Annotated in this window: 39 protein-coding genes, 6 pseudogenes and 1 riboswitch; of the genes and pseudogenes, 26 read left to right on the forward strand and 19 right to left on the reverse strand. The window is 70.8% G+C overall.

Annotated features, from left to right (window positions below; all coding sequences use genetic code 11):
- Window positions 1–287 (forward strand): annotated as a pseudogene (locus ACIBB8_RS30885) (hypothetical protein); the annotation flags it as partial.
- Window positions 288–591: 304 nt separating this feature from the next.
- On the opposite strand, the pseudogene ACIBB8_RS30890 reads toward ACIBB8_RS30885, so the two are convergent.
- A pseudogene (locus tag ACIBB8_RS30890) lies at window positions 592–810 on the reverse strand (ATP-binding protein); the annotation flags it as partial.
- A 113-nt stretch (window positions 811–923) separates the two neighbouring features.
- On the opposite strand from ACIBB8_RS30890, the gene ACIBB8_RS30895 reads away from it, so the two are divergent.
- Window positions 924–2,207, forward strand: a complete 1,284-nt coding sequence (locus tag ACIBB8_RS30895) for a streptophobe family protein (protein WP_398957706.1) — start codon at window positions 924–926, stop codon at window positions 2,205–2,207.
- A gap of 41 nt (window positions 2,208–2,248) precedes the next feature.
- Here ACIBB8_RS30895 and ACIBB8_RS30900 read toward each other — a convergent pair whose 3' ends face one another.
- From ACIBB8_RS30900 to ACIBB8_RS30915, 4 genes are all read right to left on the reverse strand, one after another.
- Window positions 2,249–2,938 (reverse strand): hypothetical protein, encoded by a 690-nt coding sequence (locus ACIBB8_RS30900; RefSeq protein ID WP_398957709.1) that lies wholly within the window; start codon window positions 2,936–2,938, stop codon window positions 2,249–2,251.
- 15 nt (window positions 2,939–2,953) lie between these two features.
- Entirely contained in the window at window positions 2,954–5,308 is a 2,355-nt protein-coding gene (locus ACIBB8_RS30905; RefSeq protein WP_398957711.1) for an FHA domain-containing protein, read from the reverse strand.
- 490 nt (window positions 5,309–5,798) lie between these two features.
- Window positions 5,799–7,439, reverse strand: a complete 1,641-nt coding sequence (pgm, locus tag ACIBB8_RS30910; RefSeq protein ID WP_398957713.1) for a phosphoglucomutase (alpha-D-glucose-1,6-bisphosphate-dependent) — start codon at window positions 7,437–7,439, stop codon at window positions 5,799–5,801.
- 47 nt (window positions 7,440–7,486) lie between these two features.
- Entirely contained in the window at window positions 7,487–8,221 is a 735-nt protein-coding gene (locus tag ACIBB8_RS30915; RefSeq protein ID WP_398957715.1) for a 4'-phosphopantetheinyl transferase family protein, read from the reverse strand.
- Between the two features lie 272 nt (window positions 8,222–8,493).
- Here ACIBB8_RS30915 and ACIBB8_RS30920 point away from each other — a divergent pair, with 272 nt between their 5' ends.
- Both ACIBB8_RS30920 and ACIBB8_RS30925 read left to right on the forward strand, forming a co-directional pair.
- On the forward strand, window positions 8,494–8,982 hold the full coding sequence (locus ACIBB8_RS30920; protein WP_398957718.1) for a S8 family serine peptidase: 489 nt from the start codon (window positions 8,494–8,496) through the stop codon (window positions 8,980–8,982).
- Window positions 8,983–9,415: 433 nt separating this feature from the next.
- The gene (locus ACIBB8_RS30925) at window positions 9,416–9,733 is read left to right on the forward strand and encodes a cupin (RefSeq protein WP_366695324.1); all 318 of its coding nucleotides are present in this window, start codon (window positions 9,416–9,418) and stop codon (window positions 9,731–9,733) included.
- Between the two features lie 2 nt (window positions 9,734–9,735).
- Here ACIBB8_RS30925 and ACIBB8_RS30930 read toward each other — a convergent pair whose 3' ends face one another.
- Window positions 9,736–10,974, reverse strand: a complete 1,239-nt coding sequence (locus ACIBB8_RS30930) for an MFS transporter (protein ID WP_398957720.1) — start codon at window positions 10,972–10,974, stop codon at window positions 9,736–9,738.
- Window positions 10,975–11,054: 80 nt separating this feature from the next.
- Between ACIBB8_RS30930 and ACIBB8_RS30935 the strand changes: the two genes are divergently transcribed.
- From ACIBB8_RS30935 to ACIBB8_RS30960, 6 genes are all read left to right on the forward strand, one after another.
- Window positions 11,055–11,951: a LysR family transcriptional regulator gene (locus ACIBB8_RS30935; protein ID WP_398957722.1), complete on the forward strand. Its 897-nt coding sequence runs from the start codon at window positions 11,055–11,057 to the stop codon at window positions 11,949–11,951.
- A gap of 140 nt (window positions 11,952–12,091) precedes the next feature.
- On the forward strand, window positions 12,092–12,976 hold the full coding sequence (locus tag ACIBB8_RS30940) for an ABC transporter substrate-binding protein (RefSeq protein WP_398957724.1): 885 nt from the start codon (window positions 12,092–12,094) through the stop codon (window positions 12,974–12,976).
- A 77-nt stretch (window positions 12,977–13,053) separates the two neighbouring features.
- Window positions 13,054–13,935, forward strand: a complete 882-nt coding sequence (locus ACIBB8_RS30945; protein ID WP_398957726.1) for a hypothetical protein — start codon at window positions 13,054–13,056, stop codon at window positions 13,933–13,935.
- Between the two features lie 211 nt (window positions 13,936–14,146).
- Entirely contained in the window at window positions 14,147–14,401 is a 255-nt protein-coding gene (locus ACIBB8_RS30950; protein WP_358860090.1) for a type B 50S ribosomal protein L31, read from the forward strand.
- A 132-nt stretch (window positions 14,402–14,533) separates the two neighbouring features.
- On the forward strand, window positions 14,534–14,725 hold the full coding sequence (locus ACIBB8_RS30955) for a hypothetical protein (RefSeq protein ID WP_398957729.1): 192 nt from the start codon (window positions 14,534–14,536) through the stop codon (window positions 14,723–14,725).
- A 100-nt stretch (window positions 14,726–14,825) separates the two neighbouring features.
- Window positions 14,826–15,788: a carbohydrate kinase gene (locus tag ACIBB8_RS30960; protein ID WP_398957731.1), complete on the forward strand. Its 963-nt coding sequence runs from the start codon at window positions 14,826–14,828 to the stop codon at window positions 15,786–15,788.
- A 120-nt stretch (window positions 15,789–15,908) separates the two neighbouring features.
- Here the strand turns inward: ACIBB8_RS30960 and ACIBB8_RS30965 are convergent, their stop codons facing one another.
- Window positions 15,909–17,210, reverse strand: coding sequence for a hypothetical protein (locus ACIBB8_RS30965; protein WP_398957734.1), 1,302 nt, complete (start codon window positions 17,208–17,210; stop codon window positions 15,909–15,911).
- Between the two features lie 367 nt (window positions 17,211–17,577).
- Here ACIBB8_RS30965 and ACIBB8_RS30970 point away from each other — a divergent pair, with 367 nt between their 5' ends.
- The 7 genes and pseudogenes from ACIBB8_RS30970 to ACIBB8_RS31000 all read left to right on the forward strand — a co-directional run bounded on the left by ACIBB8_RS30970 (window position 17,578) and on the right by ACIBB8_RS31000 (window position 25,770).
- Window positions 17,578–18,807, forward strand: a complete 1,230-nt coding sequence (locus tag ACIBB8_RS30970) for a beta-ketoacyl-[acyl-carrier-protein] synthase family protein (protein ID WP_398957736.1) — start codon at window positions 17,578–17,580, stop codon at window positions 18,805–18,807.
- 75 nt (window positions 18,808–18,882) lie between these two features.
- Window positions 18,883–20,918 (forward strand): annotated as a pseudogene (locus ACIBB8_RS30975) (acyl-CoA dehydrogenase).
- 115 nt (window positions 20,919–21,033) lie between these two features.
- Complete coding sequence (locus ACIBB8_RS30980) at window positions 21,034–21,294, forward strand: acyl carrier protein (RefSeq protein ID WP_398957738.1); 261 nt, start codon at window positions 21,034–21,036, stop codon at window positions 21,292–21,294.
- Complete coding sequence (locus ACIBB8_RS30985; protein WP_398957740.1) at window positions 21,291–22,514, forward strand: beta-ketoacyl-[acyl-carrier-protein] synthase family protein; 1,224 nt, start codon at window positions 21,291–21,293, stop codon at window positions 22,512–22,514. The genes ACIBB8_RS30980 and ACIBB8_RS30985 overlap by 4 nt, the downstream gene beginning before the upstream one ends.
- An 82-nt stretch (window positions 22,515–22,596) precedes the next feature.
- A riboswitch (cobalamin riboswitch) is annotated at window positions 22,597–22,785 on the forward strand.
- A gap of 35 nt (window positions 22,786–22,820) precedes the next feature.
- The gene (locus ACIBB8_RS30990; protein ID WP_398957742.1) at window positions 22,821–23,888 is read left to right on the forward strand and encodes an ABC transporter substrate-binding protein; all 1,068 of its coding nucleotides are present in this window, start codon (window positions 22,821–22,823) and stop codon (window positions 23,886–23,888) included.
- Window positions 23,885–24,979: a FecCD family ABC transporter permease gene (locus tag ACIBB8_RS30995; protein WP_398957744.1), complete on the forward strand. Its 1,095-nt coding sequence runs from the start codon at window positions 23,885–23,887 to the stop codon at window positions 24,977–24,979. The genes ACIBB8_RS30990 and ACIBB8_RS30995 overlap by 4 nt, the downstream gene beginning before the upstream one ends.
- Window positions 24,976–25,770 (forward strand): ABC transporter ATP-binding protein, encoded by a 795-nt coding sequence (locus tag ACIBB8_RS31000; RefSeq protein WP_398957747.1) that lies wholly within the window; start codon window positions 24,976–24,978, stop codon window positions 25,768–25,770. Before ACIBB8_RS30995 ends, ACIBB8_RS31000 begins: the two co-directional genes overlap by 4 nt.
- 111 nt (window positions 25,771–25,881) lie before the next feature.
- Here ACIBB8_RS31000 and ACIBB8_RS31005 read toward each other — a convergent pair.
- Window positions 25,882–26,202: pseudogene (locus ACIBB8_RS31005) on the reverse strand (PRC-barrel domain-containing protein); the annotation flags it as partial.
- A gap of 578 nt (window positions 26,203–26,780) precedes the next feature.
- Here ACIBB8_RS31005 and ACIBB8_RS31010 point away from each other — a divergent pair.
- The 3 genes from ACIBB8_RS31010 to ACIBB8_RS31020 all read left to right on the forward strand — a co-directional run bounded on the left by ACIBB8_RS31010 (window position 26,781) and on the right by ACIBB8_RS31020 (window position 29,859).
- Entirely contained in the window at window positions 26,781–28,016 is a 1,236-nt protein-coding gene (locus ACIBB8_RS31010) for a cytochrome P450 (protein ID WP_398957781.1), read from the forward strand.
- A 167-nt stretch (window positions 28,017–28,183) separates the two neighbouring features.
- Window positions 28,184–28,909 carry an adenosylcobinamide amidohydrolase gene (locus tag ACIBB8_RS31015; protein WP_398957749.1) on the forward strand — a complete coding sequence of 242 codons (726 nt, stop codon included), beginning with the start codon at window positions 28,184–28,186 and terminating at the stop codon, window positions 28,907–28,909.
- A gap of 41 nt (window positions 28,910–28,950) precedes the next feature.
- Window positions 28,951–29,859 carry an NAD(P)-dependent oxidoreductase gene (locus ACIBB8_RS31020; RefSeq protein ID WP_398957753.1) on the forward strand — a complete coding sequence of 303 codons (909 nt, stop codon included), beginning with the start codon at window positions 28,951–28,953 and terminating at the stop codon, window positions 29,857–29,859.
- 186 nt (window positions 29,860–30,045) lie between these two features.
- Here ACIBB8_RS31020 and ACIBB8_RS31025 read toward each other — a convergent pair whose 3' ends face one another.
- Window positions 30,046–30,666: a GNAT family N-acetyltransferase gene (locus tag ACIBB8_RS31025; RefSeq protein ID WP_398957755.1), complete on the reverse strand. Its 621-nt coding sequence runs from the start codon at window positions 30,664–30,666 to the stop codon at window positions 30,046–30,048.
- A 413-nt stretch (window positions 30,667–31,079) separates the two neighbouring features.
- Window positions 31,080–32,246, reverse strand: a pseudogene (locus tag ACIBB8_RS31030) (M4 family metallopeptidase); the annotation flags it as partial.
- A gap of 147 nt (window positions 32,247–32,393) precedes the next feature.
- On the opposite strand from ACIBB8_RS31030, the gene ACIBB8_RS31035 reads away from it, so the two are divergent.
- Window positions 32,394–32,669, forward strand: a complete 276-nt coding sequence (locus ACIBB8_RS31035; protein ID WP_398957757.1) for a zinc-binding dehydrogenase — start codon at window positions 32,394–32,396, stop codon at window positions 32,667–32,669.
- Window positions 32,670–32,944: 275 nt separating this feature from the next.
- Window positions 32,945–34,165, forward strand: a complete 1,221-nt coding sequence (locus ACIBB8_RS31040) for a PP2C family protein-serine/threonine phosphatase (protein ID WP_398957759.1) — start codon at window positions 32,945–32,947, stop codon at window positions 34,163–34,165.
- 230 nt (window positions 34,166–34,395) lie between these two features.
- On the opposite strand, the pseudogene ACIBB8_RS31045 reads toward ACIBB8_RS31040, so the two are convergent.
- The 4 genes and pseudogenes from ACIBB8_RS31045 to ACIBB8_RS31060 form a co-directional block, all read right to left on the reverse strand.
- Window positions 34,396–35,166 (reverse strand): annotated as a pseudogene (locus tag ACIBB8_RS31045) (sodium-dependent transporter); the annotation flags it as partial.
- A 39-nt stretch (window positions 35,167–35,205) separates the two neighbouring features.
- The gene (locus tag ACIBB8_RS31050; RefSeq protein ID WP_398957761.1) at window positions 35,206–35,901 is read right to left on the reverse strand and encodes a phosphatase PAP2 family protein; all 696 of its coding nucleotides are present in this window, start codon (window positions 35,899–35,901) and stop codon (window positions 35,206–35,208) included.
- Complete coding sequence (locus tag ACIBB8_RS31055; RefSeq protein WP_398957763.1) at window positions 35,898–36,500, reverse strand: phosphatase PAP2 family protein; 603 nt, start codon at window positions 36,498–36,500, stop codon at window positions 35,898–35,900. The genes ACIBB8_RS31050 and ACIBB8_RS31055 overlap by 4 nt, the downstream gene beginning before the upstream one ends.
- A complete protein-coding gene (locus ACIBB8_RS31060; protein WP_398957783.1) occupies window positions 36,500–37,144 on the reverse strand; it encodes a DedA family protein in 645 nt (214 codons plus the stop codon). The genes ACIBB8_RS31055 and ACIBB8_RS31060 overlap by 1 nt, the downstream gene beginning before the upstream one ends.
- A 239-nt stretch (window positions 37,145–37,383) precedes the next feature.
- On the opposite strand from ACIBB8_RS31060, the gene ACIBB8_RS31065 reads away from it, so the two are divergent.
- Together ACIBB8_RS31065 and ACIBB8_RS31070 are read left to right on the forward strand one after the other, a co-directional pair.
- Entirely contained in the window at window positions 37,384–37,773 is a 390-nt protein-coding gene (locus ACIBB8_RS31065; protein ID WP_398957785.1) for a BlaI/MecI/CopY family transcriptional regulator, read from the forward strand.
- Window positions 37,770–38,711 (forward strand): M56 family metallopeptidase, encoded by a 942-nt coding sequence (locus ACIBB8_RS31070; protein ID WP_398957765.1) that lies wholly within the window; start codon window positions 37,770–37,772, stop codon window positions 38,709–38,711. The genes ACIBB8_RS31065 and ACIBB8_RS31070 overlap by 4 nt, the downstream gene beginning before the upstream one ends.
- 406 nt (window positions 38,712–39,117) lie before the next feature.
- Here ACIBB8_RS31070 and ACIBB8_RS31075 read toward each other — a convergent pair whose 3' ends face one another.
- Together ACIBB8_RS31075 and ACIBB8_RS31080 are read right to left on the reverse strand one after the other, a co-directional pair.
- The gene (locus tag ACIBB8_RS31075) at window positions 39,118–40,401 is read right to left on the reverse strand and encodes an MFS transporter (protein WP_398957767.1); all 1,284 of its coding nucleotides are present in this window, start codon (window positions 40,399–40,401) and stop codon (window positions 39,118–39,120) included.
- Between the two features lie 315 nt (window positions 40,402–40,716).
- On the reverse strand, window positions 40,717–41,214 hold the full coding sequence (locus ACIBB8_RS31080) for an NUDIX domain-containing protein (RefSeq protein ID WP_398957769.1): 498 nt from the start codon (window positions 41,212–41,214) through the stop codon (window positions 40,717–40,719).
- A gap of 222 nt (window positions 41,215–41,436) precedes the next feature.
- Between ACIBB8_RS31080 and ACIBB8_RS31085 the strand changes: the two genes are divergently transcribed.
- Window positions 41,437–44,865 (forward strand): phosphodiester glycosidase family protein, encoded by a 3,429-nt coding sequence (locus tag ACIBB8_RS31085; protein ID WP_398957771.1) that lies wholly within the window; start codon window positions 41,437–41,439, stop codon window positions 44,863–44,865.
- 270 nt (window positions 44,866–45,135) lie between these two features.
- Here ACIBB8_RS31085 and ACIBB8_RS31090 read toward each other — a convergent pair whose 3' ends face one another.
- The 3 genes from ACIBB8_RS31090 to dhaK are packed head-to-tail and all read right to left on the reverse strand — an operon-like array spanning window position 45,136 to window position 47,198.
- A complete protein-coding gene (locus ACIBB8_RS31090; protein ID WP_398957773.1) occupies window positions 45,136–45,546 on the reverse strand; it encodes a PTS-dependent dihydroxyacetone kinase phosphotransferase subunit DhaM in 411 nt (136 codons plus the stop codon).
- Window positions 45,543–46,157, reverse strand: coding sequence for a dihydroxyacetone kinase subunit DhaL (gene dhaL, locus ACIBB8_RS31095; RefSeq protein WP_398957775.1), 615 nt, complete (start codon window positions 46,155–46,157; stop codon window positions 45,543–45,545). Before dhaL ends, ACIBB8_RS31090 begins: the two co-directional genes overlap by 4 nt.
- A gap of 48 nt (window positions 46,158–46,205) precedes the next feature.
- Window positions 46,206–47,198: a dihydroxyacetone kinase subunit DhaK gene (dhaK, locus tag ACIBB8_RS31100; protein ID WP_398957777.1), complete on the reverse strand. Its 993-nt coding sequence runs from the start codon at window positions 47,196–47,198 to the stop codon at window positions 46,206–46,208.
- Window positions 47,199–47,529: 331 nt separating this feature from the next.
- Between dhaK and ACIBB8_RS31105 the strand changes: the two genes are divergently transcribed.
- The gene (locus ACIBB8_RS31105; RefSeq protein WP_398957779.1) at window positions 47,530–49,206 is read left to right on the forward strand and encodes a hypothetical protein; all 1,677 of its coding nucleotides are present in this window, start codon (window positions 47,530–47,532) and stop codon (window positions 49,204–49,206) included.
- Window positions 49,207–49,327 lie beyond the last annotated feature (121 nt).

Genomic DNA, 49,327 nt, shown 5'->3' on the forward strand with positions numbered 1-49,327 from the left:
ACAAGGACCGCGACCACGACCGTTGGGGCCACAAGGACCGCGACCACGACCGTTGGGGCCACAAGGACCGCCGTGACAAGGACCGCGACCACGACCGTTGGGGCCACAAGGACCGCGACCACGACCGTTGGGGCCACAAGGACCGCCGTGACAAGGACCGCGACCACGACCGTTGGGGCCACAAGGACCGCGACCACGACCGTTGGGGCCACAAGGACCGCCGTGACAAGGACCGCGACCACGACGGTTGGGGCCACAAGGACCGCGACCACGACGGTCGTCGCTGACCCCCTGCACTCACCTGTCCTGACCCTCTGACCCCCGCTCCCTGACCCGGGAGCAGGGCCCCGCCCCATCCGCCCGCGGCGCACCCCGGCCCCCGGCCTCGGTGCGCCGCCTGACGTCTGGGGGTGCTTCGAGCCGTGGCGGTCACAGCCATCACCAGTGTGCACGGGGCGACGACGACGAAGGCCAGGGCCCGCAGCGGGTGCGGCACTGCGCGGCTTGCGTGCGGTTCTCCGCGGACGTGTGCGTGCCCATGCCCTTACGCCCCGTCTCCCTGCGGATCGGGGCGGCCGGGGGGCGCCCCCGTCATTCGGGGCCCGCGACCTCTTGTTCGGCCCACAGTGCCTTGCCGGTCCACCCGTATCGGGTGCCCCAGTGGGTGGCGGGCTGGGAGACGATGAAGAGCCCGCGTCCGCCTTCGTCGAAGGTCCGGGCGTGGCGCAGGTGCGGGGCCACCGGACTGCTGTCGTGGACCTCGCAGGTCAGCGAACGGTCCAGGATGGGCCGCAGGCGCAACGGCGGGCGGGCAGCGTGCGTGTGTCGCCGACGAGACCGCCGGGTACTCGCGCGGCCCGCAAGCTGACGCGGTCGGGCCCTCCCAAGGGGCGGGCGGCCGCGCTCCTGCCTAGCGTGGCAGCGTGAGCCACCAGGGATCCATCGACCGCAGCGGAGTGCCGTACGCCGCGCACGGCTGGGGTGAAGCTGTCCTGGCCGTGCTCGCCGGTCTCGTGGTCATGGCAGCCACCGCTGCCCTCGGTCTCTGGGCGGCAGGTGCGAGCGGTCTCCCCGGGGGCGCGTTCGCCCGTGTCGTCGCGGCCGTCGTGGTGATGGCGGCGGGCGGTTCCGTTTCCCTCTCGGGAAACGCCGGCGAACTGGTCAGGACCCATGCGGAATTCTCGGTGCTTCCCCTGTCCGTGACTCTGACCGGGGCCCTGGTCATCGCCGCCGGCTTTCTGCGGCCCCTGCGCCACCGGGCGGTCGCGGGCGCACGCGAACTGGCCGGCTGGGCGGCCCGGGTGGCGGTGCTGTGGGCGCTGGTCCTGATCGGCCTGTCGCTCCTGGCCCGTCAGAGTTTCGAGATTCCTGTCCAGAAACCGACCGGGGCTGTCATCGGTGACCTGCCGGACGCCTCGCCGACGGTCGGATTCAGGACCGACGTCCCGCTCACCCTGCTCCTCGGTCTGCTGTGGCTGGTGGGCGTCCTCGTCCTGGCGCTCGCCGTGTCGCGCGGTGCCCCGCTCCCGGCTCGCCTGCTGCGCTTCCAGGAGTCGGTGCGCCCGGCCGCGTACGCGATGGTGGCGCTGTTGCTCGCGTACGTCGTCCTGGGCGTGATCGTCGGACTCGTCGTCATGGTGACCCGGGGCCGCCCGGCCGAGACGGTTGCCGTGATCCTCCTGGGGCTGCCGAACCTCGTCTGGCTCGCGTACACACTCGGGCTCGGGGCAATCTGGGAGGGGAGGGTGGACGGGCCGTTCGGGCTGCCCATGCCGCAGGTGCTGGACTCGGTTCTGCGCACGCCGGACCTTTCCGCCCTCAGCGTGTCCACGCTCGCCGACCATGACGGTCGGGCCTGGTGGCTGGTCGTCGTCGCCGCCGTGCTGACCCTGGCCGCCGCCTTTCTCATGGCGGTGCGCTCGCCGGGCCGGATGCGGCCGTGGCAGCACGCCGTACACATGGCGGTGGCGCTCCTCGTCACCGTGCTGACCATCTGTCTCGTCGCCAGGGTCTCGGCGCACTACGGCCTGTCACTGCTGGGTATCGGGGACCTCGGCGGCGGTCTCGGCGGCGAGGTGACGCTGCGTCCGCGACTGGGATCCGCGATCGCCGTCGCCGTCGCATGGGGGCTGGTCACCGGCTTCCTCGGCGGCCTGCTCGCCTCAAAGATCCACCGACGGGGAGAAGTCCCGACAGGCTCTGGGTGACGACGGCATACCGGCCATGGGGGGCGCGGGTGCGGGGGACATCACGCGCCACCCGTCCGGGTGGGCGGATGCGTGGTGCCCGCCCCGGACCGGTCGACGGGCCGCAGGAGCTGTGCCGGTTCGGCATCGGCGGGATCCGCCGGGCGGTACGGGGCCACCCGCGCGGGGTCGACGATCTGCGTCGGCTCGGGCTCCGGTGCGTGCGCCTCGCCCGCTCCGCGGTCCGTGGGGGCACTGCTCGGCCGACCGGGACCGCCCGAGGCCGCGTACGTACTCAGCTGGGTGCCGTCGCAGTACACCCAGCGCTCGTGCTCGGCGTCGTACAGCCACATCGCCTCCCCGTCGGCGACCATGCCCACTCGCAGCCCCTGGGTCCGGCGGCGGAAGGTCTCCCCGTCGATCCGGTCCTCGGTCAGCTCCTCCGCGGCGCGCCGGTACTGCGTCAGTGACTCCTGGACCCGCGCCATCAGCGGCCAGGGGTCCGCGGTGCGCGCGAGCGGCTGTCCGGACTCCGGCGGACCGTGGGGGACGGAGACGAGCAGCCGGCCGTCGACCCATGCCGACCAGCCGTTGGCGCAGAGGATCTGTCCCCAGTCGCCCCGCCGGCCGAGCAGCTGGACGGGAAGCAGCGGGTCGAGCGGCTCGGTGGGCCGGGTCACGTCGGGCGCTTCCCAGGCGGACATCCCGTCCGAAGGGACCACGTGTGTGGGGCGGAATTCCGGTGTCGCCATGGGCTTCCGCCTCCGCTACTTCCGCATGATGACGGGCTCGTGCCGGCGGAGCAGCCGCGCCACCACCAGTCCGAAGACGACCGACAGCACCACCAGCATCCCCATGTTCAGCAGCCACGCCTCCGCAGAGTGCTCGAACAGTGGATCCGAGCTCACCTTTCCCGGCACGATCCTGGCGAGCCCGATGGTCCCGCCCATCGCCGCGAGCGCCCACCGGGACGGCACCAGCCACGCCAGCTGCTCCAACCCGGGCACCCCGTGCAGTTTCAGCAGCGCACCGCAGAACACGACCTGGACGATGGCGAGGAGCACCAGCAGCGGCATGGTGACCTCCTCCTTGCGCACCAGCGCGGAGACGATCAGACCGAGCATCATCGCCGTGAACGACAACAGGGCCACGGCCAGCGTGATTTCGACCAGTGGTGGCAGGAGAACGCCTTTGCCGCCCGGGGCGTTCAGATCGACGCCCACCAGACCGACCAGGGTCAGCACCACCGCCTGCAGCACCGTGACGGTGCCCAGGACAACCACTTTGGACATCAGATACGCCTGTCTGGACAGTCCGACGGCCCGCTCCCGCTGGTAGATCGCCCGCTCCTTGACCAGTTCCCGTACGGCATTGGCGGCGCCGGTCAGCACGCTGCCCACACAGAGGATCAGCAGCGCGTTGATCGCCGTGTCCTGGGTCAGCCGGCTACCGGCCAGGGCCCGGGTCATCGCGCCCATCACGAACGGCAGAGCGATCATGATGGCCAGGAAGGTCCGGTCGGCGCTCAGCGCGGCGGCGTACCGGCGGACCAGCGTCCACAGCTGAGCCTCCCTGCTCCGGGTCTTCGGCGGCGGCGCGACCGGGGCGGCCGCGGCGTGCGGCAGCCGGGGCTGCGCACTGGAGTTCGCGATGTACTGCCGGTGGAACGGGGAGGCGCGGTACTCCGCCGCCCATTTCCGGTCCCGGTCGTTCTCGAATGCCTCGAACGCCTCGGGCCACTGCTCGAATCCGAAGAAGGCGAGCGCGTCGTCCGGCGGCCCGTAGAAGGCGGTCTTCCCGCCGGGGGCCAGGACCAGCAGCCGGTGGCAGACATCGAGGCTGAGCACACTGTGCGTGACGACGATGACCGTACGCCCGTCGTCGGCGAGCTTGCGGAGCATATGCATGACCGAGCGGTCCATACCGGGGTCGAGCCCCGAGGTCGGCTCGTCGAGGAAGAGCAGCGACGGCCTCGTCAGCAATTCCAGTGCGACGCTGACGCGTTTGCGCTGGCCGCCGGAGAGGCTGTGGATCGATTGTTCCGTCCGCTTTTCCAGACCCAGCTCACGGATCACTTCGGTGACCCTGGCCCGGCGTTCCGACGGGGCCGTGTCGTGCGGGAAGCGGAGCTCGGCGGCGTACCCGAGGGCGCGGCGCACGGTCAGCTGGGAGTGCAGGATGTCGTCCTGTGGGACGAGCCCGATGCGATGGCGCAGCTCGGCGTAGTCGTGGTAGAGGTCGCGGCCGTCGTAAAGAACGCTGCCCTCGTCGGCCGGGCGGAGGCCGGTCAGTGCGTTGAGCAGGGTGGACTTGCCCGAGCCGCTCGGACCCACCACGCCGAGCAGGCACTTCTCGCCCACCGGGAACGAGACCTGGTCGAGCAACGTCTTGCGGCCCCGGTCCACGGTGACGGCCAGGTCCTGCACATCGAGCGAGACCTCACCGGTGTCGACGAACTCCTGCAGCACGTCGCCGACCAGAGAGAACTCGGAGTGACCGATACCGACGATGTCACCGGTGGCGACCAGAGCGCGGCCGACCAGCTGGCCGTTGAGATACGTCCCGTTGTGCGAGCCGAGGTCGACTATCTCGTATGTTCCGTCCGGATGTGCCCGCAGTTCGGCGTGCCGGTGCGAGACGGTCAGGTCGTCGACGACGAGGTCGTTGTCGGCGCTGCGGCCGATGCGTACGGTATGGACGGGCCGCGGTCGCACGACGGTCGGCTGCCGGAACGTACCGGTGGCGGCCGGCATGGAGACGGTGGACGGGCGGTCCGCCGGATGCACCGCGGGGGCCGGGGGCTCCCGACCGACCAGAACGGCGCACGGCCCGTCCGCGGGATGACCGAACCGGATGACGCTGCCGGGTCCTACGCCCGATTCCTGGATACGCCTGCCCTCGGTGTACGTACCGTTCGCGCTGTTCTCGTCCTTCAGGGACCAGTGGTCGGCAACGGGCCGGAGCACCGCATGGTGCCACGAGACCCGGTCATCGTCGATGACGATGTCGCTCAGCGGGTCGCGGCCGACGTGGTAGTTCCGGCTCGGACTCATCACCGTGGGTCCTGCGTCGGTTTCGAGAATGAGCTCGGGCGCAGTCGACGCGACAGGCCTCTCAGACATGGTCGAATTCTATCTATTGGTGGGGGTATCTGCTCATGGGTGCACCCCAGGCCGCCCTGTCGGAACATGGCGGGCTCACGGGGCCGGTGCATTTCCCCAGGCCTCACCGGACCCGATCTCCCGGCTGTCGTGGTGCGATGCCCAGCGGCCACGCCGCGGGTGCACCCTCGCTTCGACAGCCGGCGCGGACAAGCCGTCGACCTGACAGGGAAGGAGACCCGTCGCGGACCCGGGTGACGATCACTGAAGCGGACCCGCCTCATGGCACCCGCCTCGTCCCCTGGTCCCTCGGTCCGGGTCCAGCGCCGGGTTCCGGAACCAGGCAACCATGCCCAGGGCGGCCCTGGGGCCCCGGCCCGGTGCTGTCCACGGGGAAGGAGAACTCCCCGCATGTGCCGCCCCGTGCCCGCACGGGCGCGTCGTCCGCCGACCAGGGAGCCGCCTCCCGCGCGACGGCCGGGCGTCGCACCGGAGGCGGCCTCCCGATTGCTCAGGCGCCCAGTGCCGCCGAGACCACGGCCTTGGCCTCGTCCTGCACCCGGCCGAGGTGATCGGACCCGAGGAACGACTCCGCGTAGATCTTGTAGACGTCCTCGGTGCCCGAGGGGCGGGCGGCGAACCAGGCGTTCTCCGTGGTCACCTTGATGCCGCCGATCGGTGCGCCGTTGCCGGGAGCCGAGGTGAGCACCGCCGTGACCGGTTCGCCGGCCAGCGTGCCGGCCGTGACCTGCTCCGGCGAGAGCTTGGCGAGTACCGCCTTCTGTTCACGGTCCGCGGGGGCATCGATGCGGGCGTACGCGGGCTCGCCGAAGCGGGCGGTGAGCCCGGCGTAGTGCTCGGACGGCGACTTCCCCGTCACGGCGAGGATCTCCGAGGCGAGCAGCGCCAGAATGATGCCGTCCTTGTCGGTCGTCCACACCGATCCGTCACGGCGCAGGAACGACGCGCCGGCCGACTCCTCGCCGCCGAATCCGAGCGACCCGTCGACCAGACCGTCCACGAACCACTTGAAGCCGACCGGTACCTCGACCAGCCGCCGTCCGAGAGCGTCGGCGACCCGGTCGATCATCCCTGACGACACCAGGGTCTTGCCGACGCCCGCCGCGTCCGGCCACTGATCACGGTGCGCGTACAGGTAGTTGATGGCGACCGCGAGATAGTGGTTCGGGTTCATCAGCCCGCCGTCCGGGGTCACGATGCCGTGCCGGTCCGCATCGGCGTCATTCCCCGTCGCGATCCGATACCGGTCCCGTTGACCGATCAGCGACGCCATCGCGTACGGCGAGGAGCAGTCCATCCGGATCTTGCCGTCCCAGTCCAGCGTCATGAACCGCCAGGTGGGGTCGGTCAGCGGATTGACGACGGTCAGATCGAGCCGGTGCTGCTCGGCAATACGGCCCCAGTACGCGACCGACGCCCCGCCCAGCGGGTCCGCGCCGATCCGGACCCCGGCCGCGCGGATCGCGTCGAGGTCGAGCACGGACGGCAGGTCCGCGACATAGGTGCCGAGGAAGTCGTACGTGGAGGTGGTCGGCGCCGCCAGTGCGCGGACGTACGGCAGCCTCCGTACGTCCTTCATGCCGGCCGCGATGATCTCGTTGGCCCGCTCCTGGATCCTGCCGGTCGCCTCGGACCCGGCGGGGCCGCCGTTCGGCGGGTTGTATTTGAATCCGCCGTCGCCCGGCGGGTTGTGCGACGGAGTGACCACAACGCCGTCGGCGAGACCCGAGGTACGGCCCCGGTTGTGGGCGAGGATGGCGTGCGACACCGCCGGGGTGGGGGTGTAACCGTCGGCCGAGTCGATCAGCACAGTCACATCATTGGCGGCGAACACCTCGATCGCGGTGGCCCGTGCGGGCTCGGACAGCGCATGGGTGTCAGATCCGAGGAACAGCGGACCGTCCGTGCCCTGCTGCGCACGGTACTCGCTGATGGCCTGACTGGTCGCGGCGATGTGGTCCTCGTTGAACGACGTGGCCGTCGACGTCCCGCGGTGACCCGAGGTGCCGAACGCCACCCGCTGGTCCGGCTCGGCCGGATCGGGATGCAACGTGTAATACGCCGTCACCAGCCTGGCCACATCGGTCAGGTCCTCCGGATGTGCCTGCTGTCCGGCTCGTTCGTGCGGCATCTGCCCACTCCTCCGTATCGGTCGGTCGTTGCGATTTGCCCGCCGGATCAGTTTTCCCGATGGCCGATGTGGACCGTTGGCTGCCCGGCCCTACGCACCGCCACGGCGGCGGCGTACCCGGCGGGGACCAGCACATCGGTGACGGTCCAGCCCGCGGGGCCGGGCTCCGGCACGGGCCCGGTGCCCAGATGGTCCAGCGAGAGCTCGCGAGCGAGCCCGATCCCCTCGCCCTTCAGATATGCCTCTTTGCGGGTCCACGCCCGGGCGAAGGCGACGGGCCTGTCCTCCGCGCGGAGTTCTGCCAGCTCCTTTACCTCCGCCGGATGCAGCATCGACCCGACGTCTGCAGCGGCCGTGTCGTTCGGTACCGCCTCCACGTCCACCCCGACCGGCGCGGCGGCGAACGCCAGCAGCGACAGGTCCCGGCTGTGCGACAGGGAGAAATGCACCCCGCCGTCGGTCGCCGGACGGCCGTGCGGACCACCGCAGGACGGGCACGGCTCACGGACCAGCCGCACTTCGCGCGGTTCGACACCCAGCCGGGCGCCGAGCAGCATCCGCAGCGCCACATGGGCCGCGACATAACAGCGCCGGTCGGCCGGAGCGACGAATCTCTCGGCACGCCGCTGTTCCCCGGCGTCGAGAATTCCGGGCGCCAGCCGCTCGGCCGCATCACCGTGCCGCACTGCGTCCACGATCCACAGGGCGGGTATCCCGGCAGGCCAGGAGGGCAGCACGCCCCGGGTGCCGTCGGCCGGGTCGAACTCGATGGGCTGATGCACCGGTCGGATCATCTCCAATCACCTGGCGAACGCCGTGAGGGAGTGTCACCGGCGCGGGGAACAGTGCCGATTCTATGGAGACCCCGACCGGACCCGGCATGGATGAGTCCACGATGTGAGCAGGTCACCGCGCAACGGAGGAACGAGATGATGCCCCATCGTTCTGCGCCGGCCGACCCCGTACTGCTGCGGAGGGGCACCGCCGAGGGCGCGGCGCCCCTCACCGGGCTCGTCCCGCATGCACCGGCTCTGAAGGGTGTGGACGCGACCTGTTGCGCTGTCCGGATGATCACGCTCAAGGCGGCAGCGGGTCCCGGACGAAGGACCCGGGGTCCGCGGCGGTCGACGACGCCGTCGACGCCATTGCGGCCCGGGGGACTCTGCCCGTCGTCGCGGCGGGGAACAGTTCATTGGACGCCTGCACCATCTCCCCGGCCCGCGCGGCACACGTGGTCACGGTCGCGGCCAGCGATGCTCAGGACCGGCAGACCGGCTTCAGCAACTACGGCCCCTGCGTGGAGATGTACGCTCTCGGCTCGGCGATCGTATCGGCCAAGCTCGGCGGTGGTTCGGTGGCCATGAGCGGAACCTCCATGGCCAGCCCTCATGTTGCCGGGGCCGCCGCTCTCTACAAGCAGTGGAAGCCGGCCGCCACGCCGAACGACCTCACTCGCTGGCTCGTCGACCAGTCGTCCAAGAACGTCCTGTCGTCCCTGGGCGCGGGTTCACCGAACCGGCTCCTCTACACCGCGGGGCTCTGATCCCGATCCTCTGAAGCCGTCCGACCGGCGGGGTCCACATCCGCGGGCCCCGCTTGCTGCTGTGCGGAGCACAGTTCTTTTGCTCTCCCGCACGTCCATTGCGCCATGTGCGACGCCGTCTGCCGATCGGCGTGGCGCGCTCCGGCGCCGGGCGTGGGGCGGAGTCCACCGGGCACTGTGGCTGCAAGCGCCTCCGCTGACGGGCCGAGGGGCGTCGTTCGGTGGAGAGGGCGCTCCCGGCGCGCCGTCGCCGACGAGTACGGGGCCATGTTCGTCGGCGGGGTGTCGCTCCCCGACGCCGGACACCTCGCCCGCCATCTGCGCCCCGGCGAACTGCACACCGCCTTCAGCTCAATGTTCCGCGGCGTGGTTGCGCGGCTGACGGCTGCGCGGGCGGATCGCGGCGGTTCCGGGGCTGCGGCACAGTGGTCGTATGGATGATCTCAACGCCCTCGCCGACGAGCATCTGGCCGCCGCCCGTACGTCCCCGCACGGCCGCAGCGCCCACCTCCTGCTGCGGCAGGAGCCCCTGCGGCAGACGGTCATCGCGCTCACCGCGGGCTCGGCCCTCGACGAGCACAACGCGCCGCCCGCCGCCTCGCTCCAGGTCCTGCGGGGGTCCGTCCGCCTCACCGCGGCCTCCGGCGACGTGGAAGTGACCGCCGGAGGGCTGCAGCCCATCCCGCACGAACGGCACGGACTGCTGGCGCTGCAGGACGCGGTGGTGCTGCTGACCGCGGTCAACGACTGACCTCACCGCGCCCGGACCCGTACCCGCTCCAGCACCCAGAGCACGAAGCTGCCTGCGGCCAGCGAACCGCCCACGACGCAGATGCCGGTCCAGCCCGCGCGCGACCAGACCACCGAGGCGAGTGCCGCTCCCGCGGCCCCGCCCAGGAAGAAGAGGGTCATGAACCCGGAGTTGATCCGGTTGCGGGCCTCCGGGCGGAGCGCGTAGATCACGTTCTGACTGCTGTTGAGGGCCGCCTGCTGGGCCACGTTCAGCGAGATCACGCCGAGCGAGAGCCACAAAAGCGAGGACTCGCCGGCGAGGAGCAGCAGCCAGGAGAGGGCGAGCAGGGCGGCCGAGGCCCCGGAGACCGCCTGCACACGGCCGCGGTCGCTCAGCCGGGCCGCGAAGTTCATGCCCACCACACCGATGACGCCCACGAGTCCGAACAGTCCGATCGCGGCCGCGTTCCAGTTGTAGGGCGCCCGGGTCAGCAGGAAGGTCAGCGCGGTCAACTGCACGCTGTACGAGGCCATGGAGAAGGCGGCGACGGCGGACCGCCAGCGCAGCAGGGGCTCCGTGCGCAGCAGGGAGAGGGTGGAGCGCAGCAGCCCGGCGTATCCCATCGGGGCGGTGTCGTCCGACCGGGGCAGCCGGGGCAGATGGCGGTGCAGGAGCACAGCCATGGCCGCCATGAGCAGGGCGTTCACCCAGTACGCGGTCCGCCAGCCGCCGAGCTCCGACAGCGCGCCGGAGGCCAGACGCCCGACCAGGCCGCCGAGCAGGACGCCCGACATGACGAGGCCGACGATCCTGCCGCGTTCGGCCGGAGCCGCGAGAGTCGCCGCGAACGGCACCACGACCTGGGCGCCGACGGAGGTGAGCGCCGTGAGTGCCGTCCCGGCGATCAGCAGGGGGCCGGTGGGAGCACCGGCGGTCAGCAGCAGGAAGAGCGCCGTCAGCGCGAACAGGCCCACCGCCAGCCTGCGGCGCTCCATGACGTCCCCGAGCGGTACCAGCAGGATCAGGCCGAGCGCGTAGCCGCCCTGGGCGGCGGTCACGATCAGCCCTGCCGCCGTGACACCGATGTGCAGATTCGCCTCGATCACGTCGAGGAGCGGCTGCGCGAAGTAGTTGCCCGCGGCCGAGAGCCCGGCCGCGACGGCCATCAGGAGAACGAGCCCGCGGCCGAGGACGGGCGACGCCTCGGGCGGGGTCGGCAGAGCTGTGCTGCGCCATAGCGCCTGTGTGGAGTGAGCCATGCCCCTCAGCCTCGGGGACAGGACATTCATGAGTCCAACACATGTTTTTCATTCGATCGATCGTGGTTCACGATAGATGGATGGAGCTTCAGCAGATGCGGTACGTGGTGGCGGTGGCGGAGCTGGAAAATTTCACGCGCGCCGCGAAGAAATGCCTGGTCGTCCAGTCGGCTCTGAGTCATCAGATCGCCCGTCTGGAGAAGGAGCTCGGCGCCCGGCTGTTCGATCGCACGAGCCGTCAGGTCCGGCTCACCGCCGCCGGTGAGGCGTTCCTGCCGGCGGCCCGACAGGCGCTGGACGCGGCCGAGCGGGCCCGCGCCGAGGTGACGGCAGCGGCGGGGGAGATCAGCGGGCGTCTCGGAATCGGGGCGATCCCGACGCTCTCCGCGGTCGACATTCCGGCCGCACTGCGGGAGTTTCATCTCCGCCACCCGAAGGTCCGTATCGACCTGAGGGAAGGGGCGAGCAAGGACCTCGTCCAGGAAGTGCAGGACGGGACGCTCGACGTGGCGTTTCTCGGTGTACTGCCGAGCTACCGGCCGAAGGGGGTGCGCGACCGTGAACTGGGTCGCGGGGAACTCGCCGCTGTGGTGGCGCCCGGCCACCCACTGGCCGATGAGTCCCAGGTGGACCTGGAACGGCTGGCGCGGGAGACGTTCGTCGACTACCCCGCCGGGACCGCGGCCCGCGCCCAGTCGGAGGAGGCCTTCGAAGCGTCCGGACTCACCCGTGAAGTGGCGTTCGAGGTCAGCGGAACCGATTTCATCGTCCGGTTGGTACGCAGCGGACTGGTCGTCGCTCTCCTGCCCGCCGCGTTCGCGGCGGAGCTGACGGGGCTCACCGTGCTTCCGGTGCGCAATGCGCCCGCACGGACGGAACGGCTGGTGTGGAGCCGGTTCCGCCCCACACCGGCGGCTGCGGCATTCCTGGCGGGTCTGGGCATCGGGGACGACGAGCTCTGTCCCAAGACCCTGTGAGGAGAGACTTTCAGCCCGTTGGGCCGGCAGCGGGTACGGGACCGGCGCCCCGCCGAGGGATGCCCCGGCAAGGACCTGGGCAGGTAGTGGTGTACGAGCCGGACCGGGGTCGGGCAGTCGGGTGCAGAAGGGTGTGCGATGTGAGCGAGCGGACCGAGTGGCAGTTCTCCGACGACCGTGGACAACTGTCGAGTGCTGGGCGGCGCCCGTCGCGTGTACTCGCCTATGTCCAGGCCGGAGCCACGCTGTGGGACCACGGGATACGTCCGAGCGGGATCTTCGGATCGGACCACGACGGCGAGTCGCCCGACCGGGCCAAGACCGGTTCGCTGCCGCTCACCGAGGTCGACTATCTCGGTGCGGGCAGCGTCCTGGACGTGGACGCCCTCCTGCGGGGTGAGCCGGACCTCGTGGTGGCCGTCAGCTACGGGGGAGGACATGTCTACGGGCTGGCCCCGGAGACCGCCAAGCACCTGGAGGAGCACGTTCCGGTCGTCGTGATCGATGTGGGCCAGGCACGCACCCTCGCCGACATCGGTCACCGGTTCGCCGAACTGGCCCGCTCGCTCGGGGCCGAGGAGGGAGGGGCGTCGGCGACGCAGGACCTGGAAGCAGCCCGGGAGCGGCTGCGTGGTCTCGCCGCGGGTCCGTCCCAGCCCCGGGTCCTCGCCCTGTCACCGGCGGGGCAAGACCAGGCGCATCTCGCGCGCCCCCGCATGTGGCCGGAGCTGCGCGTACTGGCGGAACTGGGCGTCGACGTCCTCGAACCGGCCGCCGGGCCCGGTGCCAACTGGTCCACGGTCGGCTGGGCGGAGGCGGCGGCCCTCCGTCCCAGGATCCTGCTCACCGACATCCGGTCCAATGCCACACCCCTGGACCGGCTCCGGTCGAACGCTGACTGGTCGGCGCTTGAGCGGGCGGCCGCAGTGGTGCCGTGGAATCCGGAACCGGTATGCAGCCCCCGGGCCCATGCACGGTTCCTGACGCTGGTGGCCGACGCGGTGGAGGCGGCGCAGGGCCGGTAACGCGCACGGGAACCGCCACACCGCCCGGCACGTCCGACGGGCAAGCGGCGAGGGCCGAGGGCGCACAGGGGTGGGGCATGAGCAGAGGCAGGGCGGGCGGAACGGTTGCGGTGATCCTGGTGACCGCGCTGTCGGTGGTGGCGTGCAGCGGGGGTGCCTCCGAGGATCTCGTGACCGAGGGGAGTCCACCGGCCACGCCCTACAGCGGCCCGCTCGACGTACCGCATCCGAACGTCGAAGCCGACACCCCGCAGGCGAGGAAGACGGAATCGGGAGCAGCCGGCCGCGCTCTGGAATGCGCGGGGGACATCTACTCCGGCGGCGGCAGTGAACCCTGGAGCAAGGGCGACGGCGGGGCGACGCCCGAGGAAGGGCTGAAGCTGTACTTCGAGAACGAGCAGCCCGATCTGCCGCAGTACGGCTATCGCGTGGAACGCGAGGAGGCGGACCGGGTCCTGTACTCGTTCGACGTGGACCGCAGGACGAAGATCGCCGTCGTCGTCGCCAAGGACCGCAAGGGACGCCCGGGGTGGGGTCCGGAGACCGCAGCTTCGTGCGACCCGGCGGAGCTGCCCTCGAGCTACACGGACAAGCAGCCGTACCGGATCTGGACCGACAAGGACGGCCACCGGGTGCCCGTGTCCGAGCTGAACAGTTCGGCGGGCGCTGCGCACTGCGACTGGCAGGAGGCGAACTTCCTTGAATGGGGTGTGGGTTCGGGGGAGCGCTCGGCCGACCGGAAGGTCTACGCGCGTGACCCTGAGGGCGTACTCCCGTCCGGCATGCTCACCTCGGCGTACGACGGGGACGTGACGATGCCGGCCGGTGCGCGGTCCACGGGCTACCATCTGGACGACTGGGAACTGTGGCTGACGGACGACCTGTCCAGGGTCTATGTCCGCACCCCGGACGGGGTGGAGGCGTGGCCTGCCATGAAGCAGCACATGGGATGCCGGTGACCTGTCCGCCGTGCCGGCCCCAGGGCGGGTCCGAGGGCCCGCCCTGGGGCGCCGATGCTGGTGGTACCAACAGCGTCCCAAGCGCCGGACGGCCCCGCAGGGCGCCGGGGCACGGCACCGCCCCCGTACGGACCGTCTGCGATCGCGCCCACCGGCTTCGTTCGCGAGGCTGGGCTGAGCCGAGTCCGTACGTACGTCCCCAGGAGCAGGCATGCAGCAGGACAAGCACCCTTCCTACCATCCCGTCGTCTTCCGCGACCGCTCCGCGGGCTACGCCTTCCTGACCCGGTCCACCGCGTCCAGCGAGCAGACCATCCAGTGGGACGACGGGGAGACCTATCCCGTCATCGACGTAGAGATCTCCGCCGAGAGCCACCCCTTCTTCACCGGCAAGGCCCGGGTCGTGGACACCGAGGGGCAGGTCGCCAAGTTCGAGCGCCGATACGGGGAGGGAGAGCGCCCGTAAGCCCGCTGACCCCGCACTGCCCCAAAGTCTTCCGCCGCACCCTGGGCGCGGCGGAAGACTCCGGCCGTCTCCCTCGCTCACGAGGGTGGGGGAAGGCCAAGGGACCCGGCGAAGGACACCAGCCCGAACCCGGTGGGCACGGGCCCGTACACCAAGGTCGCCAACTTCCGGAGCCCGTCGTACGGGCTCTGCGGCAACCCCGAGTACTGGCAGCCGATGAAGCAGCAGATCGCCGGGATCCGGGTGCTCGGCCTCTCCAGGAGCGACAGCGCCAACCTGGCGTTCGTGAACGGCGAGGCGCCGGTCTTCCGACCGTCGACGTGACCGACACCCGGCATGCGCGGGGCAGGATCGGACTCAATGTGTTCGGTGGCCGCGCCTGCCAGGACACGTACGTACGCGCACTCTAGGAGAGATCCCACCCATGCCCGAAACGGTCGACACCCTCGGCTCACCCGGCTTGCCCGGCTTTCTGGTCATCGGCGAATGCGTCGCCGACATCGTCCGGTTGCCAGGCGAGGACGACCGCGTCCACCCCGGCGGCAGCCCGGCCAACGTCGCGTACGGACTCGCCAGACTCGGCCGGTCCAGCACCTTGCTCACCCAGCTCGGCCCGGATGCCGAGGGCCGGCTGATCGCGGCCCATCTGGCGTCCGCCGGAGTCGTGGTGCGTACCGACGGCTCCACCGGGTCCACCCCGTCCGCCTCGGTGGCGCTGGACGCGGCCGGGCAGGCCGCGTACACCTTCGCCATCACGTGGACGCTCTCCCCGGTGGAAGCGGAGCGGCCGCCGCACCATGTGCACACCGGCTCGATCGCGACGGTCATGGAGCCAGGCGCTGCCACCGTCCTTGCCGCATTGGAGTCACTGCGTGGCGCGGCGACCGTCAGCTACGACCCCAATGTGCGGGCGGCCCTGATGGGCGACCACGACGCAGCCGTCCGCCGGGTGGAGCGCTGTGTCGCACTGAGTGATGTGGTCAAGGCCAGCGACGAGGACCTGGCATGGCTGTACCCGGGGCAGTCCCCGGAGTCCGTCGCCGCGCGCTGGCTCGGCACGGGCGGCCCCGCCCTCGTCCTGGTCACCCGGGGAGCGGACGGCGCGCTTGCTTTCACTCGGGGCGCGCGGGCCGCGGTCGACGCGCTCCGTACCAAGGTCGTGGACACGGTGGGGGCGGGCGACGCCTTCATGTCGGGCACGCTGCACGCTCTCGCCGCGCACGGGCTGCTCGGCGCCGCAGGACGGGATGGACTGCGTGCCATCGATCCGGAGACCGTCACCGATGTGCTGCACCATGCGGCTGTCTCCGCGGCGCTCACCGTCGCACGCGCCGGTGCCAACCCGCCCGACGAACTGGAACTGCGTGCCGCGCTGACCCGCGCCTGAGAGCCTGTCGGGTGACCTACGTTCGCCCGATCGGAGGTCGCCCGACCGGCTCTGCACGGCCGTGCCGACCCGCTCGACGGAGCTCCGTCGAGCGGGTCGGTGGCACAGCGGGGCCCGCGGTTACACGTGCGGTGACGGGGGCATGTGCGGTGTGCTGTCGTCGTCGAGGAACTCCACGACCGCCAGGGCGAACAGCGCCGCCAGGGCGATCCACACCGTGACGAGCCCCGTCGGCCGGTCCCACACGAGCAGGACCGCCGCGGCGACCACGACGACCGTCCAGTTGAGCCACTGCTTCGCCCGGTGTACCCCGGCGCCGACCGGGCCTCCGGTGATCCCGGCCGCGTCGCGCACGGCGCCGATGCCGCCGTTCCACATGGACTTGACCCGGGCGGCGGCGCGGCCCTCGCCGGAGAGCCAGGCGGCGAGCGCCACCACCGTGCCCAGCGTGACCACGAGCCGGACCACGGCACGCAGCTGGACGACCAGGGCGTCGAAGACGGCACCGGCCGCCGGCTGCGACACCGAGTCCGGAAGACTGTCCAAGTAGAACGCGCGGAACACCCACAGCGCCAGGCCCAGTACCGCACCGCCCACCGCGATCGCGAGGGCCGCCGTGACCAGTGCACGGCGTCGGCGCACCGCGAGCAGCACCCCGCCCGCGGCAAGCACCAGGGTCACCACCGGAAGCCAGAACCCGGCCAGTTGGAGCAGCCGGAACCCCTTCTTGGCCTTGCCGATCGCGTCGGACGTCAGCACGGTGAAGTCGGTGTGGATCTCGGGGATCTTCGCGGCGATCGTCAGCCCGTGATCGACCAGGAGCTGCTTCACCCGGTCGATCACCGGGGCGAGATCGATGACAACCGTGTCGTTGGTCAGCTTCACGGCCCCGCCCCCACCGCCGGTCAGCGCCTTGACGGCCGCCGCGTGCGCGCCGCGGTTGAGAGCGACCCACACCTTCTCGAAGGCGTCCGAGGCCACGAACTTCTCCACGGTCCCGTGCACGAAGTTCGTGAGGCCCGTGGTCAGCGGGCCGCTCAGCCGCCCCAGCGCCTTGTCGAGGACCGGCCGGTCCGCCGGGGCCACCTCGGCAAGCAGCGCATGGACATCCAGATGTGTCATCACGGCATCGGTGACCCGGTTCGTCAGTGCTGCCTGCACGTCGGGGTCCGACGCCAGCGGTTTCATCATCGCCACATAGCGGTCGGTGTCGCCGACATCGTTCTTGGCCCAGACGGCGACGGCGCTCAGCGGCGTGAGGACGGCGGCGACGAGGATCAGCAGCACGGCGAAGACCGAGCGGACCCGGGGCCGGGACCGCACGGGCGTGCGCGCCTCCAGCTGCGTCACCCGCGCGCGCAGTGAGTCCAGTTCGTCGTTGGCTGAGTGAGGCTGTGACTCGTCGTGGTCCGCTGATGCCATGACCCCAGGGGATGCCCTGGGCTTCCGGGCAGCACGGCGAGTTGCTCCGTACAGGTGAGCCGGGGGCGCGTACCGGGCGTGAGCCGTTCGTGCTCGCGGGCTCCGCGCGCCCCCGTTCGGCCCAGTGAGCGCATCCTCGCCGGGGTGACGGCCGTTCGCCAGCCGGTGGGTCTGATCGGTTGCGGGGACCGGAGCAGCGAGTGCCGAGGGGACACGTACTCGACGGCGGCGCGCAACCGGATGCGGGGGCGGGTACGGGGCAGCGGAATCACCGGCTCCCGGCGCAGTCCGGCCTGGGCTTCCGCCGCACTTCGCCGGCCAGGAGCCCGCACGGACCACGCACAGTGCGCGACGGAAGGAATGGCACATGACGCAGGCTGACACCGGGGTCGCGGTGACGGGAGTGGGGCTGGTGACCCCCGCGGGCGCCGATGAACACGCCTTCTGGGCGGGGCTGTGCGCGGGACACTCCGTGGCGCGGCGCTGTGACGAACTGGCCGGCTTGGCGGTCGACTTCGCCTGTCCGGTCGACGGACTCGACCTGGACGCGGCGGTGGGCGGACGTTCGGCATGGCGGATGGCACGGTTTGTGAAACTGGCCCTGATCGCCGCCCGGCAGGCCGTCGCGGACGCCGGACTCTTCCCGGCTGACTGGGACGGCAGCAGGGTCGGCGTGGTGCTCGGCGTCGGTGTGGGCGGTGTCTCCGTCCTCGTCGACAACGTTCGCAAGCTCGACGGCGCAGGACCTGAGGCCGTCTCCCCGCTGCTGGTGCCGATGATGATCCCGAACGCGGCGGCCGGGGAGCTCGCCATCGCGCTGCGCGCTCAGGGGCCCAGTCTGGCGCCCGCCACCGCCTGCGCGTCCGGGGCGACCGCGATCGCCGTCGCCCGTGACCTGCTGACGAGGGGCCGATGTGATGTGGTCGTGGCGGGAGGTGCGGAGTCCGCGCTGACCTCGCTCGTGGTGGCGGCCTTCGCGAAGATGGGGGCGCTCTCCACCCGTACCGGCGATCCGGCGGGCGCGTCGCGACCGTTCGCCACGGACCGGGACGGGTTCGTCATCGGGGAGGGTGCCGCCGTGCTCGTACTGGAGCGGACTGCTGACGCGCGCGCCCGCGGCGCGCATCCGCGTGCGCTGCTGACCGGCGTGGGTTCCAGTACGGACGCCCACCACCCCACTGCCCCGACACCCGACGGGCGCGGCGCGCAGCGGGCGGTGGAGGCGGCGCTGCACGAGGCGGGCTGGGCGCCCCGCGAGGTCGACCACATCAACGCGCACGGCACATCCACTCCGTTGAACGACGCGATGGAGACCGCGCTCATCTCCCGGCTCTTCCCGCACCGGCCCTCGGTCACCGCTCCGAAGGGGGTGGTCGGACACACCCTCGCCGCATCCGGGGCGATCGAGGCGGTGGCGACCGTACTGACCCTGGAGCAGGGCATCGTGCCGCCGATCGCCAACCTGGATGCGTTGCCGGGCGGGTTCGCGCTCGACTGCGTGACCAAGGAGCCCCGCCGGCAGTCCGTCGAGCGCGCCGTCAGCCACTCCTTCGGCTTCGGCGGACACAACGTCGCTCTCGCCTTCCAGCGTGTCTGACCGGCCGGACCGCCCGCAGGTCCCGGTGGGAGCGGCGAGGTGTGTCCTCGCCGTTCCTTCATCGTTCTCCTGTTCATGACCGCAACGATCGACAGCACCACCGTCCACGGCACTGCTGACCTGTTGAGAGGCGTCCTCTTCGGCGTCAACTTCCTTCAGGAGCATGACTTCTGGCGTCGGCTGATCTCTACGGAACCATTCCGCTGCCCGGTCGGCCGCAGTGCCGACGAGCGTCTTGCCCTGACGTACGAACGGCTGAGGATCCTCAACAGCGCGCTCGAAAGCGCAGCAGGGCCCGCCGCCGACCCCCGCGCCCTCGCCGCCCTGCACGAGTGGCTCGGCCCGGTCGATCCGGCGCTCACCACCGTTGCGGGCATCCACTACAACCTCTTCCTCGGCAGCCTCCTCGACCACGCAGGCGACAACCGCCGTGACCTGTCGGACTTCCTCCGGTTGCGGCGCATCGGCACCTTCCTCTGTACGGAGGTGGCGCACGGCAATGACGCGGTGGCCATGGAGACCACGGCGACGTACGACCGCGCACGCGACGGGTTCGTGCTGCACACCCCGCACGCCGGGGCACAGAAGTTCATGCCCAACACCAGTCCGGCCGGCGGCCCCAAGGCCGGACTGGTTGCGGCGCGCCTGCTCGCCGACGGCGCCGACCACGGCGTCTTTCTCTTCCTGGTGCCGCTCACCGACGACACGCACGCTCTCCCGGGGGTACGCGTCCGCAGGCTGCCGGCGCGTCTGGGCAGCCCCGTCGACCACTGTCTGACCTCTTTCGACCGGGTCTTCGTGGGGCGTGACGCCCTGCTCGGCGGTCAGCACGGACGGATCGGCGACGACGGGGAGTTCAGCAGCGTTCTGCCCAATCGCAGGCGTCGCTTCCTCACCTCGATCGCACGCGTCACCGTCGGCAAGATTTCCATGAGCGCCTGCGCGGTCGGCTCCGCGCGCGCGACGCTCGCCGTCGCCGTGCGCTACGGGGGCCATCGGCACATCTCCGGGCCGCGCGCCACGGAACGCGTGCGGGTGATTGCCCACCGCAGCCATCACGGCCCGCTCGCCGAGGCCATGGCCACGGTGTTCGCGATGAGCCTGCTGCACCGCAGGGCCCTCGACCGCTGGGAGGAACAGCTCGGCACCGGTACGGAGACGGGACGGGCCGAGGCGGAGCGGCTGGTCGCCGTCGCGAAGGGGTGGATCACCTGGCAGGCCCGTGCCGTTGTTGTCGAGTGCCGCGAACGATGCGGAGCACAGGCGCTGTTGGAGAACAACGGCATGACCGAGCTGATCACCGGCGTGGAGGCGGTGATCACCGCCGAGGGCGACAACCTGGCCATCCACGCCAAGGCCGCCGCGGAAATGCTCTTCGCCGCCTCACCGGCCGTGGATGGCGGCACCTCGGACCGGGGGACCGGAGAGCTCGCCGACCCCCGGTTCCTGGGGTGGCTGCATGCGCGGGTGGAGGTCATCTGGTTCGCCCGCGCCAGGGAGCGGATGAGCAGCGCAGCGCACGGTGATCCGCTGGCGCGGTGGAACGCGGCGTCCGGGCCCGCCCTGCGGGGCGTCGAGGCGCACGCCCGCCGACAGGCGGCCGAGGCGTACGCGGAGGCGGTCGCAGAACTGCCGGAAGGTCCTGGCCTCGAGAGGCTGGCCGAACTGGAGCGGCTGTTCGCCCTCCAATGGGTGGCCCGCAACAGTGGCGATCTGCTCGCCGCCGGTCACCTGACCACTGATCAGGTCAACGCCCTGCCGGACGCCGTCGAGCAGCTGATCGCCGCCGTCGCCGGGCATCTGCCCGCCCTGATCGAGTCCTTCGCGCTGCCCGAAGAGGTGTTCGCGAACTGGCCCATCGCGGGCGCCGGCTACGTCGATGCGTACGACGATCCGGAGGCGTCCTGGCACACCACCGCCGAGGCGCAGGGGGAGCGGTGAATGCTTCGGACGAGCGCACCGCCGGGCGGCTGTGCCGGGTACGGGACGCGGTCGGGGCCCTCGGAGTCCGGGCCGTTCTGCTGGCGTACTGGGGGACCGAATCCGTCCTTTCCCGGCGCTGTACGAAGCCGCGGGTGATCGTTGGCGAAGCGGTTCGCCGCAAGGCGTAACCGGCAGATCGGGAGTCAGTTACTTCGGCGTCGGGACCGTGCGCTCCGCCGTCCCGGGCATCAGCAGAACCTGCAAGAACTGCGCGACCCGCACGACCTAGCGAAGAGGAAGATCATGAGCGCTATTCACCCCCAGATCACCGACGTTCTCACGAACACCTTCAAGGTGCCCGCCGCCGAGATCCTTCCGGGTTCCACGATGGACAGCCTGGAGATGGACTCCCTCGCCGTCGCCGAGTTCGCCGTCATCATCAAGGAGACGCTGGGGGTCGAGGCCAACTCCGACAAGCTCTACAAGGACGCCACCCTTGCCGACATCACGATGTTCATCGATGCCGTCGTGAGCGGCGACCCTGCGATGAGCAACGCCCGATGAACAGGCCTGCCGTCGCCGTCACCGGCCTGGGGATGATCACCCCGGTCGGCAACGACACCGACGCCACCTGGGACGGGGTGTGCGCCGGGGTCTCACCGGCCCGCACCGTCCCCGAGCTCGAAGGCTGCGCGATCGACTTCGCGTGCACGGTCTCCGGCATCGATCTGGACGAAGCGGTCGGCGGCCGTGCGGCTTTCCGGATGGGGAGGTACGTCAAGTTCGCCGTCCTCGCCGCACGGGAAGCGGTCGCGGACGCCGGACTGGACCCGGCCGACTGGGACGGCAGCCGGGTCGCCGTGGTCGTCGGCACCAGCAGCGGAGGCTCCGCGGGCCTGACCGAACAGGCCGTTGCCCTCGACCGGCGCGGACCCGGGGCCACCTCGCCGGCGGGGATCCTCCTCACCATTCCGAACATGCCCGCGGCGGAGATCGCCATCCGGATGGGGGCGACCGGTCCCAGCCTGGCGCCGTGCACCGCCTGTTCGTCCGGGGTCACCGCGCTCTCCGTCGCGCGGGACCTGCTGGTCACCGGGCAGTGCGACCTCGCGATCGCCGGAGCCACCGAGTCGATCGTCTTCCCGGTCGCCATGACCGGATTCGCGCGGTCCGGTGCCGCCGCCACGAGGGACGGCGACCCAGCCCGCCTCTGCCGGCCGTTCGCGGCCGACCGTGCCGGTCTGGTCATGGGGGAGGGTGCCGCCGTCATGGTGCTGGAACGGGCGGATGACGCACGGGCCCGGGCAGCGGTCCCGCGGGCGTTGCTCGCCGGGACGGGCGCCACCACCGACGCCCACCATCCCACCAGTCCGCACCCGTCCGGCGCCGTCGCCCGGGCCGCGGTCGAGGCCGCGCTGCGCGACGCGGACTGGGCGGCCGAGGACGTCGAGCACGTCAACGCGCACGGCACGTCGACACCGCTGGGCGACGCCACCGAAGCCGCTCTCATCAGCCGGGCCTACCCGCACCGGCCACCCGTCACCGCCCCCAAGGGGGTACTGGGCCACTGCATGGGAGCTGCCGGAGCCATCGAGGCGGGGCTGACGATCCTCACGCTGCAGCGCGGGGTCGTACCGCCGATCGCCAACCTGGACGCCCCGGCGACCGAGTTCGACATCGACTGCGTCACCGGACAGCCCCGCCTCCGGCCCGTCCGGCGCGCCGTGAGCCACTCCTTCGGGTTCGGCGGCCACAACGCCGTGGTCGCCCTCCAGCGTCCGTAGGCAGGGGGCGGCACATGCCGGGGCGGTACGGCCGGGGCGCCGTTGGCCCCACCGCACCGCCGACGAGCCGCGCGGAGCAGCGTGATAGCTTGCCAAAGCCAGTCAAACTCCACGTAGGGGCCAGGGAATCCGGTGCGAATCCGGAGCTGACGCGCAGCGGTGAGGGGGACGGGCGGGGCCACGGCCACTGGGACATCCACGGGTGTCCTGGGAAGGCGTCCCGTCCGAAGGAACCCGAGTCCGAAGACCTGCTGGCACCTGCCGCCCGGTACCGGGCGACAGCACTCCGTACAGCGGGCTCCGCGCATGAGCCCTGAGACGCAGAGGGACTCCGTGCCGTCCATAGCCAGCCCCGCCCGCGCTGCCGCCCTGTTCTCGGCGGCACTCCTCCTGCTGACCGCGTGCGGCGGAGGGACCGACAACTCCACGGCCAAGTCAGCTGATGGCGAAGGCTATCCGGTGACGCTCAGGAACTGCGGCCGCACCGTCACCGTCGAAGCCGCTCCGCACCACGCCGTCTCCGTCGACCAGGGATCGACGGAGATCCTGCTCTCCCTCGGCCTCGCCGACCGGCTGGCGGCCACAGCCACCTGGACCGACCCGGTGATGAAGGGGCTGGAGAAGGCCAACGCGAAGGTGCCACGCCTCTCGGAGAACCGGCCGTCGTCGGAGAAGGTCCTCGACCAGGAACCCGACTTCGTCAGCGCCTCGTTCGAATCGACCCTGGCCAAGGGCGGCGTCGCCCCCCGTGAACAGTTCGAGGAGCTCGGTGTCCCCACCTACGTGTCGCCCGCCGACTGCACCGGCAAGGACAACACCGGCGGCGGCGACGGAGCGCGTACCGAAGCACTGACCATGGACAGCGTCTACGGTGAAGTGCGCGACCTGGCCGCGGTGTTCGGTGTCCCGCAGCGCGGCGACGAGCTCGTCGCCCGGCTGCGGGAGCGGGTGAAGAAGGCCACCGACGGCATCGACGCCTCCGACGCCACTCTCCTCTACTGGTTCTCCGACTCCAAGGCCCCGTACCTGGCAGGCTGCTGCGGCGCACCCGGCGTCATCACCAGGGAGCTCGGAGCGAAGAACGTCTTCGACGACACCCATGAGGAATGGCCCCAGATCAGCTGGGAGACCGTCGCCGACCGCAACCCCGACGTCCTGGTCATCGGCGATCTGACGCGCAGGGCACAGACCGCCGAGAGCGCCGCGAAGAAGATCGAGTTCCTGGAGTCCAATCCCGCGACGAAGAACATGGACGCCGTCAAGCACAAGCGGTACGTGCTGCTCAGCGGGCAGGCCATGAACCCGTCCATCCGGACGGTCGAGGGTCTGGAACAGGTCGCCGCCGGACTGCGGACGTTCGGGCTCGCCGGGTGACGGACACCGAACGGGTCGCAGGGGTACGTACGGAGCAGGCACCCGGAACCGATGCACACCGCAGGGCCGGTGGCGCACGGGGGCTGCGCGACGGTGTGCTGTGGGCCGCGGGCGTCGCCCTGCTCGCCCTGTCCGTCGCCGTCGCCGTCACCATCGGCCCTGCCCGGATCTCCGTCGCCGACGTCTGGTCCGCGGTGGCCGCCCATCTCGGGTTGGGCGACTCGCGGCTCACCCCGATCCGGGACGGCATCATCTGGAACCTGCGCATGCCCCGTACTCTGCTCGCCGCCGTGTGCGGCGCCGGACTCGCGGTGTGCGGCACGGTCATGCAGTCCCTGCTCCGCAACCCGCTCGCCGACCCGTTCGTCCTTGGCGTCTCCTCCGGGGCGTCGACGGGCGCGGTCGTGGTCGTGGTACTCGGGGTGGGCGGGGGAGCGGTGTCGATCTCGACCGGGGCGTTCATCGGGGCGCTCTGCTCGTTCACCCTGGTGCTGCTGCTCAGTCATACCCTCGGCGGTACGCCGGACCGGGTCGTCCTCTCCGGCGTCGCGGCCATGCAGTTGTTCTCCGCGCTGACCTCTTTTGTGGTGATGACCTCGGCCGACGCCGAGCAGACCCGCGGCGTGCTGTTCTGGTTGCTCGGCTCGCTCAGCGGGGTCGGCTGGACTGATGTGTGGGTCTGCTTCACCGTGCTCGTCGTGACCTTGCTGATCTCTCTGGGCCACGCCCGTACGCTTGACGCCTTCGCCTTCGGTCAGGACGCGGCCGCCGCCCTGGGAGTCGATGTCGGCCGCACCCGGATCGTGCTGCTCTGCACGACCGCGCTGCTGACCGCCGCGCTCGTCAGCTCGGCGGGTGCCATCGGCTTTGTCGGGCTGGTGCTGCCTCATGCCGCCCGGGCGCTCACCGGCTCCGGACACCGGCGGCTGCTACCGGTCACCGCGCTGGCCGGGGCGGTGTTCCTCGTCTGGGTCGACACGCTCGCCCGGACCGTCCTCGCGCCGCAGGAGGTGCCGGTGGGCGTCGTCACCGCCCTCATCGGCGTACCCGCGTTCGTCCTGGTCCTGTACCGCACCCGGAGGACCACATGACATCCATCAGGGCCGCCGCAGGTCTGCGCGCCCAGCGGGTCTCCCGGGAGGCGGGCGGCCGTCTCGTCCTCGACGGAGTCTCCCTCGTCCCCCCGCCCGGTGCGACCGTCGGACTCCTCGGCCCCAACGGGTCGGGCAAGTCCACGCTGCTGCGGGTGCTCGCGGGGGTCCTCGCGCCGGCGGCGGGCGTGGTGACGCTCGACGGCGAACCACTCGCCGCGATCGGCCGGCGCACCGTCGCGCAGCGGGTCGCCGTGGTAGACCAGCACGCCGACACCCAGGTCGAGCTGCGCGTCCGGGACGTTGTGGGGCTCGGCCGCATTCCGCACCGCCGCGCCTGGTCGGCGCCCAGCCGCGCGGACGAAGACGCGGTACGCGAGGCACTGGAACGCACTGGACTCGCCGAACGCAGCGACCAGTCCTGGCACACGCTCTCCGGGGGCGAGCGCCAGCGTGTCCAGATCGCCCGCGCACTGGCGCAGCAGCCGCGTGAACTGCTGCTGGACGAGCCGACGAACCATCTCGACATCCAGCACCAGCTGGAGCTGTTGTCCCTGGTCACCTCGCTGCCCGTCACCGGTGTCATCGCCCTGCACGACCTCAATCTGGCCGCGATGTTCTGCGACCGGATCGTCGTCATGAACGAGGGGCGGGTGGTAGCCGCCGGTACCCCGGCAGAGGTGATCACCGAGGAACTCATCGCGGACGTGTACCGGGTACGGGCGGTGGTCACCCAGGACGGCCCGGACGGGCGGCCCTCGGTGAGGTTTCTGCCCGGACGGGCGCAGTAGCCGGACATACGGAAGCAGGAGGTGGAACCCGGCGCGGTGCGGGCCCACCCCTGGCCTGTCCGCTCCCGGGAGCCGTGCCCGCCGGGTCGCCGGGACCGGCGGTGGAACTCACCTGGTGAGGCCGTAGTGACGGTAGAGCTCCTCCTCCTCGGAGACGGAGAGATGCGCATCCGCGTCCACCCTCGGGGCGCCTTTCACGCGGTCCTTCGGATGGGGAATGTGCAGATCGGAGCCCACGCGGCGAGCGCCGTCCAGGGGCACGAAATTCTCCTTCATGCCGAACAGGCCGGTCTTCACCGTGATCCAGTCCGGTCTGCCGGTCGCGTCGTCGAGATACACCCGCCCCACGGTGCCGACCTTCTCGCCCCTGGGGTCGTACACCGTCAGGCCGTCGAGCTCCTTGGCATCCGTGAAACCGTCAGCTGCTCCCATGACCGGTTCCTCCTCGCCCGGGCGCGCGTCCCGTGGGCAGCTCTCCACCAAGGAAGGCGCGTCCGGCTTCCATCGCGCCTCACCCGGATGGGCGATGCAAGTTCCCGGCCCGGAACGACGGCCCCTCGCATCCGGGTCGGCAGCGTGCCATGCCGGTGGTGGGGGAACAGTCCGGCGTTGGACCGTTCGAGTGAGATCGTGACGGTGTGGAGGCGTCCGCGGGAGTGCGGACGGGCACCCCGGGCGGTCCGGTCGAACGACGCGCCGGCTGCACCGGTCTCCGTGTCACGGGCACGCCGCCGCCTCGGCAAGCACGAGCGAACGCGCGCGTTTCTCGCGGTGTCAGGCATGCGGACTCCGCGCCGGAGGCCCGACCTCGATGATGGTGGCCCTGCCCGCCACGGGTTTCCCCTCGTGCATCGTGATCATGTCGCCGGGGCACTAGCGCACTGCGTGTCCATCGCGTCCGCCATAGGATCTGCACCCTGCCCCGGCCGCCGCCGGTCCGGAGCCGACGACCGTACAGGAGAGGCCCGTTGAACACCCCGCCGATAAGTGATCAGGCCGCAGCGCACCGCATGGACCCGGCCGGAGGGTGCCCGCACGCCGACAACGCGCGGCTGCTCGCCCGGGGTGCCGTGGCGTCCGTCGTGCTCCCCGGGGAGGTGCCGGGGGTGGCGGTGCTCGGGCACGATGCGCTCAGGGAGTTCCTCGCCCACTCTGATGTCGCCAAGGGCGCAGCCCATTTCGCCGCGCTGACCGAAGGACTGATCCCCGACGGCTGGCCACTGCGGACCTTCGCCACTGTGCAGGGCATGACCACCGCCGACGACGAGGACCACCGGCGGCTGCGCTCGCTGGTCAGCAAGGCGTTCACCGCACGGCGGGTGGAACAGCTCCGGCCGCGCATCGAAGTCCTCACCGCCGAACTGCTCGACCGTGTCGACGTCATGGCCGCCGAGGGGGACGGGACGGTGGACCTGCGCGCGGGGTTCGCGCTGCCGCTGCCGCTGGGGGGCATCTGCGAGCTCCTCGGGGTGGACGAGCGGCACCAGGACCGACTGCACCATCTGTCGAACCAGATCGTCTCCACCGACATCGGCCCCGCGGAGGCCATGGCCGCCAACCGGGAGCTGGTGGAACTGCTGAGCACCGTTGCCGCCGCCCGGGCCGAGCAGCCCGGCGACGACCTGATCAGCGCGCTGATCTCGGCCCGCGACGAGGGCGGTGACCGGCTCAGTCAGCAGGAACTCATCGGCACCCTGCTGCTGATGATCATCGCCGGTCACGAGACCACGCTGAACCTGATCGCCAACGCCGTGCGTGCCCTGTGCACCCACCGGGACCAGCTCGGCCTGGTCACCTCGGGCCGGGCGGGGTGGCCGGACGTGGTGGAGGAGACACTGCGCTGGGACAGCCCGGTCAGCTACTTCCCGTTCCGCTACCCGACCCGTGACCTGAGCCTCGACGGGACCGTCATCCCGAAAGGCACCCCTGTACTCGCCGGATACTCGGCCGCCGGACGGGACACCGCGGCGCACGGCCCGGACGCCGACCGCTTCGACGTCACTCGGCCGGCCAGGACCTCGGCGGCGCGTCACCTCTCCCTCGGGCACGGGCCGCACTACTGTCTGGGAGCGCCGCTCGCCCGAATGGAGGCGACGATCGCGCTGGAACAGCTGTTCCGCCGCTTCCCGGAACTTGAGATGACCGTCCCCGACGCGGAGCTGCCCCGGCACGCAAGCTTCGTCGGCAACGGCGTGCGGAACCTGCGGGTGCGGCTCCGGCCCGACACGGATTCCGACGCGCGCTGAGGCCCGGCACCGCATCGCACGGCACACCACAGTCGCCCGGCAGCCGAGCTGCCGGGCCACCGCCACATCTTCGCCGACAGGTCCGTGGTCGGCGCGCTCGTGGCGATGCTCGTCGGCCGCATCCCGCCGAGCATCATCCGCACGGAGTGGTGCCGCCCCTGCCGCATATGATCGACAGACCGTTTCCGACCGTCGTCCTGCCGTGCCACCAGGGGTGCACCATCTGTTCCGTACGCGTCCGCCCACCCGGACACCGCGGCGAGCTGCTGACCCGGCAGGAGGACGGTCTCACCTTGCACCACCTCGTCTGGCGGCTTGGACCCGGCTGGCGGGTGTGCAGCAGCGCCGTACTCGGCGGCGGCATCGGAATGCGCGAGTGGATCCTCAACGCCCAGGTGCCCGGCGGTTATCCGCGCCTCGACCCCGACCGGCACCTCGCCGAGATCGCCGCCGCCGAAGCGCTCACCGGTCCCGGCGCCGGACTGATGACCGCGGCCGATGTCACCGCGTACACCGTCGCCGACGACGAGGGCGTCACCGCCACCGCCACCAGCGGTCTGGGAGTACGGGGCTGGGCCGCCGACCCGGCCGCGGGACACGCCGGGCCGCTGTCGCCGGGCACGGTGAACATCGTCGTGACCGTCCCGGTGGCCCTTTCCGACGCCGCTCTGGTCAATGCCGTCGCGACCGCCACCGAGGCGAAGGTCCAGGCGCTCCTGGACGCCGGACTCGACTGCTCCGGCACCCCCACCGACGCGGTGTGCATCGCCTCACCGGAGCCTGCACCCGGCGCGGCCGGGGAACCGTTCGCGGGCCCGCGCTCGACGTGGGGATCACGACTCGCCCGAGCCGTGCACACCGCCGTACGCGAGGGCGCACTGCGGCACCCTTGACCACGAACCGCCCACGCGCCGACGAAGGGACCCTTGCTCTCATGACGTCCACTCCTGCCAACTCCATCCCCGAGCGGCCGACCGTGGCCGTCCTCGGCACCGGGATCATGGGATCCGCGATGGCCCGGAGTTTGCTCCGCGCGGGAATCGACGTCCGCGCCTGGAACCGTACGCAGGCCAAGGCGGCCCGCCTCGCCGCCGACGGCGCCACGGTCACCGAAACGGCGGAGGAAGCCGTACGCGGCGCCGACGTCATCCTGACGATGCTGAAAGACGGACTCTCCGTGGCCTCCGCACTCACCGCCGCGGCGCCCGGGGTGCAACGCGGCCAGGTCCTGCTGCAGAGCTCAACCGTCGGGACCGACGCCACCACCGAACTCGCCCAGAGGGCGGCAGACTTGGGGCTCGTCTATCTCGACGCTCCGGTTGCGGGTACCAAGCAGCCCGCGGAACAGGGAGCGTTGACGGTCTTCGTTTCCGGTCCGTCCGCTGTCCGCCCGTCGGTGAACCCTGTGCTGAACGCGATCGGACAGCGCACGGTCTGGGTCGGCGAAACACCGGGCGCCGCCTCGCGACTGAAGCTCGTGGTCAACACCTGGGTGATCAACATGGTGAGCAGCATCGCCGAGTGCCTGAACCTCGCGGAGGGGCTGGGCATCGACCCGCAGTCGTTCCTCGACGTGATGAAGGGCGGCCCGCTGGATTCCGCGTATCTTCAGGGCAAGTCCGCCGCGGTCCTCTCCGGCGACCTCACCCCGAGCTTCACCCTGTCAACCGCGCTCAAGGACACCCGCCTCATCCTTGCGGCCGCCGAACAGACCGGGGTGACGCTGGATCTCGTGGCCGCGTCGGCGAACCGGTTCACGCGTGCGGAGGAGGCGGGACACGGCGGCGAGGACATGATCGCCACTTACTACGCGGGCCGCCCCGCGGAGAAGGACGACGACTGAGAGGAGCGGGAGAGAACAGAACCGCCCCACCGGTACGGGGGAGCCCGGTGGGACGGCCACTATCAGACTGCCACACGAGTCGGCCCAATGTGGCGCGACCGGTCGGTAGGGCTGTTGCGTCGAAACCGATTCCGGACCGGGCAGCGGGGTGGGTCGGCCGCGCGAGTGCGGGTGTCCCACGACGGTCTAGTGACGGCGGGGGAGTCCTGCGTCGTGCACGAGTGGCTGCTGAGTCCTGAGAAGCGCGCCGTGTCCCCCGTCTCCAGCAGATAGTGAATCGTCATTCCACTCTGGGACCTTCACACTCCCGGCCAGCCAGTCGCTCCGCAGGATCGCATAACCGACCGTGTCGTGAAACGTCCCATCCTGGGCCGGCCAGGCGTCCCGGTAATGTGCTTCCTTGGCATAGCCGCAGCGCAGGAAAACGCGCCGCATCGGGCGGTTGTCCTGGCGTGTGGTGCCCTCGATGCGGCGCACCTCCGGGAACTCCTCGAACAGGTACCGCGTCAGCCAGGCCACTGCCTGGACGCCGATGCCGCGGCCTCGGTGCCCGGCCCGGATCCGCAGGTCGAACAAGGGCGTGTCGTCCGCCAGGTCCATGAGCCGGACCAGGCCGACGGTCTCCTCACCGTCGACGATCCAGAAACTCCTGTTCTCCTCGCTGTCGAACCGCCTCTCGGCGATCCACTGCCGCGCCGTCGCCTGATCCACCGTGCTGACGCTGTGGAATGGCCAGCTCTCGCTGGTCAGGAAGCGGATCAGGGGATCGGTGTCCGAGGCGAGGAAACGCCGGAAAGTGATGTCCATGACGGGTAGTTTATGATGTAAGGCTGCCCCGCACGGGCTACGCCGGATCAGCGGCCGTCTTCTCAACTCCGCTTCACTGAAGGGCACTCCGAGGCGGATGAAGCCTTGGCCGTGTTCGGTACGCCGGCGTCACCGGTTCGCTGCGAGCGCGGAACTGATGTCCTGTTGTCGAGAGCAATCAGTTCTGAGGGCGGCGAGGTAGCTGACCCGGCTGTCCTGGCCCAGCTGTCCTGGTCCAGTGCCGCCCACTGGAACGCAGAGTTCCTGTGGGCATCGAAGAGGTCGCTGAGGATGATCGGCGGTAGCTCCCCGGCCATGTGCTACGCGGGCCGCCCCACCCAAAGGCCGCGCGGCTGTCGGGCAAACGACGAAACCCCACCAAGAAACGGTCTTGGTGGGGTTGATGGTCAGGCTTAGAAGGTGAGCCTCCAGCTGTCGATGTAGCCCGTGTCGCCGCGGTACATGTCCTGGACCTGGAGCCTCCAGGTGCCGTTGGCGACCTGGCTGGAGGCATCCACCGTGTAGGTGGCGAGCACGTTGGCGGCCGAGTCGGGCAAGTTGCTCTTCTTCAGCGGGTACAGCGTGCCGTCGGGGGCGACCAGGTCGATGACCAGGTCACCGCGGTAGGTGTGCTTGATGTCCACGTCCACCTTGAGGTCGCTCGGCGCCTGGCCCGGGAGCCCGGTGACGTCGATGTCCGAGAGGACCGCGGCGCCCCCGTCCGGGATCGGCACGTTGGTGGCGTTCTCGAAGATGCCCCGGGCGACGTACCAGGTGAAGGCCGCCGTATGGGTGGAGTTTTTGGAGCTTCTGACGGTGACGGTGACGTTGCTGGTGCCCAGCGTGGTGGGGGTGCCGGTGATGAGGCCGGTGACGTGGTTGATGGTCAGGTCGGCGGGCAGGCCGGTGTCGAAGTAGGTGACGGCGCCGGGGTTGAAGCTGGTGGCCTGGATCTGGAGGCTGGCTGCTTTGTCGACCGCGCTGGTCTGGGGGCCGGGGTTGGTCAGCAGCATGCCGTTGACGATGCGGGGGCCGACGTTGATGGCGGCCCAGGCGTTGGCGGTGTTGATGTAGGTGTCGCTGCCCAGCCCGTACAGGTCGGCGGCGGCCTGGAGGGTGGCGGTGCGGGCGCCGGCGTAGTCGGTGGAGGAGGTCATGTAGGTGGTGAGGGCCTTGTACCAGATCTTGGCGGCGGCGTCCCGGCCGATCGCGGTCACCGGCAGGCCGTCGGAGGTCGGCGAGTCGTAGTCCACGCCGTTGACGGTCTTGGCGCCGCTGCCCTCGGAGGCCAGGTAGAACCAGTGGTTGGCCGGGCCCGAGGAGTAGTGGACGTCGATGCCGTCGATACCGGAGTACCAGGCGTCGGCGGACCTTCCGTCCTTGGAGGGCTTGTCCATGTAGCGCAGCGGGGTGCCGTTGCCGCGGATGTCGATCTTCTCGCCGACGAGGTAGTCGCCGGTGTCGGAGGCGTTGTCGGCCCAGAACTCCACGGCGGCGGCCATGATGTCGGAGGTGGCCTCGTTGAGGCCGCCGGACTCGCCGCGGTAGATCAGGCCCGCGCTGTTGGAGGTGACGCCGTGGCCGCGCAGATCGCACGGGCGAGCAACCCGGGCGGTACGACGGCGAAGCTGCCCGTCGCGGCCGCCACCGCGTACGAGGGCCTCCGCCGGCTGGACCTCGTGCCGGGCTCGACGCTGCTGATCACCGGTGCCGGAGGCGGCGTCGGCGTGGTCGCCGTACACCTCGCACGCCACTTCGGCCTGCGGGTCGTCGGCACGTCGAGCGAGGCCAAGAAGGACTTCGTCGAATCGCTCGGCGCCGTGCACGTCCCGTCCGGCCCCGGTGTCGCCGAACGCGTACGGGCGGCAGCACCGGACGGCATCGACGCCGTGTACGATCTCGTCGGCGGCGACGGCCTGCGGTCCGTGGCCCAACTGGTCACGGACCAGAAGCGGCTGATCAGCGCCGGTGGCAAACCCCCCTCTGCCGTCGTACCGCGGTAGCTGCCGGAGTCCGCGCGCACCGGTGGTACGCAGGTGGCAGCCTCGTACTGACGTGTGAGCCGTCTCTCCTCCCTGCCGGGTGACGGAGTTCCTGCGGCTGAAGTCGCGGGACTTTCGGCCCGGGACTTCCGGACCGGACATCACCGGCAGGCGCCGACCGAGGACCTTCGGCCCGGCCTCTGAGGCCGTTAGCCCCGTGTCCCGTTCTTCCGATTCCAGGTGCACTGGATGGGAATGCCGGGAGCAGGCCGGCACCAAGACGAGGAGGCAGTGCCGTGACGATCGGGCACGAGCGCGCGGCGGTCGAGCGGAGTGCGGCGGTGCCGGGCACCGATGCGGGGGAGGCTGCGGTCTTCGCTCCCCGGGTCGGGGACGGCGTGCTGTTCGGCGGGCTGTTTCTGCTGACCGCCGTTGTCCTGATCCTCGACGTGCGTACCGGTGAGGATCTGCGGGTCGTGCCGCTGCTCGTCGTCGTGCCCGCTCTCGTCTCGGTCTTCGGCACCATGCGGCAGACGGTGTACACCGCCGCCTGGATCATGGCGGTGGTCGTCACCTCCCGGCTCGTGTCCGGAGGAACGTTCTGGGACCTTTTCGTCGGCGTCGCTTTCACGGTCCTGGCCTGTGTCCTGGGAGTCGGCGCCTGTGCGCTGCGAATCCGCCATGCCATCGAGATCGCCCGGCTGCGCTCTGCGGCCGTCGCACTTCAGCGGCAGATCCTGCGCCCGCTGCCCATCCTGACCGGCCAGGTCGTCGCCCACGGGGTCTATGCGCCGATCGAGGAGGACCGACTGGTCGGCGGCGACATCTACGAGGTCGTCGAATCACCGTACGGAACCCGGGTGATCATCGGCGATGTGCAGGGCAAGGGGATCGCCGCGATCGGTGCGGGGTTCGCCGCGCTCGGCGCGTTCCGGGAAGCGGCCATCCGCGAGCCCACCCTGACCGGAGTGGTGGACGCCCTGGAGGACGCGGTCGCCCGCCACAACGCCTTCTCCGCCCAGACCGGCGAGATCGAACGCTTTGTCACAGCACTGGTCCTCGGCTTCGAGGGCGAGGATCGCGTGGAGGCCGTCAATTGCGGTCATCTGCCGCCCCACCTGCTGCACGACGGCGCGGCAACCGCGGTCCCGCTCCGCCTCACCTCCGTACCGCTGGGCATGGCGGAGCTCAGCAGCGAGGCGCGCGGAGCGGAGCGGTTCGACTTCCCGGCCGGTGCGACGCTTCTGGCATTCACCGACGGAGTGACCGAGGCCCGCGATGCCTCCGGCGCCTTCTACCCGCTGGACGCCCGGCTCGGCCGTTGGGCCGGGTGCGAACCGCGTGAACTCCTGGACGGGCTCCATGCGGACCTGGACGCCTTCTCCGGCGGCGTACGGCGTGATGACATCGCGATGCTCGCCCTGTCCAAGGCATCGACCGGCAACCGTCGCCGACAGCCCGGGGCGATGTCCGGTCGGGGTGCCCGGAGGGCCGCGCAGACCTTCAGCGAGCGGTGACCGTTGGGGCGGCGCTGGGGCCTGGGCGCGGGTGATCTCAGCGGTGATCCGACATGGAGTGGACCACGTTGAACAGAGGTTCGGTGCTTGAACAGACGAGGGCCAGGGTTGTCCCGTGATCGCGACGGGTGCACGGGATGACGGGACAGCCCTGCCACGACCACCGACGCCACCAGCAGCGCGGGCCGTGGGTTCAGCAGGAACCCGCCCAGTGCGCCCGACGCATTGCTGTAGGTGAGCAGCAGTGCGTCGACCAGCCCGAGCAGCCCGATCCACGGCAGATGCCGGGCAAGCGCCCCGGCGGGCAGCACCTGCTGGACGAGGAGCCCGGCGACACACGGCACGATCACGCTGATCACCGCGAACGTCCCGCCGTTCACCGCGGCCAGCCTCGACAGGTCCTGTGCATAGGGGCCGACCGTCACCATCGAGGCGGCCGAGAGCGTCAGCGGGATGGTGAACGGGCTCAGGAGCGTGGAGGTCAGGACGATGCCGACGATCAGCGACTGGTTGCCGCCCGCCCGGCTTCCCCAGACCGTGGCGCCGCCCGCAACCGGCATGGCGCCCACCAGGGCCAGTCCCGTGAGGAGCCCGCTGCAGCCGTCCGTGTCGGGGAGCTGCCCGAGCGCCACGGACATGCACGGCAGCAGCGCGAGCGGGATCAGCGTATTGGCGAAGGTTCCGACCAGGAGCGGCAGCGGTCGGCGCAGGAGTCGCGGCAGGTCCTGGGCGGGCACCCGTAATGCCGCGGTGAAGAGCAGCCAGGCGAGGAGGAGCGACGGCAGCGTCAGCGGCGTACGGGTCCCGCCGGGTGCGGACACCGCGCCGAGATCCAGCTGCCGCATGGCGAGACCGGCCTGCGGTAACAGGGCCGCGGCGGCATAGGCGGCCACTATCGCCCAGGCCAGCCGGTGCTGAAGGAGCGCGAGTGCACGTGTGACGGCGGGCGGACGCTTGACGTGGCTGGTTCGGACGAGGGGCACGACCGGCGGACGGGGCATCGCACTGGACTTCTGTAGAGGGGGACCGGGACCGGCAGGTCACCTGTGGTGTGCGGGCAGTGCCGTCCGTATCAGCGCGGCCCCGAGCCCCAGCCAGAACGCGGCGAACAGCCAGCCGGCCACCACATCGGTCACCCAGTGCACCCCGAGCAGAACCCGGCTCAGCCCGACGGCCGCGGCCCAGCAGCCGATCAGGACGGCGGCGACGCGGCCGGCCCTGCTCCCGTACGCCCGGTGGCCGATCGCCGCCACCAGGAGTCCCGCCATGAGCGCGGACGTCGTCGCATGACCGGACGGGAAGGCGAAACCGGAGGCGTGCGTCGCCCAGTCACCCACCGGCGGGCGGGGCCGGCTGATCGCTTCCATCAGCCCGTAGCGCAGTGCCTGCCCCAGCAGCAGGAAGGCCAGGGCGCCTGTCGCGTACCCCAGACGCTGCCGAAGGTTCCGGCCCGCGATCAGTCCGGCGGCCACCGCGGCGGCGTACGGGAACACGCCCGTACCCGTCGCCGTGACCGTCCTGGCCGCCGCGACCAAGGCGGAGGGCCGATGGTGCAGGCACCATGCGTGCACACCCCGATCGACAGGCAGCACGGCCCCGTGGCGGGCCGTGAGGACCACCACCGTCAGGCCGAGGAGACCGACGAACCCGATCAGTACGGCCCCGAGCGCCGTACGGATACAGGGGTCGATCGGGCCCGCGACGGACCGGCGCCCGGCCTCCGCGTCCTTGGTCACCGCGCCGTCACCAGTGGGCGCAGCCTGGTCTCGCGCAGCCGCTCCACGATCGGGGCGCAGCGCCGGGCGGCGAGGGTCAGCGGCCAGGCCACGAGCGCGCCGGTGACCAGCCCGATGAGCACGTCGTGCGGATAGTGCACACCGATCCAGACCCGGGACACGGCCATCAGCAGCGCCGCAGGCACGGCGATGGCGCCGAGCCGGCGGTCGGTCAGCAGGATCGCGACCGCCGCGGCTGCGGCGATGGCGGCGTGATTACTGGGGAAGGACCAGTCGCCGAGCGGAGGGCACGCTTCCACCGTGACCGCGTGCAGGGTCTGGCAGGGCCGCTGTTCATGGACGGCCATCTTCAGCAGGTCGTTTGCCACATAGGCGGCCACCACGACCAGGGGCGCACAGAGTGCCATCGCCAGACGAGCGGGGGTGTCGGAGCGGGCCCGCCACCAGGCCGCGAGCATCAGCAGGGCGAAGAGCGCGAGACCGAAGTCCGACCAGAGCCGGATCGCGGAGTCCAGAGCGGCGGGGGAGCGCTGGGCGAGCTCGGTGATCCAGGTGTAGAGGCCACCGTCGAGGGAGGTGGCGGCAGAGGCGAGCAGCATCAGCTGTGGTCTCCTTCAGCGGTGCGGCGGCCGCGCGAGCGCAACAACTCGGTGGCGAGCGGGATCAGGGAAACAACGACCACGACGGCGACGATTGGCAGCAGATAGCGGTCGACATTGGGTACCGACGACCCCAGCCCGTAGCCGGCTAGCACCAGTGCGACGGTCCACACCAGTCCGCCGACGATCTGCCAGATCGTGAAGAGCCGGGCCGGTACGTTGAGCGCCCCGGCCAGCGGGTTGAGCACCGTACGCACCACGGGGACGAAGCGCGCCAGCACGATCGCGCGCGCGTGTCCGTACTTTTCGAGAAGTTCCTCGGCGCGGGCGGCTCCCGCATGCAGTTGCTTGGCCCGGCTCCGGGCCAGCAGGGCGCGGCCGCCGCGGCGGCCGATCCAGTACCCGGCCTGGGCGCCGAGGAGGGCGCCGACCACGGCAGCGATGAGCACCTGTGACAAGGAGAGGTGGACCGCGCCGTGGTTACCGGGCACGCTCAGCAGCCCCGCCGTGAAGAGCAGGGAGTCGCCGGGGAGGAAGAATCCGACGAGCAACCCCGTCTCCGCGAACAGCACGACCGCGATGCCGAGCGCGCCGAACGTGGCGAGCAGCGACCCTGCGTCCAACAGGTTCACCGCCTGCGGCATGGCTGCCAGTGAGGATACGGACACGGCGGAAGGCCTCCCATAATGGTGACTGGGCGCACCGACGGGACGCCCGACTGACTACAGTGCTGTAGACGGTCTACGTCACTGTAGACGCTCGGAGCAGGAGGAGGGTTCCCATGTCCCAGGTGCAGGGGATATCGAGCGAGGATCCGGACCCTCGCGCGGACGGCATGCCGACCTCTGGGCTGGTCAGCGAGTCGGCCCAGGCTTCCGCCTCGGTGCCCGGGCAGGCACCGGAGCCGTCCTCGGTGCCGGAACGGCGACCGGCCGGCGAGCTGGAATCCACCGTTCTCGCGGCTCTGTGGACGGCTGACACCCCGCTCACCCCTGGTCAGGTGCAGGGCGCCCTCGGCGCGCCCCTCGCCCGCACCACCGTCACCACGATCCTGACCCGGCTGTACGAGAAGGGCACGGTCACCCGCACCCGCGCCGGGCGCGGCTTCGCCTACAGTCCCACCGAGGATGCGCCCGGCCTCACCGCCCGCCGGATGCACAGCGAACTGCAGAAGGAAGAGGACCGCAGCACCGTGCTCGCCCGATTCGTCTCGCAGCTCACCGACGAGGACGAGCAATTGCTCCGGGAGCTTCTCGACGGAGACGCCCCATGATGTACGCCGTATGGGTTCCACTGCTCATGCCGTTCGTCGCGGTTCCCGCCGCCCGCCGTCTGGCGGACGCCCTGGCGCCCTTGCGTGCCGTTCGGCTGCTCGCCTCGACGGCCGTGGGCCTCGCCCTGTGCAGCACGCTCGCCCTGGTGCTGCTGGTGGTGCCCGGCGCGACCCAGCTGTCCGCGGTCGCCGCGGTCGGTGAACTCGTCAGGCCGCTCGCCGCCGCGCCCGCCGCCGTGGCCGTCCCGCTCGCCCTTGCCGCTCTGACCCTGCTGGCCGGCTGCACCGCCGCGGTGGTTCGTACCGCCCGCCGCCACTGGGTGGAGCTGCAGTGCGCCAGGCAGTCGGCCGAGTGCTCCAGCGGTGAACTGGCCGTCCTGCGCGACAGCCGCCCCGACGCCTATGCGCTGCCTGCACTCCCGGGCAGCCCCGGCCGGATCGTCGTCACCACCGGCATGCTGCGCGCCCTGAACCCCGCCGAACGGGACGCGCTGCTCGCGCACGAGCGTGCCCATCTCGCGGGCCGCCACCACCTCTACCTCGCTGCTACCGAGCTCGCCGCCCTCTGCCATCCTGCGCTGCGCTCGCTGCGCGCGCCCATGGGCTACGCCCTGGAGCGCTGCGCCGATGAGGCGGCGGCCGTCGCTGTCGGTGACCGGCGGGTTGCCGCGCGCGCGATCGGCCGCGCAGCGCTCGCCGCCCGGGCGGCGGAAGGGATGCGGGCGCGCCCCCGTGTCGCGCTCGCGGCGGCGGGGGGCCCGGTTCCGCGCCGGGTCGCGGCGCTGCTCGGCCGGGTCACCCACCGGCCGGGCGCCGGCCGCGCCGCGGCGGCCGCGCTGCTGGCCTGCCTGATCCTGTCCGGGGCCGCCGCACTCGAAGCGACGAACGATCTGCACAGCAGCATCGAGGTCGCACAGGGCGAGGTCACGCAGCACTGACCGGGCGTGGCGCCCGCGGCGTGCGTGGCGCACGTTCTCCCGTCCGCCGCCTCAGAGATCGCCGGCCCTCGTGGGCGTCGCGACACGGCGGCACGCGGTGCCCGTGCTCGCCCTCTACAAGATCCCGGGCCGGGACTGCGCCACCCGCTCGGCTGACGGGGCATCCGATACGGCCGAGTACCAGGCGCGGTCGACGCCGTCGCCCGCGGCATCGGCGGCCACGACGCCCGGCCCGGCCGACGCGGCGGCCCCGGCCGAATTCGAATGCTTTCATCGCCCACGGGTTCGGCGCGCCGGCGGTGCGCACGGCCTGAGACGGAGCGAGTGTTGTCGAACCGTCGATCCGCAGGACGTCCGGCCGTATGGGCACGCCATCCGAGGTGCTCCAGGCCATGCGCGATGCCGGTCAGGGGTGGCCAGGTGAAACCTCCGGACGGGGCCGGCGGACTGGGGAAAGCAGAGCCACTGCGGCGATGAGCAGGCAGCAGACGCCGGCGGCCAGACCCACCGGTGCCGTTCCATGGCGCTGTGCGGCCCAGGTGAGAACGGCCGCGCCGACCGGGGCTGCCGAATAATGGACGGTCCAGAACGCCGAGGTCACCCGCCCCAGCAAGTGCTCAGGCGTCACTTCCTGGCGTAGGGACATCGAGCACGTGCCCGCCATGCTGGTGCAGCCCAGGAACGTTGCGATCAAGACGGCAGTGCCTGCCACACTGTCGGCCCGGCCGATTCCCGCCACGGCGAGTCCGCAGACCGCAACGGTGCCGATCCATGTTGCGCCGAAGCCGAGCCTGCGGCGGACCGGGGCCACGAGGAGGGCTCCGGTGATCGTGCCCATCGCTCCGGCTGCGAAGACGGTTCCGACCGCGCTGTCGCTCTGGCCGAGGTCGTGCTTGAGGTGGTAGATGAGCAGGTCGTTCAGGCCGAGAGTCAGGAAACTGAAGAAGGTCAGAAGGAGGGTCAGGGCTCGCAGCACAGGGTGTCGACGCAGGAAGGTCACCCCGGCCAGCAGGTCGTCCCACAGCCTCGGTCGAGCCGCTCCTGCCTCCGGCGCCTCGCTGGTCCGAGCCGCGCGCGTGCCGCCCGGGAACCGTACGAAGCTCACGCAGGCTGCCGACACACCAAAGCTCGCCGCATCCACGCCGACAGCCGCCGCCGGGCCGAACCAACCCGCCACCACGCCCGCGCACAGCGGGCCGATCACCCCGGCCGCCGCAGCCGTCGCATTGAGTCTTCCGTTGGCCTCCGTGATCCGCCGGCCACCCACCAGGCTCCGGACGACGGTGACGTACGTGACGGAGAACAGCATCCCGACAGCCTCACCCAGAGGCAGCAGCACGTAGAGCAGCCAGGTCTGCGGGCCCAACATCCATACCAGCGGTATCAGTGCGTACAGCGCCATGCGGACGACGTCGCAGGCGATCAGCAGCTTCCTGCGGTCCATCCGGTCCACCACGACCCCGGCGAAAACCCCTGCGAACAGCGAGGCAGCGCCGGCCACGGCGGTGAGCAGGCCCATCTGCGCAACGGATCCCGTCGCGTGCAGTACCAACAGCGGCAGCGCAATCAGGGCGAACGAGTCCCCGACGACCGAGAGGGTCTGCGCCGCCCAGAAGATGCCGAAGTTGCGGTCACGCCACAGCGGGCGTGACCCTTCCGATGAAGGGCCGTTGGCGGCGGGTTCAGACATATCGAGGAGCGTATGTGGGACTTGCGCGGCGCACACCCGATTTCTGCAGGTCAGCACGTTGTTCTGTGAGGGTGTGAGGTGGTGCGCGCTGTGCTTTCTCGCCACTTCGGCCGAGGGCTGTGCCCGGCCGCAGCCGGGACCTTCCCCGGTTGAACGGCGGATACTCGATCGCTGACCCGGGGCAGAGCGCGAGGCGCACACTGCCCGCCGCCACGGCCGGTGAACAACGGAAGTGACCCGCGAGTCCCAACGTCCTTTCGGCTACGGCGTTTCCGTATCGCCATTCCGCGACCGGGGCGGCCCGCGCGCAGCGGCTCAGGGCCCGTCCGGCGCCTGCCCGCCCCGCACATGGTCCCGCAGCCGGTCGACGAAGACCCGTTGGCCCGCGACGAGACGCTCCGCCGCCTCCTCCGGTGTGCACCAGGCGAACCGGTCGATCTCCGGGAACTCCCGCTGCACGCCCGACCCCCGGGGCCATTCCATGGTGAATGTCCCCGGCTCGGCCCGGGCCGGATCGGCATCACCCTCCAGAGCCCACACGACTACCGTCTTGCCCCCGGCCTGGCGGGACTCGCCGAGCGGCACCCACTCCCCGTCCGGCGCCGGATGGCCGAACTCCTCCTCGAACTCGCGGCGGGCAGCGGCCTCGGGTTCTTCTCCGGGCCCGTACTCACCCTTGGGGACGGACCACGAGGCAGCCTCGCGGCCCGCCCAGAAGGGGCCGCCCATGTGCCCGAGGAACACCTCGAACCCGGCGCCCCCGTCCGCCGACCGGAACAGGAGAAGACCCGCACTGTGCTTCTGAGATGACATGCCATCAAATCTTCCCAGTGATCACGGGTGTCATCGACTCGCCGCACCCTGTTTCCCCTGAGGTTCCCGGGGCCCCCTGGTGCGTGGCGGTACGCGCGGCCATGCTGTCCGCCGACAGCGCTTACTGCCCGCGCAACCATCGCCATTCCAGGAGGATTTGTGGGCCCTGGCATAGTCGGCAAAGCAACGCGTCCGCTCGTGCTCCTCGCTACGGTGTCCGCGATGACGGTGGGAGCCATCGCCCCTGCCGTCGCAGATTCGACCCCCGACCCCCGTCCCCGTAACTCCGCCGAGGTCCTCAGACCCGTCGCCCCGCCGGCGGCGAGTCATGCGGCAGGCGACTCCCGATCCGTCGTGGACGGCGACGGCATCGAGACCGCCCGCAGCTCGCGCCCGATCGCCCCCGGAGTCCGCCTCAGCTCGTACGACCGGCTCGAATCCGACAAGTGGCTGCGCGTCGACTCGCTCTCCGTCGACCTCGACGGCAGTGGCGTGCAGGCAGACTACCTGTCCACCGGCAACGTCTCCGACCGGCGCACGGTCTCGCAACTCGCCGCCGGGCACGACGCGGGCCCCGGCCGCCGGACCGTCGCCGCGATCAACGCCGACTTCTTCGACATCAACCAGACGGGTGCGCCCGAAGGCATCGGAATCAAGGACGGTGTGCCCGTCCAGTCACCCGCCCCCGGAGTCAACCGGGCGGTCGGCATCGGCCCGGGCAGTGCGGGCCGCATCCTGAACCTGTACTTCGAGGGCACACTCACCCTGCCCTCCGGGCAGCGGCCGCTCGCCGCGTACAACGCCGCCAATGTGCCGAGCGGGGGAGTGGGCGCCTACACCCCGGCCTGGGGGACCGCCGACCGTGCACTCACTGTCGACAAGGCGACTCCCGTCGCCGAAGCGGTCGTACGCGACGGCAAGGTCGTCTCCGTGTCGGACACCCCCGGCTCCGGCGCCGTCCCCGACGGCACCACGGTCCTCGTCGGACGCGAGGCCGGAGCCGCCGCACTCACGTCGCTCCAGCCGGGCGACCCCGTGTCGCTGACCTATCGGGCGCGCACCGACAGCGGAGACGTACCCCGCACCGCTGTTGGCGGCCGGGAACTGCTGGTCGTCGACGGCGTCGCACAGAACCACGACGGTGAGGGCAACAACACCGCCGCCCCGCGTACCGCCGTCGGCTTCTCCCGGGACGGCAGCACGATGCAGATCCTCACCATCGACGGCCGGCAGGCTGACAGCGGCGGTGTCACACTCACCGAACTCGGCCAGATGATGCGGCGGGCAGGCTCGTACAGCGCTCTCAACCTGGACGGCGGCGGCTCCTCGACGCTCGTCGCCCGCGTGCCCGGGAGCGACGCCCTGCAGGTGGAGAACAGCCCGTCCGACGGCACCGAGCGCACCGTCCCCAACGGCCTCGCCCTCACCGCCCCCGACGGCAGTGGCCGTCTCAAGGGCTTCTGGGTCGAGACCCGTACCCCGGCCGGTACCGCACCGGGCGTCGACCCCGTCAAGGGCGGCCACCCCGAGCGGGTCTTCCCCGGACTCACCCGCCGCCTCACCGCGATCGGATACGACGAGACGTACGGCCCGGCCGCCGGGATCCCGCACTGGCGCACCGCCCGCAACAACGTCGGTTCGGTCGACGGCAACGGGCTCTTCACCGCACGCCACAGCGGCACCACCCAGGCGCGCGCCGAACTGGGGTCCGCCCACGGCAGCACCGCGCTGACCGTCCTCGACAGGCTGGCCCGGATCGAGCCGACCACACGGCGGGTGGGTCTCGCGAACGCCGAAGCCACCGGCACCTTCGGCATCGTCGGACTCGACGCGCACGGCACCAGCGCCCCCGTCGAACCCCGCGACGTCACCCTCGACTACGACCACGCGCTCTTCGGCATCCGCGATGACGGCAAGGGCAACTTCACCGTCACCTCACGCACCGGCGGCGGCGCCGGACAGATCAGGGCGACCGCCGCGGGCGCCACCACCGTCCTCGCCGTCAGCGTCGGCCTCGCCGAGCAGGCCGTCTCCGACTTCGACGACGCCGGGTCCTGGAAGTTCAGCCAGGCGCGGGCGAGCGGATCCCTCTCCGCCACCCCCGACGGACACACCGGCACCGGACTCGGACTCACGTACGACTTCACCCAGTCGACCGCGACGCGCGCCGCGTACGCCGCCCCGCCCCAGCCGGTCACCGTGCCCGGACAGCCCCAGTCGTTCAAGCTCTGGATCAAGGGCGACGGCAAGGGCGCCTGGCCGACGCTGCACCTCAAGGACGCTGCGGGCTCGGACCAGTTGCTCCGCGGACCGTACGTCACCTGGACCGGCTGGCGGCAGGTCACCTTCGCCGTGCCGGCCGGCGCGGCCATGCCGCTCAACGTGTACCGCTTCTACCTCGCCGAGACGGCGGCCGCCCAGCAGTACACCGGAGGGATCGTCATCGACGACCTGACCGCGCAGGTGCCGCCCACCGTCGACCTGCCCGAACGGGCCGTGACCACCGACCCGTTGATCGATCCGGCCGCGGTCACCGAAGCCCGGGACTGGCAGTTCGCCGTGATGTCGGACGCCCAGTTCGTCGCCCGCGACCCCGGCAGCGCCATCGTCACCCAGGCGCGGCGCACCCTGCGCGAGATCAAAGCGGCACGGCCCGACTTCCTGGTCATCAACGGCGACCTCGTCGACGAGGGATCACCCGCGGACCTCGCCTTCGCGCGCCAGATCCTGACCGAGGAACTCGGCGACTCCCTGCCCTGGTACTACGTGCCCGGCAACCATGAAGTGATGGGCGGGAAGATCGACAACTTCATCACCCAATTCGGCCCCGCCCAGCGGACGTTCGACCACAAGGGCACGCGGATCATCACGCTCGACACCTCCAGCCTCACCCTGCGCGGCGGAGGCTTCGCCCAGATCAAGGAGGTACGCGCCCAGCTCGACGCGGCGGCGAAGGACCCTGACGTCGACTCGGTGATGATGATCGAGCACGTTCCGCCGCGCGATCCGACCGTTCAGAAGGGCAGCCAGCTCGGGGACCGGAAGGAGGCGGCCCTGGTCGAACAGTGGCTCGCCGACTTCCGCCGTACGACGGGCAAGGGCGCCGCATTCATCGGCAGCCATGTCGGGGTCTTCCACGCCTCGCACGTCGACGGCGTGCCGTATCTGATCAACGGCAACTCCGGGAAGGCACCGGCCGGACCGGCGGACGAGGGAGGCTTCACCGGCTGGTCCCTCGTCGGCGCGGACCACGTCCCGCCCGCCGAACAGGCCGCCGCGCGGGAGAAGCCGTGGCAGGGCGTACCCGACTGGGTCTCGGTGCAGACCCGGGCGCATGTCGACACGCTGACATTGGACGCCCCGTCCGTGCTCGGCACGGGTCACACTGCGAAGATCACGGCGACCGTCACCCAGGGCGCCCGCAGCATCCCGGTCGCGTTCCCGCTGGCCGCCGACTGGACCGGGTCACCGAACGTCCACATCGGCGACCGGGACAGTGCCCGGCACCAGCACACGGCGGTCTTCGACCCGTCCACCGGCACCCTCGTGGCGCTTCGGCCCGGCACGATCACGCTCGCGGTGACGGTCAATGGCACGACGCAGCTGACCCGGATCCGGATCGCCACAGCGGGCACCGCCTCGGCAGCCTGACGGAACACGCGCACCACACGGGGTCCCGCACCCGGTTCCACGAACCGGGTGCGGGACCCCGTACTTCCGGTCCCTTACGGCCTGGTGCACGATAGAGAGTGGATCAGCGAGCGGCGTCATGCGGCTTCGAATCCAAGGCGGAGGAGGGAGGCGACGCGAAGGGGGCCCCTCCCATGCCTTCAAGGCCATGGGGGAGTCGTCGGCTGACGACAACGCCGGAGGCGGAGTCGCATGACGCCGGGAGCCCGCTCGCTATCGTGCACCAGGCCGTTACAGCTTGCGGTAGCCGTACGCCTCCGTCGCCGCGGCCTCCACCGCGGCAAGATCACCACCCGCCGACGCCGTGACGAGTGCGGCGACCGCGCCCTCCACGAACGGCGCGTCCACCAGCCGCGCCCCGTGCGGCAGTTCGTTCCCCTCGGCCAGCATCGCTTTGACCGTGAGCACCGCACTGCCCAGGTCGGCCAGCACCGCGATGCCTACGCCGCCGTCGACCTTCCGGGCCGCCTCCGCGATGAGCTCCGCACTGGTTCCGAGCGCACCCGACACCGTACCGCCGGCCGCGGCCACGGGCGCTGTCGCACCACCGGCTGCCAGCCCCTTGGCCAGCTCGGCCACCGCCTCAGCCACCGGCCCGCTGTGCGACACCAGCACGATCCCTACCTGCTTCTCCTCGCTCACGAACTGCCTCCACTGCTCTCGTACGACTCCGCCAGCGTGGCGATCAGCAGCGCGGACGACGTCGCACCCGGATCCTGATGCCCGATGCTGCGCTCACCCAGATAGCTGGCCCGGCCCTTGCGCGCCTGCATCGGCACGGTCGCGGCCGCACCGGCCTCGGCCGCGTCCCGGGCAGCGGCGTACGATGTGCCGAGCGCTTCCGCGCCCGGCAGCAGTGCGTCGAGCATCGTCTTGTCCCCGGCCTGCGAACCGCCCAGCTGCCCCACGGCGGCGACGCCCTCGGCGAACGCCTCGGCCAGCTGTTGATCCGTCACGGTGGGCGCATAGCCCAGCGCCTTTCCCGTACATCGCAGGAGCGTCCCGTACAACGGCCCCGACGCCCCGCCGACCGTCGAGATCAACTGCCGCCCCGCAAGCGTCAGTACGGCCCCAGGCGTCTGCGGGTCCTCCTTCTCCAGTACCGCGGTCACTGCGGCGAATCCGCGCTGCATATTGCTGCCGTGATCGGCGTCCCCGATCGCCGAGTCGAGTTCTGTGAGGCGGTCCGCTTCACGGTCCACAGCGGCCGCAGCGGTGGCCATCCACCGGCGGAAGAAGTCGGCGTCGAGCACATGGATCTCCTTGTCCCTGGAACAACGTCATGGGCGTACGGCTGCTCCTCAACGGCCCCAGCGGAGCGCGGGCGTCTCGACCGGCGCGTCCCAGAGCCGCAGCAGCTCCTCGTCCACCTGGCAGAGCGTCACCGAGCAGCCCGCCATGTCGAGCGAGGTCACATAGTTCCCCACGAGCGTACGAGCCACGACGACGTGCCGCTCGGACAGCACCCGCTGCACCTCGGCATTGAACCCGTACAGCTCCAGCAGCGGCGTCGCCCCCATCCCGTTGACCAGCAGGAGCACCGGATTGTTCGGCCGCAGATCCTCCAGAATCGCGTCCACAGCGAAGTCCGCGATCTCCCCCGACGTCATCATCGGACGCCGCTCCCGCCCCGGCTCGCCGTGGATGCCGATGCCCAGTTCGAGCTCGCCCGGCGGCAGATCGAACGTGGGAGAGCCCTTGGCCGGGGTGGTGACGGAGCTCAGCGCCACCCCGAAACTCCGCGACGCCTGGTTCACCTGCCGGCCGATGGCCTCCACCCGCTCCAGCGGCGCACCCTCCTCGGCCGCCGCCCCGGCGATCTTCTCGACGAACAGTGTCGCTCCCGTGCCCCGCCGCCCCGCCGTGAACAGACTGTCCGTCACGGCCACGTCGTCGTTGACGAGCACCTTCGCGATCTGCAGGCCCTCGTCCTCGGCGAGCTCGGCGGCCATGTCGAAGTTCAGCACATCGCCGGTGTAGTTCTTGACGACGAACAGCACCCCCGCGCCGCTGTCGACGGCAGCGGCGGCGCGCACCATCTGGTCCGGAACGGGCGACGTGAACACTTCCCCGGGACAGGCGGCAGACAGCATCCCCGGCCCGACGAACCCGGCATGCAACGGCTCATGCCCGGAACCGCCCCCGGAGACGAGCCCCACCTTTCCGGCGACGGGCGCGTCACGTCGTACGACGACACGGTTGTCCACATCCACCGTCAGTTCGGGATGGGCGGCGGCGATGCCGCGCAGGGCGTCCGCGACGACGGTCTCGGGGACGTTGATCAGCATCCTCATGGATACCTCCTGATGAGATTAGCAGGCGAGCCGATGAGCAGGGTTTTTGCAGGTCAGAGCAGGTGAGTCGAATTGTTGATCTTGGCGGTTCGTGGCGGCGAAGGGCGGTTCTGCGCGGTACTGATGCTGACTGAATGCTGACTTTCCTGATAGTGCATCAGGCTCGAATCGCATGAACGAGCTTTGCGAATGCGCATCATGGCGCAATTGTCGACGCGGGGTCGCGAGCGCGCACCGGTGCGTCATCGGTCGGATCCCGGTGATTCCTTCCAGGGCGGGTCGGGGAGTCGCGGGAACGGGGTCCGATCCAGTGCGTGCGACACTCCTGACCGTGGCTCAGTATGACCTTCCTCGCCCAGCTCCCAAGACGACACCCGAATCTGCCGTCGACGGCACCGCAGCGGATCGTTGGTTGCCCGTCTCGGTGGACCCGGATCTCAGCCATCCACCCAGTGCTGGAGCCTCCGGGAACAGGCCGCCTGGCGACGATCTTGACCTGGCGATCGGGTGGGACCGCTTTGAGAAGCTGATGCTGGCCGTCTCGGGTCGCGTTCTCGCCATCCGCGGGATCAAGTTTCGCCGGTACGGGGTACAAGGGCAGGTCCAGCACGGCATCGACCTTGCGGGCCGGGATGCGGACGGTCGATTCGTCGTCGTCCAATGCAAGGACTACCAGGAGCTCACGGCAGGGGACCTGCGGAAGGCAGTGGAGACGTTCACCGACGGAAGACGACCTTTCGGTGCCGGCCATTTGATCATCGCCACCTCCGCCTCCACTGAGCGCACCCAGCTGGCCGACGAACTGGCTGTTCTCCAGGGGGAGCACGAGGATCTCGAGCTGGATCTGTGGGGTGCCGAACAAATCAACGACTTTCTCCGCTACCAGGCTGACGTCGTTGCACGGTTCTGGACTCGTGAGACGGCGGAAGTGTTCTGTACCGGGGCACCCCTTCCTGGAGTACCCGCTCCTCCCCTTGACCGCCAGGAGCAGGCCGATCGCATCCTCACCGGACCACTCAAGACGAGTGATGTGAGGCCGATCCTGCGCGAAGCGGAAGCCGAGCGCGCGTCGGCGCCGGCTCAGTCCGCCAGAAAGTACGGCGAAGTCGCTTCTCGACTGGAGGACGCCGGCTTTCGAGGGCATGCGAGCGTGCTGAGGGGCAGGCAACTGGAGGCGCTCAGGGAGGCCGACCTGCTCTACGAAGCCGCGGAACTCGCCGGCCGCCTTGCCGCCACAGCACTCCACCATGGCGACAGGGTCGAATCGAGGAGGCTGGCACGGCTGCTTGATGACCTGACTCGCAGTGAGGTGTCGGCGGGGCCGGAACGAGCGGCGGCGATTCAGAGACATGCGCGGCTCGTTGGCGCAGCCGTCGATGCCGTCCTCCATCCCCTCGGCGCCGCGTCCCACGAGCTTGCCGATGCCCTGATCGAAGCGCGCGGCGAGACTGTGGCCTACCAGCCTCTCTTGGTTCTCCACTTCGCCGAGCGTCAGTTCGCAATGGAATCCGATCAACTGGAGGTACGGAGCTCCCTCATTGACCGTGCCATTGCGCAGGCCGAACCACAGGCCATGGACGAGTACAGCGAAGACATCGTCATGAGGCTGCGTCTCGTGCGAGCCGAGTACGACGGCGCGGAGCGCCGGGCACTCCTGAGCGCTGCCCGACGGCATACCGTCCCGGGGCGGCACGCCGCGCTGATCAAATCGCGCGAAGCGCGGAGGTACTGCCTCGAGGGGCGAGCGGAAGAAGCTACGGACGCCTGGAGGGAAGCCGTCCACGATGCGATTCACGCGGGACTGACCGAAGAGGCAGCCCAATGGCTCTACGCCATTCGTGCCGTGAACGTTCAGTACGGCCCTTTGACTGCGGAGATCGACGACGAGCACCGCTTGGCCCAGGCGCTGCGCGCGACAGGGGCGAGCCGCCTACTGGACCGCGTGCGGGATCCGAGGGAGCAGGCCATGTCTTCCTCGGAAGTTGTCAAGTCAAATGAGACGGTTTGACGCTATGCGGACTGTTGTAGAGGTTCTGTTTCCGGTGTCGGTTCGTTGATCCAGACCTGCTCGGGTATCACGGGCGGCACGGGCCGGCGGGCGAAGCGCTCGGGGTGGCGGGCGTAGGCGT

The organism is Streptomyces sp. NPDC051286, assembly GCF_044455345.1.
Lineage (GTDB): Bacteria > Actinomycetota > Actinomycetes > Streptomycetales > Streptomycetaceae > Streptomyces.

What these genes read in the sequence shown, in the direction of transcription:
- ACIBB8_RS31015 (WP_398957749.1), top strand. Translation starts at nt 28,184, where the DNA reads ATGATCGACAGACCGTTTCCGACCGTCGTCCTGCCGTGCCACCAGGGG.
- ACIBB8_RS30980 (WP_398957738.1), top strand. Translation starts at nt 21,034, where the DNA reads ATGAGCGCTATTCACCCCCAGATCACCGACGTTCTCACGAACACCTTC.
- ACIBB8_RS31055 (WP_398957763.1), bottom strand. Translation starts at nt 36,500, where the DNA reads ATGCTGCTCGCCTCTGCCGCCACCTCCCTCGACGGTGGCCTCTACACC.
- ACIBB8_RS30945 (WP_398957726.1), top strand. Translation starts at nt 13,054, where the DNA reads ATGAGCAGAGGCAGGGCGGGCGGAACGGTTGCGGTGATCCTGGTGACC.
- pgm (WP_398957713.1), bottom strand. Translation starts at nt 7,439, where the DNA reads ATGCCGCACGAACGAGCCGGACAGCAGGCACATCCGGAGGACCTGACC.
- ACIBB8_RS30935 (WP_398957722.1), top strand. Translation starts at nt 11,055, where the DNA reads ATGGAGCTTCAGCAGATGCGGTACGTGGTGGCGGTGGCGGAGCTGGAA.
- ACIBB8_RS30970 (WP_398957736.1), top strand. Translation starts at nt 17,578, where the DNA reads ATGACGCAGGCTGACACCGGGGTCGCGGTGACGGGAGTGGGGCTGGTG.
- ACIBB8_RS31080 (WP_398957769.1), bottom strand. Translation starts at nt 41,214, where the DNA reads ATGTCATCTCAGAAGCACAGTGCGGGTCTTCTCCTGTTCCGGTCGGCG.
- ACIBB8_RS30930 (WP_398957720.1), bottom strand. Translation starts at nt 10,974, where the DNA reads ATGGCTCACTCCACACAGGCGCTATGGCGCAGCACAGCTCTGCCGACC.
- ACIBB8_RS31020 (WP_398957753.1), top strand. Translation starts at nt 28,951, where the DNA reads ATGACGTCCACTCCTGCCAACTCCATCCCCGAGCGGCCGACCGTGGCC.
- ACIBB8_RS30925 (WP_366695324.1), top strand. Translation starts at nt 9,416, where the DNA reads ATGGATGATCTCAACGCCCTCGCCGACGAGCATCTGGCCGCCGCCCGT.
- ACIBB8_RS30985 (WP_398957740.1), top strand. Translation starts at nt 21,291, where the DNA reads ATGAACAGGCCTGCCGTCGCCGTCACCGGCCTGGGGATGATCACCCCG.
- dhaK (WP_398957777.1), bottom strand. Translation starts at nt 47,198, where the DNA reads ATGAGGATGCTGATCAACGTCCCCGAGACCGTCGTCGCGGACGCCCTG.
- ACIBB8_RS31000 (WP_398957747.1), top strand. Translation starts at nt 24,976, where the DNA reads ATGACATCCATCAGGGCCGCCGCAGGTCTGCGCGCCCAGCGGGTCTCC.
- ACIBB8_RS30990 (WP_398957742.1), top strand. Translation starts at nt 22,821, where the DNA reads ATGAGCCCTGAGACGCAGAGGGACTCCGTGCCGTCCATAGCCAGCCCC.
- ACIBB8_RS30900 (WP_398957709.1), bottom strand. Translation starts at nt 2,938, where the DNA reads ATGGCGACACCGGAATTCCGCCCCACACACGTGGTCCCTTCGGACGGG.
- ACIBB8_RS31070 (WP_398957765.1), top strand. Translation starts at nt 37,770, where the DNA reads ATGATGTACGCCGTATGGGTTCCACTGCTCATGCCGTTCGTCGCGGTT.
- ACIBB8_RS31075 (WP_398957767.1), bottom strand. Translation starts at nt 40,401, where the DNA reads ATGTCTGAACCCGCCGCCAACGGCCCTTCATCGGAAGGGTCACGCCCG.
- ACIBB8_RS30905 (WP_398957711.1), bottom strand. Translation starts at nt 5,308, where the DNA reads ATGTCTGAGAGGCCTGTCGCGTCGACTGCGCCCGAGCTCATTCTCGAA.
- ACIBB8_RS31085 (WP_398957771.1), top strand. Translation starts at nt 41,437, where the DNA reads ATGACGGTGGGAGCCATCGCCCCTGCCGTCGCAGATTCGACCCCCGAC.
- ACIBB8_RS30965 (WP_398957734.1), bottom strand. Translation starts at nt 17,210, where the DNA reads ATGGCATCAGCGGACCACGACGAGTCACAGCCTCACTCAGCCAACGAC.
- ACIBB8_RS31060 (WP_398957783.1), bottom strand. Translation starts at nt 37,144, where the DNA reads ATGCCGCAGGCGGTGAACCTGTTGGACGCAGGGTCGCTGCTCGCCACG.
- ACIBB8_RS31010 (WP_398957781.1), top strand. Translation starts at nt 26,781, where the DNA reads ATGGACCCGGCCGGAGGGTGCCCGCACGCCGACAACGCGCGGCTGCTC.
- ACIBB8_RS30950 (WP_358860090.1), top strand. Translation starts at nt 14,147, where the DNA reads ATGCAGCAGGACAAGCACCCTTCCTACCATCCCGTCGTCTTCCGCGAC.
- ACIBB8_RS30960 (WP_398957731.1), top strand. Translation starts at nt 14,826, where the DNA reads ATGCCCGAAACGGTCGACACCCTCGGCTCACCCGGCTTGCCCGGCTTT.
- ACIBB8_RS31025 (WP_398957755.1), bottom strand. Translation starts at nt 30,666, where the DNA reads ATGGACATCACTTTCCGGCGTTTCCTCGCCTCGGACACCGATCCCCTG.